General features: G+C 69.6%; 42 protein-coding genes (1 of these 42 only partly in view). 24 read left to right on the top strand and 18 right to left on the bottom strand.

Annotated features, from left to right (window positions below):
* From MA876_RS11050 to MA876_RS11065, 4 genes are all read left to right on the top strand, one after another.
* Window positions 1-534, top strand: partial view of an ABC transporter permease gene (locus MA876_RS11050; RefSeq protein WP_248148807.1) — the 3' portion only. The gene continues 249 nt to the left of window position 1, outside the view; only the last 534 of its 783 coding nucleotides appear in the window; the start codon falls outside the window, past its left edge; the stop codon is at window positions 532-534.
* A 114-nt stretch (window positions 535-648) separates the two neighbouring features.
* Window positions 649-2,850 (top strand): adenylate/guanylate cyclase domain-containing protein, encoded by a 2,202-nt coding sequence (locus tag MA876_RS11055; RefSeq protein ID WP_248148812.1) that lies wholly within the window; start codon window positions 649-651, stop codon window positions 2,848-2,850.
* A gap of 2 nt (window positions 2,851-2,852) precedes the next feature.
* Entirely contained in the window at window positions 2,853-4,271 is a 1,419-nt protein-coding gene (locus tag MA876_RS11060; protein WP_248148813.1) for a mechanosensitive ion channel domain-containing protein, read from the top strand.
* A gap of 183 nt (window positions 4,272-4,454) precedes the next feature.
* Window positions 4,455-7,466, top strand: a complete 3,012-nt coding sequence (locus tag MA876_RS11065; protein ID WP_248148814.1) for a hypothetical protein — start codon at window positions 4,455-4,457, stop codon at window positions 7,464-7,466.
* 270 nt (window positions 7,467-7,736) lie between these two features.
* Here the strand turns inward: MA876_RS11065 and MA876_RS11070 are convergent, their stop codons facing one another.
* Window positions 7,737-8,144: a YccF domain-containing protein gene (locus tag MA876_RS11070; RefSeq protein ID WP_248148815.1), complete on the bottom strand. Its 408-nt coding sequence runs from the start codon at window positions 8,142-8,144 to the stop codon at window positions 7,737-7,739.
* 48 nt (window positions 8,145-8,192) lie between these two features.
* A complete protein-coding gene (locus MA876_RS11075; protein ID WP_248148816.1) occupies window positions 8,193-9,719 on the bottom strand; it encodes an insulinase family protein in 1,527 nt (508 codons plus the stop codon).
* Window positions 9,720-9,931: 212 nt separating this feature from the next.
* Here MA876_RS11075 and MA876_RS11080 point away from each other — a divergent pair, with 212 nt between their 5' ends.
* The 3 genes from MA876_RS11080 to ligD all read left to right on the top strand — a co-directional run bounded on the left by MA876_RS11080 (window position 9,932) and on the right by ligD (window position 14,641).
* A complete protein-coding gene (locus MA876_RS11080) occupies window positions 9,932-12,367 on the top strand; it encodes an ATP-dependent helicase (RefSeq protein ID WP_248148817.1) in 2,436 nt (811 codons plus the stop codon).
* 47 nt (window positions 12,368-12,414) lie between these two features.
* Entirely contained in the window at window positions 12,415-13,416 is a 1,002-nt protein-coding gene (locus MA876_RS11085; RefSeq protein ID WP_248148818.1) for an SseB family protein, read from the top strand.
* A 196-nt stretch (window positions 13,417-13,612) separates the two neighbouring features.
* Complete coding sequence (ligD, locus tag MA876_RS11090; RefSeq protein ID WP_248148820.1) at window positions 13,613-14,641, top strand: non-homologous end-joining DNA ligase; 1,029 nt, start codon at window positions 13,613-13,615, stop codon at window positions 14,639-14,641.
* Here ligD and MA876_RS11095 read toward each other — a convergent pair.
* Window positions 14,619-15,014, bottom strand: a complete 396-nt coding sequence (locus MA876_RS11095) for a VOC family protein (RefSeq protein ID WP_248148822.1) — start codon at window positions 15,012-15,014, stop codon at window positions 14,619-14,621. The genes ligD and MA876_RS11095 overlap by 23 nt on opposite strands.
* Window positions 15,014-16,060 (bottom strand): ATP-dependent DNA ligase, encoded by a 1,047-nt coding sequence (locus tag MA876_RS11100; RefSeq protein WP_248148830.1) that lies wholly within the window; start codon window positions 16,058-16,060, stop codon window positions 15,014-15,016. The genes MA876_RS11095 and MA876_RS11100 overlap by 1 nt, the downstream gene beginning before the upstream one ends.
* A 157-nt stretch (window positions 16,061-16,217) precedes the next feature.
* Between MA876_RS11100 and MA876_RS11105 the strand changes: the two genes are divergently transcribed.
* From MA876_RS11105 to MA876_RS11150, 10 genes are all read left to right on the top strand, one after another.
* Complete coding sequence (locus MA876_RS11105) at window positions 16,218-16,754, top strand: hypothetical protein (RefSeq protein ID WP_248148831.1); 537 nt, start codon at window positions 16,218-16,220, stop codon at window positions 16,752-16,754.
* Between the two features lie 91 nt (window positions 16,755-16,845).
* Entirely contained in the window at window positions 16,846-17,601 is a 756-nt protein-coding gene (locus MA876_RS11110; RefSeq protein ID WP_248148832.1) for an SDR family oxidoreductase, read from the top strand.
* A gap of 28 nt (window positions 17,602-17,629) precedes the next feature.
* Window positions 17,630-18,220 (top strand): TetR/AcrR family transcriptional regulator, encoded by a 591-nt coding sequence (locus MA876_RS11115; protein ID WP_248148833.1) that lies wholly within the window; start codon window positions 17,630-17,632, stop codon window positions 18,218-18,220.
* The gene (locus MA876_RS11120; protein WP_248148835.1) at window positions 18,207-19,205 is read left to right on the top strand and encodes an NADPH:quinone oxidoreductase family protein; all 999 of its coding nucleotides are present in this window, start codon (window positions 18,207-18,209) and stop codon (window positions 19,203-19,205) included. Before MA876_RS11115 ends, MA876_RS11120 begins: the two co-directional genes overlap by 14 nt.
* Window positions 19,202-19,936: an SDR family NAD(P)-dependent oxidoreductase gene (locus MA876_RS11125; protein ID WP_248148836.1), complete on the top strand. Its 735-nt coding sequence runs from the start codon at window positions 19,202-19,204 to the stop codon at window positions 19,934-19,936. The genes MA876_RS11120 and MA876_RS11125 overlap by 4 nt, the downstream gene beginning before the upstream one ends.
* A gap of 216 nt (window positions 19,937-20,152) precedes the next feature.
* The gene (locus MA876_RS11130) at window positions 20,153-20,902 is read left to right on the top strand and encodes an ABC transporter ATP-binding protein (protein WP_248148838.1); all 750 of its coding nucleotides are present in this window, start codon (window positions 20,153-20,155) and stop codon (window positions 20,900-20,902) included.
* Window positions 20,899-21,633 carry an ABC transporter ATP-binding protein gene (locus MA876_RS11135; protein ID WP_248148840.1) on the top strand — a complete coding sequence of 245 codons (735 nt, stop codon included), beginning with the start codon at window positions 20,899-20,901 and terminating at the stop codon, window positions 21,631-21,633. Before MA876_RS11130 ends, MA876_RS11135 begins: the two co-directional genes overlap by 4 nt.
* Window positions 21,633-22,511 carry a branched-chain amino acid ABC transporter permease gene (locus MA876_RS11140; RefSeq protein ID WP_248148843.1) on the top strand — a complete coding sequence of 293 codons (879 nt, stop codon included), beginning with the start codon at window positions 21,633-21,635 and terminating at the stop codon, window positions 22,509-22,511. Before MA876_RS11135 ends, MA876_RS11140 begins: the two co-directional genes overlap by 1 nt.
* Window positions 22,508-23,632, top strand: a complete 1,125-nt coding sequence (locus MA876_RS11145) for a branched-chain amino acid ABC transporter permease (protein WP_248148848.1) — start codon at window positions 22,508-22,510, stop codon at window positions 23,630-23,632. Before MA876_RS11140 ends, MA876_RS11145 begins: the two co-directional genes overlap by 4 nt.
* 2 nt (window positions 23,633-23,634) lie before the next feature.
* Window positions 23,635-24,927, top strand: coding sequence for an ABC transporter substrate-binding protein (locus MA876_RS11150; protein ID WP_248148849.1), 1,293 nt, complete (start codon window positions 23,635-23,637; stop codon window positions 24,925-24,927).
* Window positions 24,928-25,032: 105 nt separating this feature from the next.
* Here MA876_RS11150 and MA876_RS11155 read toward each other — a convergent pair whose 3' ends face one another.
* The 6 genes from MA876_RS11155 to MA876_RS11180 form a co-directional block, all read right to left on the bottom strand.
* Window positions 25,033-26,010: a hypothetical protein gene (locus tag MA876_RS11155; protein WP_248148850.1), complete on the bottom strand. Its 978-nt coding sequence runs from the start codon at window positions 26,008-26,010 to the stop codon at window positions 25,033-25,035.
* A gap of 212 nt (window positions 26,011-26,222) precedes the next feature.
* Entirely contained in the window at window positions 26,223-27,797 is a 1,575-nt protein-coding gene (locus MA876_RS11160; RefSeq protein WP_248148853.1) for an AMP-binding protein, read from the bottom strand.
* Window positions 27,798-27,840: 43 nt separating this feature from the next.
* Window positions 27,841-29,046 (bottom strand): acyl-CoA dehydrogenase family protein, encoded by a 1,206-nt coding sequence (locus MA876_RS11165; RefSeq protein WP_248148855.1) that lies wholly within the window; start codon window positions 29,044-29,046, stop codon window positions 27,841-27,843.
* The gene (locus tag MA876_RS11170; RefSeq protein ID WP_248148857.1) at window positions 29,046-30,083 is read right to left on the bottom strand and encodes a phosphotransferase family protein; all 1,038 of its coding nucleotides are present in this window, start codon (window positions 30,081-30,083) and stop codon (window positions 29,046-29,048) included. Before MA876_RS11170 ends, MA876_RS11165 begins: the two co-directional genes overlap by 1 nt.
* 69 nt (window positions 30,084-30,152) lie before the next feature.
* Complete coding sequence (locus MA876_RS11175; RefSeq protein ID WP_248148859.1) at window positions 30,153-30,566, bottom strand: acyl-CoA thioesterase; 414 nt, start codon at window positions 30,564-30,566, stop codon at window positions 30,153-30,155.
* Window positions 30,566-31,213, bottom strand: a complete 648-nt coding sequence (locus tag MA876_RS11180) for a QsdR family transcriptional regulator (RefSeq protein WP_248148861.1) — start codon at window positions 31,211-31,213, stop codon at window positions 30,566-30,568. The genes MA876_RS11175 and MA876_RS11180 overlap by 1 nt, the downstream gene beginning before the upstream one ends.
* 91 nt (window positions 31,214-31,304) lie before the next feature.
* On the opposite strand from MA876_RS11180, the gene MA876_RS11185 reads away from it, so the two are divergent.
* Window positions 31,305-32,558, top strand: a complete 1,254-nt coding sequence (locus tag MA876_RS11185; protein WP_248148862.1) for an acyl-CoA dehydrogenase family protein — start codon at window positions 31,305-31,307, stop codon at window positions 32,556-32,558.
* A gap of 27 nt (window positions 32,559-32,585) precedes the next feature.
* Window positions 32,586-33,800 carry an acetyl-CoA C-acetyltransferase gene (locus tag MA876_RS11190; RefSeq protein ID WP_248148863.1) on the top strand — a complete coding sequence of 405 codons (1,215 nt, stop codon included), beginning with the start codon at window positions 32,586-32,588 and terminating at the stop codon, window positions 33,798-33,800.
* Window positions 33,801-34,072: 272 nt separating this feature from the next.
* On the opposite strand, the gene MA876_RS11195 is transcribed toward MA876_RS11190, so the two are convergent.
* Genes MA876_RS11195 through MA876_RS11205 form a run of 3 tightly spaced genes read right to left on the bottom strand, consistent with a single transcriptional unit; the run spans window position 34,073 to window position 36,389 of the window.
* A complete protein-coding gene (locus MA876_RS11195; RefSeq protein ID WP_248148864.1) occupies window positions 34,073-34,528 on the bottom strand; it encodes a MaoC family dehydratase in 456 nt (151 codons plus the stop codon).
* The gene (locus MA876_RS11200) at window positions 34,525-35,274 is read right to left on the bottom strand and encodes an SDR family oxidoreductase (RefSeq protein ID WP_248148865.1); all 750 of its coding nucleotides are present in this window, start codon (window positions 35,272-35,274) and stop codon (window positions 34,525-34,527) included. The genes MA876_RS11195 and MA876_RS11200 overlap by 4 nt, the downstream gene beginning before the upstream one ends.
* Window positions 35,271-36,389, bottom strand: a complete 1,119-nt coding sequence (locus MA876_RS11205) for an alcohol dehydrogenase catalytic domain-containing protein (RefSeq protein ID WP_248148866.1) — start codon at window positions 36,387-36,389, stop codon at window positions 35,271-35,273. Before MA876_RS11205 ends, MA876_RS11200 begins: the two co-directional genes overlap by 4 nt.
* Window positions 36,390-36,506: 117 nt before the next feature.
* Between MA876_RS11205 and MA876_RS11210 the strand changes: the two genes are divergently transcribed.
* Window positions 36,507-37,664, top strand: a complete 1,158-nt coding sequence (locus MA876_RS11210; protein WP_248148867.1) for a serine hydrolase domain-containing protein — start codon at window positions 36,507-36,509, stop codon at window positions 37,662-37,664.
* Window positions 37,665-37,668: 4 nt separating this feature from the next.
* Here MA876_RS11210 and MA876_RS11215 read toward each other — a convergent pair whose 3' ends face one another.
* The 4 genes from MA876_RS11215 to MA876_RS11230 all read right to left on the bottom strand — a co-directional run bounded on the left by MA876_RS11215 (window position 37,669) and on the right by MA876_RS11230 (window position 44,308).
* A complete protein-coding gene (locus MA876_RS11215; RefSeq protein ID WP_248148868.1) occupies window positions 37,669-40,563 on the bottom strand; it encodes a helix-turn-helix transcriptional regulator in 2,895 nt (964 codons plus the stop codon).
* A 38-nt stretch (window positions 40,564-40,601) separates the two neighbouring features.
* Window positions 40,602-40,766 carry a hypothetical protein gene (locus tag MA876_RS11220; RefSeq protein ID WP_248148869.1) on the bottom strand — a complete coding sequence of 55 codons (165 nt, stop codon included), beginning with the start codon at window positions 40,764-40,766 and terminating at the stop codon, window positions 40,602-40,604.
* 98 nt (window positions 40,767-40,864) lie between these two features.
* Window positions 40,865-43,591 carry a cation-translocating P-type ATPase gene (locus MA876_RS11225; RefSeq protein WP_248148871.1) on the bottom strand — a complete coding sequence of 909 codons (2,727 nt, stop codon included), beginning with the start codon at window positions 43,589-43,591 and terminating at the stop codon, window positions 40,865-40,867.
* 36 nt (window positions 43,592-43,627) lie between these two features.
* Window positions 43,628-44,308 (bottom strand): TetR family transcriptional regulator, encoded by a 681-nt coding sequence (locus MA876_RS11230; protein WP_248148873.1) that lies wholly within the window; start codon window positions 44,306-44,308, stop codon window positions 43,628-43,630.
* A 99-nt stretch (window positions 44,309-44,407) separates the two neighbouring features.
* On the opposite strand from MA876_RS11230, the gene MA876_RS11235 reads away from it, so the two are divergent.
* From MA876_RS11235 to MA876_RS11250, 4 genes are all read left to right on the top strand, one after another.
* On the top strand, window positions 44,408-45,922 hold the full coding sequence (locus MA876_RS11235; protein ID WP_248148875.1) for an FAD-dependent oxidoreductase: 1,515 nt from the start codon (window positions 44,408-44,410) through the stop codon (window positions 45,920-45,922).
* Window positions 45,923-46,006: 84 nt separating this feature from the next.
* The gene (gene sucC / locus MA876_RS11240; protein WP_248148876.1) at window positions 46,007-47,170 is read left to right on the top strand and encodes an ADP-forming succinate--CoA ligase subunit beta; all 1,164 of its coding nucleotides are present in this window, start codon (window positions 46,007-46,009) and stop codon (window positions 47,168-47,170) included.
* A 13-nt stretch (window positions 47,171-47,183) separates the two neighbouring features.
* A complete protein-coding gene (gene sucD / locus MA876_RS11245) occupies window positions 47,184-48,086 on the top strand; it encodes a succinate--CoA ligase subunit alpha (protein WP_248148877.1) in 903 nt (300 codons plus the stop codon).
* Window positions 48,087-48,199: 113 nt separating this feature from the next.
* Entirely contained in the window at window positions 48,200-48,394 is a 195-nt protein-coding gene (locus MA876_RS11250) for a hypothetical protein (RefSeq protein ID WP_248148879.1), read from the top strand.
* Window positions 48,395-48,711: 317 nt separating this feature from the next.
* Here MA876_RS11250 and MA876_RS19395 read toward each other — a convergent pair whose 3' ends face one another.
* A complete protein-coding gene (locus MA876_RS19395) occupies window positions 48,712-49,407 on the bottom strand; it encodes an RHS repeat-associated core domain-containing protein (RefSeq protein WP_372491520.1) in 696 nt (231 codons plus the stop codon).
* Between the last annotated feature and the right edge of the window lie 2 nt (window positions 49,408-49,409).

Below are 49,409 nucleotides of genomic sequence, written 5' to 3' on the forward strand. Positions count from 1 at the left end.
ACGGGCTCGAACCTGCAGTACGAGATGATGACGGGCTCGCACGAGCGCACGCTCGTCGCACCCCTCGCACGGTCGTCGCTGCTCATCGGTCGCGCACTGAAGGAGATCGTGCCGATCATCGTGCAGGCGATCATCATCGTGCTGATCGCGTGGCCGTTCGGCTTCACGATCAATCTGCCCGGACTCGTGATCGGTCTCGCCCTGCTCGCGGTGTTCGGCGTGGGTCTCGGCTCGCTCTCGTACACCCTCGCCCTCGGGACGAAGGATCGCGAGTGGCTGTTCTGGGGCGTGCAGCAGACGCTCATCTTCCCCCTGTTGATCCTTTCGGGGATGCTCCTGCCGCTCGACGACGGGCCGGCGTGGATGCGCGCTGTCGCCACGGTCAACCCCATCAATTGGGTTGTGCAGGCCGAGCGCGCGCTCTTCGCGGGAGACCTCGGAGCGATCGAGGTGCTGTGGGGCTGGCTCGCGGCGCTCGTGCTCGCCGCAATCGGGCTCTGGGCCGGCATCCGTGCGATGCGCCGGAGCAGCTGACCCGAGTCGGTTCGACCTCGGGAATGCCCGCACCGACATCGGTGCGGGCATTTCCTTGCCGGGGTGTTTCTCGTGTGGCTAGAGTGACGAACAAGCCGACCGGGGGGAACGCTCTTGAGCGCCGACGCATCGCACACGCCCGTCACCGAGAGCGAGCGACTGCGCGAGCACGAGGCGGAGCGGCGGGACAAGGATGCCGCGCCCCCGCGCGTGAGGAAGAAGCGCGGACGCGGCGGCCTCAGCATCCAGTCCAAGCTCCTCATCATGCTCTTGGGTGTCAGCGTCATCTCGTCGGTGATCGTCGGCGTCATCGGCTACGTGAGCGGCCGCGAGTCACTGCGCGAAGCGGCCATCGATCAGTTGACGACGATCCGCGAACTGCGCGTCGGAGAGATCGAGACGGCCATGGCGGGGGCGCAGAAGGGCGTGCAGCTCGATTCGCGCAACCTGAGTGCGCAGACCCTCTCGAGAGAGATGAACGCCGCGTGGGACGACCTCCAGTCACGTGAGCTCACTCCCGCACAGGAAGCCGAACTCGAGTATTACTACGCCGACACGTTCATCCCCGAACTCTCCGCGCGTACCGGCGACTCCTACAGCACGACAGCGTTCATTCCTCAGTCCAACGCCGGCAAGTGGGCGCAGTATCACTTCACCATTCAGAACGCCGACTTCGACGCCGCGCTGGATGACAACGACGGCGGCGACGGGACGCGCTTCTCCGAAGTGGCCGGCCAGTACGGGGACTACCTCTCGCGGCTCGTCACCCAGGTCGGCTACGAGGACCTGCTCCTGCTCAATCTCGACGGCGATGTCATGTACTCCGCCTACAAGGGCATCGACCTCGGCACGAATCTGAACGACGGTCCTTTCGCGGACTCACTGCTGGCGGACGCCTATCGCGAAGTCGTCGCGACGAACTCGGTCAGCACGTTCCGCACGACGGACTTCGAGCGCTGGATCCCTTCGCTGAACGTCCCGACGATCTGGGTCGTGTCGCCGATCGGCAACGATTCCGCGGTCACCGGAGTGCTCGCGGTACAGATCCCGCTCGAGACCATCAATGCGGTGATGACAGGCGGCGAGGACTGGAAGGAACAGGGTCTCGGAGACACCGGCGAGGTCTACCTCGCCGGACCCGACCGGACCATGCGCAGCATCTCGCGGCTGCTCGTCGAGGATCCGGAGGGGTACGAGACAGCCGTCATCGCCAACGGAACCCCGCCCGCTACCGCCGAACGCGTGGTCGCCGTGAACGGCACCATCCTGCTGCAGCCCGTCGACACGTTCTCGGTCAACCAGGCGCTGAGCGGCAAGACCGGGAACGCCATCGCGCCCTCCTATTACGGCGCCGAGAGCATCACGGCCTATTCGCCGGTCGAGATCGAAGGTCTCAACTGGGTCGCCGTCGCGCACATCCAGACAGCCGAGGCATTCGCGCCGGTCGCCGACTTCACCCGCAACCTGGTGCTCTCCCTCCTGGGCATCGTCCTCGCCGTCTCGCTCCTGTCGCTCGTGCTCGCGCAGGTGTTCACCAGGCCGATCAAGAAGCTCGTCGATGCCGTGCGCCGCGTCGCCGGCGGCGACCTCGCGGTGCAGGTGCCGACCGGTTCGCGCGACGAGTTCGGCGACCTCGGCAGCGCCTTCAACGACATGGCGTCGAGCCTGCGGCTCAAACAGGAGCTCATCGACGACCAGCGTGCCGAGAACGAGAAGCTTCTGCTCACCCTCATGCCCGAGACGATGGCCGAGCGCTACAAGAAGGGCGAGGAGGCGATCGCCGAAGAGCACGCGAACGTCTCGGTCGTCTTCGCGGAGCTCGTCGGCTTCGACCAGTACGCCGACGCCCTCTCGAGCTCCGAGGAGATCGGGCAGCTCAACGCGCTCATGCGCGGTTTCGATGAAGCGGCGACGAAGGCGGGGGTCGAGAAGGTCCGCACCCTGCGCGGCGGCTATCTCGCGAGCTCGGGCCTCATCATCCCGCGAGTTGACAACGTGCGGCGGGCGGTCGATTTCGCGCGCGAGATGCGCGCCGTCGTGCAGCGGTTCAACGCGCAGAACGGCACCCAGATCGATCTGCGCGCGGGGGTGGACACGGGCACGGTGACGAGCGGTCTGGTCGCGCGCACGAGTCTCGCGTACGACCTGTGGGGGGATGCCGTGAGCCTCGCCTACCGCGTGCGCAGCGCCAACGCGGAGCCCGGACTCTTCGTGAGCAACGCGGTCTACAACCGTCTGCGCGAGACCTACACCTTCGTGCAGGCGGGCACCGTCGAAGTCCACGGCAAGGCCGAACCGGTCTGGCGGGTGGAGTAGTCATGGATCCGTTCGCCGACGGATGGATCTGGTGGGCGATCGCCATCGCGATCGGCGTGCCGGTCATCCTGGTCCTGCTCACCGAGCTGCTCGGTGCATTGACCCGCCGCGGCAATCCGGCCGCCGGTCCCGTCCGGCTCCTGCGCAACTGGATCGTGCCTGTCGCGGCGCTGCTGGCGCTCCTCGCCTTCGCGTCGCTGTCGCCGGCCGATCAGGTCTGGGTGCGCGTCGTGGCCACGGTGTTCGGGTTCCTGCTGATCCTCCTGCTGCTGTCGTCGTTCAACGTCGCCCTCTTCTCGAACGCGAAGCCGGGTTCGTGGCGCGAGCGCATCCCGTCGATCTTCGTCGAGATCGCACGGCTCATCCTCGTCGTCGTCGGTCTGGCGCTGCTGTTCCAGTGGGTCTGGAACGCAGATGTCGGCGGCCTCATCGCGGCGCTCGGTGTGACATCCATCGTCATCGGCCTCGCCCTGCAGAACGCCGTCGGCGGCGTCATCTCGGGACTGCTGCTGCTCTTCGAGCAGCCCTTCAAGATCGGCGACTGGCTCGACCTCGGATCCGTGCAGGGCCGCGTCGTCGAGGTCAACTGGCGTGCCGTGCACATCGACACGGGGGCCGGCATCCAGATCGTGCCGAACTCGACCCTGTCGGGCGCGTCGTTCACGAACAAGAGCCAGCCCGAGGGGCCGTTCCACGCGTCCACGACCATCAAGTTCACGACCGATGACCCGCCGCACGAGGTCATCGAGCTGCTCGTCGACGTCGCCGACTCGCTGCCGATGAGGGTGACGGACGAGCGCGCCAGCGCGGAATACGTCGGCGGGGGCGCGTACGCCGTCACTCTTCCGATCCAAGGGCCCGACCAGGAGCAGCGCGCGATGAGCCTGTATCTCGCGTGGCTCTGGTACGCGTCGCGGCGCCGCGGACTCGCCCTCGACGGCGACGCGAGCGATCCGATCGCCGAGCCGGGGCGACTCGGAGAGGCGCTGGACGTCGTCGGGCCGACGCTGCATCTCGGGGACAAGGAGCGCGAGCTCGTGCTCGGCACGAGCAGGCTCGAGCGCTACGGGATCGGCGAGATCGTCGTTCCCGCTGGCATCGTGCCCGACGAGATCCGCTTCATCGTGAAGGGCCACGCCCGGCTCGCGGTCGAGGTGGCCGGCGGCCGGATCGAGTTCGCCACGGCGGATCCAGGAGACTACATCGGGCAGACCGCGCTCACCCGCGAGAAGACGCTCGTCACCGCCGTTGCGGCGGACATCCTGACGGTCGTCGTCGTGCCGCTCGCGACCGTCGACGAACTCGTACGCACACGGCCGCTCCTCGCCCAGGAGATCGGCCAGTCGATCGAATTGAAGCGCAAGCTCGCGGCCGACGCCCTGGCGACGACCGGTATCGTGCGCGGCGCCATCGGCGGCTGACGCCGCGGCGTGCATCGCTCAGGACAAGACGTCCACGCGAACGGCCGTGGCGTCCATCGAGCCGATCCATCCTGCGCGATGCACACGATCTGCGGGTAACGATTTCGCCTCGAATCCGCCGGTGCGAGCCCGAGAGGCGACTTCCCGGAGAGTCCGCGTGATCCGTGGACCTAGGATTTCGGAATGACGAAGGCGACACGGCGAGGAGTCCTCGCCGTCGTCACCGCGATCGTCCTTCTCGCTCTGGGGCTCGGAGTCGGCGTCGTCGTGGGCGACGCCCTCGGCATCCGCACCGAGCCGTCCGCGCAGATGACACCCGCCGAAGAGGTCATCCCGGCTGTCTCTGAAGCGATCGCTCCGCCGACGTTCACCACGATCGACATACCGGTCGATCCGCGCACGGATCTCGCGGTTCAGGACCTCGAGAGCGCCGTGCAGGATGCCGCGGCGACCGCCGGCGAGGCCTCCCTCACGGTCGTCGTCCTCGACGGCGCCGACGACGACACCTATACGCTCGCCGGCGCACCGGACGCCCTGCGCATCGAGGCATCGAGCGTCACCGGCGCGGTGCGCGGCATATACGACCTCTCGGCGCAGATCCGCTCCGGGCGCTCGGTCGCCGAGCACCTCGGCGAGACCGTGACGTCGCGACTGCCGTTCCGCATGGTCGACCTCGGCGCCGTCGGCGTCGAGCCCGACCCCGCACTGTGGGAGGCCGGCGACGACTACTCGCACGTGTCGCGGGCGTTCGAAGAGGTGTATCTCGAAGAGGCGCCGTACATCGACCGCGAATCGCTCGCCGACGCCTACGACGACTGGGAGCAGTTCCTCGCCCGCTCTCTCGCCAACGGCTACAACGCCGTCGCGTGGCCGGGATTCGTCGAGTACGCGACGTTCGATGACGTCGAGGGCGGCCCGATCTACCCCGAGGGCGACGCGCACGTCGCGCGATCACTCGCCCTCCGCGACGCGTTCGGCCCGTTCTGGGACCGCGCCGCCGAGCTCGGCGTCAAGGTCTTCCTGCGCACCGACATGCCGACCCTGACGCCGACGATGAACGACTGGTTCGTCGACCGACTGGGATCGCTCGCCACCGAGGATCCGCGGCTGTGGCAGACCTACGCCGAAGGGCTCGACGAGCTCTACGCCGCCGAGCCGGGGCTGTCGGGCATCCTGATCCGCATCGGCGAGGGCGGCGACATCTACAAAGAGCCCGGGTGGGACTACTACTCCGCGATCGCCGTGCGCACCCCCGAGGCCGTTCGCACGATGCTCGAGTCGTACACGGCGCAGGCCGAGGCATCCGGTCGCGAAGTCATCTTCCGCACGTGGTCGGTCGGCATCGGCGCTGTGGGCGACATGCACACCGACGCCGATTCGTACCACGCGGTGCTCGACGGGATCGACTCGCCGGCGCTCATCGTCTCGACGAAGTACACGCTCGGCGACTACTACTCGTGGCTGCCGCTCAACGACACGCTCGAGACGGGGGACCAGCGGCGCATCGTCGAGTTCCAGAGCAAGCGTGAGTTCGAGTCGCTCGGGGCGTTCCCCAACGACCTCGGCGCAGAGTTCCAGTGGGCGATCCAGACGCTGCTCGCGGCGAACCCGCGCATCGAGGGCGTCTGGACCTGGACGCAGGACGGCGGCCCGTGGCGCGCCGGACCGATGATCCTCTACCTCAAGGCCGGTTTCTGGCAGCTGTCCGAGCTCAACACGCAGGTCGCCGCCGCGATCGCCCGTGACCCGGCCGTCGACGTGGGCGGTGTGACGGTCGACTGGGCACGGGAGTTCTTCTCGGATGACCCGGCGACGGTGACCGCGATCGCCGAGGCGATGACGTACTCGCACGCCGCGGTCAAGAACGGTCTCTATCTCGGCCCGTTCGCCGAAGTGCGCGCGTTCGCGCTCGGGCTCGAGCCTCCGCCGCAGATGTGGCTGTTCGAGTGGGACATCCTGACGGGCGACTCCGCGACCCTCGACGTGCTCTACACGATCATCGGCGCGGACCGCATCGACGAGACGATCGCGCAGGGTGAGGCGGCGGTCGCCGACGCCGAGCGCATGCTCGGGCTGGTGGAGGGGACGGATGCCGCGACCTGGCGCGACCCCGAGATGCGCGAGGCGTTCGTCGGCGCGCTGGAGTACGAGGTCGACACTCTGACGCTCCTGTCCTCCTATCGCGAGATGTTCCTGCGCCAGGCCCAGTGGCACGACACGCTCTCGCCCGATGTCCACGCGCAGTGGCTCGGGGCGCGGGATGAATACGTCGCGCGCGCGCACCACCATCTCGAGTGGTACGCGAGCGATGTCGCGCACCCCGCGTGGAACCTCACCGCTGCACAGCTGGGCGTCGACCGTGCCGACCGCGACCTCGCGATGGCGTGGTTCGCCCGCATCCTGCTGCTGCTCGCGGCGGCATGGGTCGTGATCGGCATGCTCGCCGCGCGCACCCGCCTCGTCGCGAAGCCCGGCGCGGCAGCCGCACGCGCGGCGTGGATCGCGTCGACGAGGCCATGGCGGGCGAGGGAATCGACGCTCGGGATGCTGAGACTCGACCGCTGGCTGTTGCTCGGGGTTCCGGTGGCCCTGCTCGTCGCGACTCGCGCGGTGCAGACATCCTTCCTCTCGTGGTCGCACCTGCTCGTCGTGCTCGCGGCCTGGACGATCTTCGCGCTCGCCGTGCGGCTCTTCGTGGGCCGCCGCTCGCCGTGGCCCGTCATCGCCGCCGTCGGCGGAGTCGTCGTGCTGCGCTGCATCGTGACGCTGTTCGCGCTGTCGTTCTCGGGACCGGGCGGCTACTGGTTCGCGTTCTGGACCGATCCGACGCTGCGCGTCACCTACATCACGATCGCGTTCGCGCTGTTCGTCTGGGTCTTCGTCGCCGCCGGATGGGCGCTGTCGGCGCAGCTCGGCACGCGTCGCGCGTGGGGCGCCGTCCTCGCCTCGGTCGGCGCGGGGCTGCTGATCCCGGCGCTCGTGATCGGCGCGGTCGGCATCGAGGGGGCGCTCACGATCTGGAACGACGAGCTCGGCCTGCTGCCGTGGGGCCTCGCGCGCATCCTCGGCATCACGACCTACCTCGAGATCCCCGATGCCACGGCATGGTACGGCGCGGGCTTCGCCGCCGTGCTCGTCGTCGCGGGGGTGCTGCTCGCGTTGCCCAAGCGCCGGGCGCGGGCCGCGGCATCCTGACGCGACACGCCCGTCGCGAACGCGACCCGTCGCTCGTGGTCGTCGCCGCGTCCGCCGCGTCTGCTGCGACCCGTCGCTCTTGGCCGTCACCGCGCCTGCGAGCCGTCGCGTTCGGCCGCCGCGCGGTGCACGGGGCGACCGTTCGAGACGGCTCGGGCCGTCGGGCGGCGCAAGGCGAGGCCGTTCGAGACGGCTCGCGCACCGCGCCTGCGAGCCGTCGCGTTCGGCCGCCGTGCGGCGCGCGGGGAGGCCGTTCGAGACGGCTCGCGCCTAATTCGACGTGAGAGTGCGGTCGAAGTCGCCCTGACGTGTCGAGACGATGTCCTTGCCGAGCGGCATGAGCGAGATCGGGATCATCTTGAAGTCGGCGAGCGCGAGCGGGATGCCGATGATCGTGATGAACAGGGCGATGCCCGAGACGAGGTGGCCGATCGCGAGCCACCAGCCGGCGAAGATCACCCAGATGACGTTGCCGAGGAATGAGCCGACGCCCGCCGTCGGCTTCGACACGATCGTGCGGCCGAAGGGCCAGATGACGTAGCTCGCGGTGCGGAACGAAGCGATCGCCCACGGAATCGTGATGATCGGGATGCACAGCAGCACCCCCGCGAGCAGGTAGCCGAGGAAGAGCCAGAAGCCCGCGAGGATCAGCCAGATGATGTTGAGGATCGTGCGCACGAGATCAGTGTGTCAGGCGGATGCTGGGAAGTCGTCCGATCCGCGACGTCAGGTCGCATGAAGGTGGACGCGGATCTGGCGCTCCGCCGGAAGCCGTCGACTCAGAAGAGCATGGGCGGCATCGCCGCTGCGCCACTGGTCGCGCTCCATGACGAGCAGGTCGCCGCCCGTCCCGAGCACAGCCCAGGACCGTCGCGCTTCCGAGTACATCGCCAGCGCGACATCGTCGAACGGGATCTCCATGATCTCCTTCGAGGAGACCCAGGCGATCCGGTCATGGTCGATCACGAATTGCGCGCCGCGCATGCCTCGGAACATCTTCGCGTTGAACACTTCGACACCGGATGCCGTGAGTCGCTTCATGAGCGCGGCCTTGGACAGGGTGCTGTAGAGCGGCTGGGGAAGGTCGACGAACGGCAGCCCGAGGGCTTCGCTCACCTCGGCTTCGGAGGCGGACAGCACCTGGTCGCCGAAGGTGACGAACACGGTGGGGATCGCATCGGCGATCACCTGTCGCACGACATCGCGGGTGAGGTCCGCGGGCGCGTTGATCGTCAGATCCGAACGTTCGCGTCGAGAACGGAGCACGCTGATGGCCATCGCCTCGACGGTCTCGAGCTGCGACGCGGGGACGGCGATGTCGTTCCACCAGTCTTCGAGCTCCTGCGCGTGCTGCTCGTCGGAGATGCCGGATTCGGCGAGTCGTCGGAGGGTCTCGAGGGCGTAGGTGGCCGCTGCGAGTGCGTCCTCGGAACGCGCATCGAGTGCGAACGCGACGAAATGCGCGTCTCTGTCGAGCGGTGCGTCGAACGGAGCGACGGAGTAGATGAGCTGGCGATGCGTGCGCAGGTCCTCGTGGAGTGCGCCCGCGATGGTGGCTCCCGCGATCGCGATCGCGCCCTCTGCGCGGGCACCTCTCAAGACGAGGCTGACGACGACCGTCTGCGGGCCGTTCGCGACCCACGCGCCCCCGCGGATCACGTCGGCTGTCGTTCGCGGCGGCAGCGCGCGTGCGGGTGGGAGGGAGATGTCGAGCGCGTCCGGCACGTCCCCCGAGAAGACGAGAACGGCGTTGCCCGTGTGCAGCCATGCGTCGGCGAAGGCGAGCGCCTGCTCGCGCGTGATCGAGCGGTGCCCCGGCGTACCCACATCGAGCAGACCGAGGCTCTGCGCGCCGAAGCGATCCAGCAGGGCACCTCGACCGGGGAGCTCATCATCCTCGCCGAGCTCTGCTGCGATGATGCGTCGCTGCTCCGCGACGTCGTCATCCGTCACCTCATGGAGGGAGACGATCGCCCGGGAGACGCGCGAGAGGAAGTCGGCGACCTTGTCCGGTGCCCCCTGCGCGAAGAACGAGATCGTCTCGTCGTCCGTGCGGGCGTTGTGCGGAATCGAGACCTTTCCGACCCGAGACATCACGAGGTGCTCGATGAGGTGTGCGGTGCCCGCTGTGGGTGCTGTCTCGTCCCGCAGCCCGACGCCGAAGATCAGCTGGCCGGCCAATGGGTCAGGGGTGTGTACGACGAATGCGGGAACTCCGGCGACATCGACGGAGGAGACAGCGGGCAGAGTCATCCACCCATCTTCAGGCATCCGGACGAGCCGGTTCGACACCTGTGGATACGTCGGAGAAGCGTCTCGCGGTCGGAGAATGTCACGGAAGTCGGATGACTTCGCGCGGGATTCTCCGACGAGCGTGACATTCACCGACCGGGGTGCATCGCGCGGACCGACCGGGGTTCATCGGAGGCGTGCATGTCGGCGCTCGCGCCTAGAATCGAGGAGACATGACTGACTCCTCCGCGCCCCTCATCGTCGGCAGCGATCGCGGGCCGCAGGCGAGCGGCGTGCGCCCTGACGAAGATCTCCTGACGGGGCTCAACCCTCCGCAGCGCGAGGCCGTGATCTACCGGGGGCCCGCCCTGCTCATCGTCGCCGGTGCCGGGTCGGGCAAGACGAGCGTGCTGACCCGTCGCATCGCGTCGCTGCTGCGCGGCCGCGAGGCGTGGCCGAGCCAGATCCTCGCGATCACGTTCACGAACAAGGCGGCGGGCGAGATGCGCGAGCGCGTCAGCCACCTCATCGGCGACCGCGCGCAGGGCATGTGGATCTCGACGTTCCACTCCGCCTGTGTGCGCATCCTGCGCCGTGAGGCCGAGCAGTTCGGCTTCACGAAGGCGTTCACGATCTACGACTCCGGCGACTCGCGCGCGCTCATCAAGCGACTGGTGAAGGAGCACGAGGCTGACTCCTTCGGCCTCACGCCCGCCGGCGTGCAGAGCCGCATCTCGAAGCTCAAGAACGAGCTCGCCGATGCCGAGTCATACGCGCGACAGGCGAATCTGAGCGACCCCGCCGAGCGCATCTTCGTCGACCTCTTCACCGAGTACCAACGCGCTCTGCAGAAGGCGAACGCCTTCGACTTCGACGATCTGATCGGTCAGGTCGTCTACCTCTTCCGTGCGTTCCCCCACATCGCCGATGTCTACCGCCGGCGGTTCCGCCACATCCTCGTCGACGAGTACCAGGACACCAACCACGCGCAGTATGCGCTCATCCATGAGCTGACCCGTCCGCCGGGCAGCGACTCCGGTCCGGTCGCGTCTTCCGGCGGAATGATGATCTTCGACGATCGCGAGACCGAAGAGGCATCCTCCCTGACCGTCGTCGGTGACTCGGATCAGTCGATCTACGCCTTCCGCGGCGCCGACATCCGCAACATCACCGAGTTCGAGCGCGACTACCCGGGCGCGAAGGTCGTCCTGCTCGAGCAGAACTACCGCTCGACGCAGAACATCCTCAGCGCCGCGAACGCCGTCATCAGCAACAACTTCGACCGCAAGGACAAGAAGCTGTGGACGGATGTCGGCGAGGGCGAGAAGATCGTCGGCTTCACCGGCTACTCGCAGCACGACGAGGCGCAGTTCGTCGCCGACGAGGTCGAGGTGCTGCGGCGTGCAGGCACCGACTACTCCGAGATGGCGGTCTTCTACCGCACGAACTCGCAGTCCCGCGCGCTGGAAGAGATCTTCATCCGCTCGGCGGTGCCCTACAAGATCATGGGCGGCACGAAGTTCTACGAGCGTGCCGAGATCAAGGACGCCCTCGCCTACCTCGTCGCCGTCGCCAACCCCGCCGACGAGATGGCGGTGCGTCGCATCCTGAACAAGCCGCGCCGCGGCATCGGCGACGTCACCGAGACGGCGATCGCGCGGTACGCAGCCGACGAGGGCATCACGTTCCGCGACGCGCTCGCGAACTCGTCTGCACTCGGCGTGGGGCCGAAGATCCAGGCGGCGATCGCGCAGCTCGATGCCGTGCTGGCCGAGGCATCCGACATCATGCTTCCCGCGACGGGCGAGCTCGCCCCCTCGACGTCGGTCGCCGACGGACTCCAGGTGCTGCTCGGCAAGTCGGGCTACACCGACGCGCTGCGCGCGAGCCGCGACCCGCAGGACGAAGCGCGCGTCGAGAACCTCGACGAGCTCGTCGCGGTCGCGCGCGAGTTCGCCCGCAACAATCCCGAGGGCACGGTCATCGACTTCCTCGCCGAGGTCGCGCTCGTGTCCGATGCCGATGACCTCGAGGATGCCTCGGGCTCGGTGTCGCTCATGACGATGCACACCGCGAAGGGCCTCGAGTACGACGCCGTCTTCGTCACGGGCGTCGAGGAGGACCTCATCCCGCACCGCATCTCGGCGAACGAGCCGGGCGGTCCGCAGGAGGAGCGGCGGCTGTTCTACGTCGGCGTGACGCGCGCGCGCAAGCGCCTGTATCTCTCGCTCGCCATGACCCGCGCGCAGTTCGGCGAGGTCACGGTCGCGATGCCGAGTCGATTCCTGCAGGAGATCCCGTCCGACCTCGTGCACTGGCGCCAATCGCCGGGCGACGTGAACTCGCGCGGCGGCACGCGCTCGCGGGCTCTCAACGCTCGCGGGCCCGGCGCGCAGTCCGGCGGCAGCCGGTACGGCGACGACCTGGTGCCGCTCCCGCGCCGCGAATCGACCAATCTCGACAAGTTCGCCAACCGCCTGCCGGCGAAGTTGCGCGACAACGGCGATATGGAACTCGCGCCGGGCGACCGCATCCGTCACGAGAACTATGGTGAGGGTCGCGTCGACATGATCACGGGCGAGGGCGCGAAGCGCATCGCCTACGTGAAGTTCGACAGCCACGGTCAGAAGAAGCTGCTCATCAAGGTCGCGCCGATCGAGAAGCTCTGATCCACAGCCCCGCGGTCGCGTACACGGGCGCGGGTTAGGCTCGACGGATGGCCCTCTTCTCTCGCCGGTCCAAAGACGCCCAGCCCGAACAGCCGTCTCCTGAACCGGTCGACCATTCCGTGCAGGAGGCCGCGGCGGCGGCCGTCGCCGAAACGACGTCCGCCGCATCCGTCGGCATCTCGATGTCGTCGTTCCGGGGGCTCGGCGGGCAGACGCCGACCGCATCAGCGCCTGCCGCGCCGCCTCGGCGCACGCCCGACGAGACCGTTCCTGGTCTGAAGGACAACGTGCTCCTGCGCGACAGCCTCTCGCGCTACCCCGATCAGCCGCAGTCGGCCGACCTCATGGACCTCGCGCGCCAGGTGCTGCAGGGCCACCTCTTCCTTCGCGTGCGCGGCGACGCGCAGGCCCTCATGTCCGAGGGCAAGCCCCTGCCGCTCGCATCGATCACGCTCGGCGAGCATCGCTTCGCGGTCGCGTTCTCGAGCGGCAAGGCGCTCGCCGACAGCATCCGCGCCGACGGAGACACCGCGACGTCGGCGATGGGTCAGCCTGCGCTGCTCGTGCTGCGCAACGTCCTCGCGAGCGACGCTTCGGGGCTCGCGATCGACCCGTCGTCGGGCCCGGCCCGTGCGATCCTGCCGCGCGAGCTCATCGAGAAGATGCTCGCCGCCCTGGATGAGGGGCTCACGATCAAGACGCTGCTCGCCGGTGAGCGGACGGATGCCACGACCGCCGCGGTCGCCGACGCCATGACCCGCGTGCCCCTGTGGGTCGCCGTCAACCGCCCCGCCGAGGGCGACGGGCGCATCGGCGTCGCCGAGGGCCGCGCCCCCGACGGCAGTCGGTTCCTCGAGGTCTATTCGCACCCGCTCGAGGTCGTCGCGATGGGTCGCGGCGACACCGCGGCGCCGCTGTCGGGCGCCCGCATCGCAAGTGCGCTGCGCGCGGACGAGGGACTCGCCGGGGTCATCGTCGATCCGCGTGGGCCGTGGATGCGCCTGTCGCGCGAACACCTCGCGACGCTCCTCGCGCTCGACCCCGACTGAGGTCGCTGCTCGCGCTCGATTCGTCGCTGTCTGTCGGCGCGACGGTCGCCGCAGACTCGGAGAATCGCATCGGATTCGGATGCGGGATGCCGCGGCATCCCAATCCGCTGTTCCTCTCCGAATCCGCTGCAGGACGCGCGGGGGTGTGCGGGAGCGGAAGGTGCCGGATGTCGCGGCATCCCGCTAGCGTCTGAGCATGGCGTCCGAACGCATCACCCTCACCGTTCCCGGCCTCGACGGCGACCGCGAGGTGGGGCTGTCGAGCCCCAATCGCGTCTTGTGGCCGGAGCTCGGGATCACGAAGCATGAGCTCGCCGAGTACCTGATCGCCGTCTCGGGGCCGTTCCTGGCGGCCAACGGCGACCGGCCCGTTTCGCTCGAGCGGTTCCCCGAAGGCGTCGACGGTGAGCAGTTCTATTCGAAGAACCCGCCCAAGGGCGCCCCCGGCTTCGTCGAGACGGTGACCGTGACCTACAACAGCGGCCGTCGGCATCCGCAGATCGTCTTGACGGAGCCCGCCGCCGTCGTGTGGGCGGCGCAGATGAACACGGTCGTGTTCCATCCGTGGGCATCGCTCGCGTCCGACGCTGACAACCCCGTCGAGCTGCGCATCGACCTCGACCCCCAGCCGGGGACCGATTTCGCGGATGCCGCGGCCATCGCGCCGGCGCTGCGCGACGTGCTCGCCGAGGCGGGCCTCGAGGCGTGGGTCAAGACGAGCGGCAACCGCGGCATCCATGTGTTCTGTCCCATCGAGCCGACGCACGAGTTCCTCGACGTGCGCCACGCCGTCATCGCGGCTGCGAGGGAGCTCGAACGCCGCCTGCCCGACAAGGTCACGACCGCCTGGTGGAAGGAGGAGCGTGGCGAACGCGTGTTCGTCGACTTCAATCAGGCCAATCGCGATCGGACGATGGCAGGCGCCTACAGTCCCCGCGCTCTCGCCGGGGCGACGGTGTCGATGCCGCTCTCGTGGGACGAGGTGGCGGATGCCGATCCCGCCGCGTTCACCGTGCGATCGGCGCCGCAGCGCCTCGCCGACGTCGGCGATGCGTGGGCGGGTTTCCTCGAGAAGCCGGGCCGCATCGACACCCTCCTGGAGTGGTGGCAGCGCGATCTGGACGCGGGGCTCGGCGAGCTGAACTTCCCGCCCGACTTCCCGAAGATGCCGGGCGAGCCCCCGCGCGTGCAGCCGAGCCGCATCAACCCCGAGAACTGGACCTGACGACCTCGACCTTGAAGCCGGCGGAATTCTCGAGCCAGCCCGCGTAGTGATCGGCGCCCCCCGCGTGCGGATACCGGTCGTGATACAGCGGTGCCCACCCGTGCGCGGGCGCATCGGCCATGATCGCGTCGACCTCGTCGGTCGTGCCGCCGTCGAACGCCAGGTGATTGAGCCCCGGGCGTCGGCGATCGTGCGGCGCGTCCGCGAGGTTCGGTGACGTCGTGAAGGTGAGGTACGCGCCGTCGCCCGCCGACCACGTGCGGCCCTCCGGCCATTCGCCGTCGAGCTCGTACCCGAGGCGACCCAGCAGCCACTCCCAATCCGCTGCCCCAGGCCGGGGCACCCAGAGCTCGACGTGATGCAGACCCGGCATCAGTCCAGCACATCCCGCACGTCGTAGTCGGCGACGGTCTCGAGCTGGTCGTAGGTGCACGACCGTGGATCGCGGTCGGGGCGCCAGCGCTCGAACTGCACGGTGTGACGGAAGCGCCAGCCCTCGAGCTGGTCGTAGCGGACCTCGAGCACCCGCTCGGGTCGAAGCCGCACGAACGACATGTCCTTCTCGGCGCCCGTGAACCGCGACTTCTCACCCGCGCCGGTCAGGGCTTCGCCGGCGTCGTCGCGCTCGATGAGCGGCTCGAACTCGTCGATGAGCTCGAGGCGCCGCGCGTTGCTGAACGCCGAAACGGCGCCGACGGGCAGGAGAGTGCCGTCCTCACCGTACAGACCGACCAACAGCGATCCGAGCCCCTGCCCGGACTTGTGGAGGCGGTACGCCCATGCGACGACGTCGGCGGTCCGCGCGTGCTTGATCTTGAACATCGTGCGCTTGTTCGGCGCATACGGCTGCGCGAGCGGCTTCGCGACGACTCCGTCGAGGCCGGCACCCTCGAACTCCGACAGCCAGCGTTCGGCGAGAGTCGCGTCATCCGTCGTCCGCGTGACGTGGACCGGATGCGACACCCCGCCCAGCAGGTCGACGAGCTCGGCTCGGCGCACGGAGAAGGGCTCCGCCTGCAGGTCGCGGTCGCCGCGGGCGAGCAGATCGAATCCGATGAACATCGCCGGTGTCTTCTCGGACAGCATGGTCACGCGAGAGGCGGCGGGGTGGATGCGCTGCGTGAGGGAGTCCCAATCGAGCCGCTGGCGTCCGCCTGACTGCTGCGGCACGACGATCTCGCCGTCGATGAGACACGGCTCGGGAAGCAGCCGTGCGAAGGCCTCGACGAGTTCGGGGAAGTACCGGGTGAGCGGCTTCGCACCGCGTGAGCCGATCTCGACGTTCTCGCCGTCCCATGAGACGAGGGCGCGGAAGCCGTCCCACTTCGGCTCGAAGCTCAGCCCGCCCGGCGTCTTCGCGGGATCGGGCACGGACGGAACCGACTTCGCGAGCATCGGCGCGGGGATGACGTAGGTCATGGCATCCATCCTGGCCCTCCCCACCGACGCCCGTGTCCCACTTCTCCTCGGAATCGCGGTGGGAAGCGAGGGGAACGGGGACACGAAGCATGGAAGGTGGGACGCCGACCCTCGAGCCGCGGTGTATCAGCGCGGCGGGACCCGGCTCTGTCCGGATATGACCGCCATCCGACTCGAGGTCGCGTCGCCCAGCATCCCGATCCGTCTGGGGTGGTGGGCGCGTCTGTGGTTCTGGGTGAGGCGCTACGGTCCGGCGGAGCTCGGGTGCCTCGTCACGATGCTCATCGCGAGTGCGTGGGCAGCGGAGCTCACCGATTCGCCCGCTCTGCTCGCGGTCGCCGCGATCGCCGGTGCCACGGTGGGGTTCTACGGGGTGCTGATCGTCACGGTCCTGCGCGAGCAGCTCCGGCTGCTCCCGGCGGGTCGTGGTCGCGTGCGCCGTGCGATCACCCGCACGACGGCGCTGCTGTTCGCCGAGTTCGGCATCGCCGAGATCCTCGACACATTCTTCTACCGGCCGCTGCTCATGATGGCGGGCGTCGTGGTGATCGGCGACGCGGTGTGGGGACTCCTCGCCGGCAAGGTGGTCGCCGACATCCTGTTCTACGTCATCTCTGCGGTGTGCTTCCGGGTCACGGAGCGCACGGGTATCCGGATGCCGCGGCCGCGCCGTGCGCGCGTCGCGGCCGTCTGAAGCGCCGGTCTCCGCTTCGGCGGGTGAGGCGAAGCGTGCTACAGTCGCAGCAGTCAAACCGACTGGACGGTATGCACGCAAGGAGGCGCTGATGCCCGGCCCTGATCGAGTCCGCAGATTCGACGGCACAGTATCGCTCGTCACCGGTGCCAGCCGGGGGATCGGACTGGCGATCGCTCACCGCCTCGTCGCCGAGGGCGGATCGGTCGTGATCACCGGCCGTCGTCAGGAGGGGTTGGATGCCGCGCTCGGCGAGCTCGGCGAGTCCGCCTCTGCGGTCGCGGGTCGCGCCGACGACGCCGAGCACCGCGCCGCCGTGTTCGATCACATCGCCCAGCGTCACGGGCGGCTCGACCATCTCGTCAACAACGCCGGCATCAACCCGGCCTACGGGCCGATCGTCGACGTCAGTGTGGACGCCGCCCGCAAGATCCTCGACGTGAACGTCGTGGCGGCGCTCGACTGGACTCGCGCCGCGGTCGCCGCGGGGCTCTCGCGATCCGTCGTCAACATCGCGTCCGTCGCCGGGCTGGGCGCGAGTCCCGGCATCGCCTTCTACGGCATCTCGAAGGCCGCCTTGATCAACCTGACGATGCAGCTCGCATACGAGCTCGCGCCGGGGATCCGTGTCAACGCCGTCGCGCCGGCGGTCGTCAAGACCGCCTTCGCGCGAGCTCTCTACGAAGGGCACGAGGCCGAGGCATCCGCGGCCTATCCGCTTCGCCGTCTCGGAGAACCCGACGACGTCGCGGCGCCCGTCGCCTTCCTGCTGTCGAGCGACGCCGCCTGGATCACGGGTCAGACGCTCCCGATCGACGGCGGCGCCGGCATCCGTCCGTTCCTCTGATTCCGCGGATTCGCGGAAGGATGGTCTCATGAAGGACTCCCACGTCGCAGACGACGTCACCCGGGCCGCCGTCGAGCTGTTCGCCACGCAGGGCTACGCGAACACCAGCGTTCAGCAGATCGTCGCAGCCGCCGGCGTCACCAAGGGCGCGATGTACCACTACTTCGAGTCGAAGGACGATCTGCTCTTCGCGATCTACGAGACTCTGCTCTCGCTGCAGAAGGCGCGCCTCGACGAGATCATCGGACGCGGCGGCGCGACCGACGACGTCCTTCGCGCCGTGTGCGTCGATGTCATCGAGACGTCGATCGACTACATCGCCGAGGGCACCGTGTTCTTCCGCAGCATGCACATGCTCTCGGCGCCCCGGCAGCAGGAGGTCACGCGTCGCCGCCGGCAGTACCACGACGAGTTCGCCGAGCTCATCGAACGCGGACAGCGCGAGGGGCTCTATCGCACCGACATCCCGCTCGCGATGCTCGTCGCGCACTTCTTCAGCGACCTGCACTACCTCTCGCACTGGTATTCGCCCGAGGGACCCGAAGACAAGACCCTCGTCGCCCAGCAGCTCACCGACCTCTTCCTCACCAGCATCAGGAGCACGGATGTCTCTGCCTGACTCCATGCGCGCATGGCGCGTCGCCCGACTCGGCGAGCCCGCCGAGGCGCTCTCCCTCGACACCGTCCCCGTGCCGAAGCCGGCCGCAGGCGAAGTGCTCCTGCGCGTCGGCGCCGTCGCGGCGAACTTCCCGGACGTCCTGCTGGCGCGAGGACAGTACCAGGTCAAGCCCGACCTGCCGTTCGTGCCGGGCGTCGAGTGCAGCGGTGCGGTCGTCGCCCTCGGCGAAGGCGTCACGGGCCTGGAGGTCGGCGACCGTGTCGTGGCCGCGAAGATCGGCGTCCTCGCCGAGTACGCCGCGATGCCGGCCGCGGCGGTGCAGCGGATTCCGGATGCCTTGAGCGAGGTCGCGGCGGCAGGCCTCACCATCGCGTACCAGACGGCGTGGTTCGCCCTGCACCGGCGGGCGGCCATCCAGCCGGGGGAGTGGCTCCTCGTGCATGCGGCAGCGGGCGGCGTCGGCGCGGCCACCGTGCAGCTCGGCGTGGCCGCGGGCGCCCGCGTGATCGGCGTCGTGAGCTCGGCGGAGAAGGCCGAGGTGGCCCGTGCCGCCGGTGCCGCGCACACGGTCATCCGCGGCGTCGACGACGTCGCGGCATCCGTCAAGGAGATCACCGGAGGCCATGGCGCCGACGTCGTGTTCGACCCCGTCGGAGGCGCCGCGTTCCAGGCCTCGACGCGCTGCATCGCATTCGAGGGACGGATCGTCGTCATCGGCTTCGCGAGCGGTGAGATCCCGACCCTGACCGTGAGCCACACGCTCGTGAAGAACTACGGAGTGCTGGGGCTGTACTGGGGGCTCTATCAGGAGCGTCATCCCGAGCTCGTCGCCGAGGCTCATGTCGAGCTCATGCGACTCTTCGAGGAGGGCGCGATCGACCCGGTCGTCGATCACGCCGTCCCGTTCGATCGCGCTCCCGAGGCGCTCACCGCGCTCGCGTCCGGTGCGACCGTGGGGCGGGTCGTGGTCGAGGTCGCTGGGTGACGGATCTCGACGGCCGGGTCTGCCTGGTCACCGGAGCGGCTCGCGGCATCGGTGCGGCCTATGCGCGGGCTCTCCACGCCACCGGCGCCCGCGTCGTGATCGCCGACATCCTCGACGACGCAGGCGAGGATCTGGCCGCGGACCTCGGCGAGGGAGCGCTGTACGCACACCTCGACGTCACGGACGAGGACCAGTGGGCGGCGGCGGTCGAGGCATCCATCGCCACGTTCGGCACGGTGGACGTCCTCGTCAACAACGCCGGAATCGCGAATGCGGCGCCGATCGAGCATCTCTCGACGGCGAAATGGGATGCCGTCATCGCCGTGAACCTGACGGGCACGTTCTTCGGCTGCCGGGCGGTCGTGCCGGTCATGAAGCAGCAGGGTCGCGGCTCGATCATCAACATCTCGTCGGTCGAGGGCATGCGCGGCAGTCCCGGGCTGCACGGCTACACCGCGGCGAAATTCGGGGTGCGCGGTCTGTCGCAGTCGCTCGCGGTCGAGCTCGGGGCCTCCGGCATCCGCGTCAACTCCGTGCATCCGGGGTTCATCCGCACGCAGATGACGACGCGCATCGATCCCGCTCACCTCGAGATCCCCCTCGGGCGACCGGGTGAACCGGAGGATCTCGCGGGCACGATCGTCTTCCTCGCGAGCGATGCATCGTCCTTCACGAGCGGTGCCGAGTTCGTCGTCGACGGCGGCATGATCGCGGGCATCCCGCACCGGTGAGCGCACGTCCGCGCGTACGTCCGCGCGAGCGGGCATCCCATGCCCGAGCGGGCACATCCTGCAACGCCTCACCCTGCCCGTTCGGGAGAACCATGCCCGCTCAGCGCGCGTGACCTCGGCTCCGGCGGTGCCTCGGGATCACAATCCTGCAACATAAACATACCGCGCGGTCGGTTTCTGAGATATGGTGGGCACACCCGACACGAAGAGGTGCCGATGTCCCCCGAAGAACCCACCCGAGACCCCGCAGCCCGGCTGTCGGTCGAGGGGCTCACCGTCGCCTTCGGCGGCCTGACCGCCGTCGACGGCGTCTCGTTCGAGGTCCGCCCAGGAGAGGTGGTCGCTCTCATCGGACCGAACGGTGCGGGAAAGACGACGGTGTTCAACGCGATCTGCGGTCTCGTGCGCTCCCGTGGAGCGATCGCGATCGACGGTGCGCCGGCTCCGCGGCGTACAGCAAACCTGCGAGAGCGTGGCGTCGCACGCACGCTGCAGGGACTCGGGCTGTTCGTGGGACTCTCGGTGCGCGAGAACGTGTTGGTCCCGATCGCTGACCACGGGGATGCCGCAGCCCGGGTGCAGCGTCGACTCGACGAACTCTCGCTTGCGGCGCTCGCCGATACGCCCGTCGCAGCGCTCTCCTACCCCGACCGCAAGCGGGTCGCGCTGGCGCGCGCGCTCGTGTCGGAGCCGCAGCTTCTGCTGCTCGATGAGCCCGCGGGTGGCCTCGGCGCCGACGACATCGCAGACCTCGCCGACATCGTCCGATCGGTCGCTGCGGGAGGATGCAGCGTGCTCCTCGTCGAGCATCACGTGGACTTCGTGATGGCGCTCGCGGACCGCATCGTCGTGCTCGACTTCGGCCGCGTCATCTCCCGCGGCACGCCTGCCGAGATCCGCGTGGACCCCCGAGTCGAGGAGGCCTATCTGGGCACGCGCGTCCAGGACGTGAGGGCGACCGCATGACGGCCGCGGCGACCACGGCCGGGGCGCTCGCCGTCGACCGGCTCACTGTCGGCTACGGCGGCGCTCCGGTCCTGCACGACGTCTCCTTCGCGCTGCGACCGGGCGAGATCGTCGCCGTTCTCGGAGCGAACGGCGCGGGCAAGACGACGCTGCTGCGCTCGCTCGCAGGTCTCGTGCGCGTGACGTCCGGCGACGTCCTCCTCGACGGCATCGACCTCGCTCGTGTGCGCACGGAGGACCGAGCGCGACGGGGACTGGCCCTCGTGCCCGACGGCCAGAGCGTCGTCGCCGAACTCACGGTCGACGAGAACCTGCGCCTGGGCGCCCTGTGGCGTCACCGCGGCGTTGCGCGCGCACGAGCGCTGGACGGCGTGTACGACCTGTTCGAGCCGCTCGCGCGACGCCGCGACAGCGCCGGACACCAGCTCTCAGGCGGTGAGCGGCAGATGCTCGCCCTGGGGCGCGCCCTCATCGCGGATCCGATCCTGCTCGCCCTGGACGAGCCATCCCTCGGGCTTGCGCCGCTCGTGGTCGCACAGCTGCTCGGGGTCCTGCGGGATGCGGCGCAGAGCCGCGGGCTCACGGTCCTGCTCGCCGAGCAGAACGTCACGAGCGCTCTCTCGATCGCCGACCGAGGGGTCGTGCTCGATCTGGGGCGGGTGGTCGCCGACGCTCCCGCGACCGCCCTTGCGCACGATTCCGCCCTCCGACACGCCTACCTGGGATTCTGATGGACCGACTCGCTCTTCTCCTCGCCACGGGACTCGCGCGCGGCGCGATCTTCGCGCTGTTCGCGCTCTCGCTCGTTCTGATCTGGCGCGCAGCGCGGATCGTCAACTTCGCCCAGGGGGCGATGGCACTCGTCGCGACCTATGTGGCCTTCGCCGTCACGGGGTTCACTGGCTCGTACTGGATGGGGCTCGCCGCCGGCGTGATCTCGGGCGCCGCCATCGGCTTCGCCGTCGAGCGGGGAGTCATGCGCTACGCCCCTCGCGACAACCCGATGTCGGGCGTCATCGTGGCGATCGGCCTCGTGATGGTGCTCCAATCCCTGCTCGGCATCCTCTTCGGTCAGCAGTACCAGCCGATGCGCGCGCCGTTCGACGACACTCCGATCGTGATCGGCGGGATGCCGCTCCTCTCGCCCTACGACCTCTTCGTTCTCGTCGTCGCGCTCGTCGTGATGGTCGGCCTCGCGATCCTGTTCGCCCGCACCTCGCTGGGGCTGCAGCTGAGGGCGTCGGCGTTCGCGCCGGAAGTGTCGCGCGTGCTCGGGGTGCGGGTGGGCAGGATGGTGACGATCGGATGGATGCTGTCAGCCGCTGTCGCGGCGCTCGCCGCGATGCTGCTCGTCCCCACCGAACTCGGGCTGAACCCGCACTCGACCGACGTGCTCTTCGTCTACGCCTTCACGGTCGCCGTCATCGGCGGACTCGACTCGCCTGCCGGCGCGCTGCTCGGCGGTCTGCTCGTCGGTGTCGCCATGACCCTCGTCACCGGCTATCTCGGGTCCACCGTCGCGCCGATCGGCGTGCTCGTGCTGCTCGTCGCCGTGCTGCTGGTCAAACCGGGCGGAATCTTCTCGATGCGAGAGGCGCGCAGCGCATGACCCGTCTCTTTCCCGCACTGACAGGTCCGGCACGCACCGTCGTGTTCGGCGTCATCCTCACGACCCTGGCGATCGGTGGAACCTTCCTGCTCGATCCGTACCGCAACTTCCAGCTCGCGACGATCGCGGCATCCTTCTGCGCCGCCGCAGGACTCACTCTGCTGATCGGGCTCAGCGGTCAGCTCTCGCTCGGCCACGCGGCGCTCATGGCGGCGGGTGGCTACGGATACGCGCTCACGGTCAATGCCCTCACCCACCTCGGGGTCGACGGAGTCCCTCGGTTCGCGCTCGCCCTGTTCGCCGCGGTCGCCGTCGCCGGAGTGATCGGCCTGCTCCTCGGGCTCGCCGCCGCTCGCCTGCGAGGACCCTATCTCGCCGGTGTCACGCTCGCGCTCGTGATCGCGCTGCCGGCACTGACTGCCGTCTTCTCGGGCGTGCTGCGTGGCGATCAGGGCCTGCAGATCCCCTTCGACGGTGTGCCGCCGTTCCTGCGCGCGCTCATCGCGATCGAGCAGTGGCAGGCATGGGTCGCGATCCTGGTGACGGGATTCGTCGTAACGACGCTGGCCGCCACTGCGCGTGGCCGGCTGGGGCTGCGCATGCGCGCTGTCCGCGACGACGAGACCGCCGCGCGACTGAGCGGCGTTCCTGCGGGCCGGGTCAAGGTCGCGGCGTTCACGCTGAGCGCCGTCTCGGCGGGCGCGGGGGGCGCCGTGCTGTGCTTCGTGACGCAGTCTGTGAGCCCCGGCGCCTACACGTTGGCATTCTCGCTGCTCCTCGTCGTCGCGGTCGTCATCGGCGGACTGGGGAGTCTCGGCGGCGCGGCGATCGGCTCCGCGCTCATCGTGCTGCTCCCGTGGCTCCTCAACACCACGACGGCCGCACTCGATCTGCCCGTCGAGGTGTCGCAGCGGCTCGCGGGGAACGCGTCCGTGCTGATCTTCGGGCTGCTCCTCATCGTCGTCACCCTGGCGCGTCCCGGGGGACTCGCGAGCCTGCACATCCGGCGCAGTCGGCGTAGTGAAGCCCCGCTCGCAGCGCCCCCGGAACCGCCCGCCTCCGCGGGCGAGCCGCCACCCCGCATTCCGATCCTGTCCCACCCGCCCACCACAGAGAGGTGACCATGTCACAGCATCACACCGCACGCCGACGTGCGGCCGCCCTCGCGCTCGCGGCCGTCGTCGCCCTCGCGCTCACCGCCTGCAGCACTCCGGCCGCACCCGGCGACGACTCGTCCGGCCCGCCGCCCGGCGTCACCGACACGACCGTCACGATCGGGGCGCACACCCCGCTCACGGGTCCGGCGGCGGCAGGATACGCGTCCATCTCGGCGGCGGCATCCGCCTACTTCGCGTACCTCAACGCCCAGGGCGGAGTGCACGGTCGCGAGATCGAGTACATCGTCAAGGACGACGGCTACAACCCCGCGACCACGCAGACGGTGGTCCGCGAGCTGGTGCAGGAGGACGAGGTGTTCGCGATCGTCAACGGCCTCGGCACTCCGACCCACACGGCCGTGCTCGACTACCTGAATCAGAACGAGGTGCCGGACCTGTTCGTCGCGTCGGGGTCCACCAACTGGAACCAGCCCGACAAGTACCCGTTCACCTACGGCTTCAATGCCGACTACGTGGTCGAGGGCGCCGCGCTCGCGCAGTACGCCGCCGACACGGCGCCGGGCAAGAAGGTATGCCTCCTGGGTCAGGACGACGACTTCGGCGACGAGCTCATCGAGGGTGCCGAGCTCGCTCTCGGAGCCGACGGTCTCACCCACGTCGAGCGCTACTCCGTCTCGAACCAGGACGTCACCGCCCAGATCGGCGCGCTCAAGGCCGCGGGGTGCGAGATCAATCTGCTCGCGACGATCAACGGCTTCACGGCGCTCGCGATCGGCACCGCGGCACAGTTCGGCTGGTTCCCGCAGTGGTTCTCGTCGTCGTCCGGCGCGGACTACCCGACGCTCGTCGGGTACTTGGGCGAGGACGTCGGTCCGAAGCTGCTCCAGGGCTTCACGGGCACGAACTACCTGCCGGCGCTCGGAGGCGACGACGAGTGGGTGTCGCTGTTCCGTGAAATCAACGACGAGTACAACGACGGCGCCCCGTTCGACGGCAACACCATCTACGGCATGAGCGTCGCGTATCTCTTCGCCGAGGCGCTCGAAGCCGCCGGCGAGGATCCGACCAGACAGTCGCTGCTGGATGCCGTGGCATCCGGCGATCTCGCGGGCAACGGCATCCTTCCCCTGTCGTTCTCGTCCGACACCCACGCGGCCTACCTGGGCGTCGGCATCAGCCAGGTCGACCAGGGCGTGCAGGACTACGTCGGCGCGACCTATGCCATCGAGGGCGGCGACGTCGTCGAGGTGGATGCGACGCCGGTGCCGCTGTCAGGCGAGGGCGTTCCCGGCTCCTGAGTCATTCCGATTCGCGCGAGCGGGCACTTCGCGCCCCATCGGGCATGTTGAGTCGCACTCATCGTGCCCGATGGGGACGAGTGTGCCCGCTCGCGGCCGAACCTCTCAACGAGGCGTGCGGATGCTGTACACCGCCAGTCGGCGGCGCAGCGCCGATGCCGACCCCAGGTGGTCGAAGGACCAGCGAGCGATCGGTCGCACCGTCTTCGCGCGGATCCAGTCCTCCCGCTCCTTCTCGATCTGGAGTACGTCACGGGGAGTCCGGTTGCCGCTCATGGCCGGGTCGAGATACTTGCCCATGCCGTCGAACTCGCCCCAGGCATCCGCCTCCTCGAGCCCGAAGTCGACGTAGAAGTAGCCGCCGCGTCCGTTGCTGATCGGCACCTGGAGCTGGATGTCGGTGAATCCGAGCTCATGCAGGAGCACGCGACTCACGCTCTCGCCAGGCAGCTGGGCTCGCCCGTCTGCGAATTCGATGACGTGGCGTGCCTGACGCACCCCGCGACCGCCCGCCATCGCCGCGACGCGTGATCTCAAGCCGTCCTTGAAGATCTCCGCGCTCTCGACGTCGTATCTGCGCGCCCGGTCGTCCCAGGCGACCCGCCGGAGCGCGGCGTCCGCGGCACACACCGCGGTGCGGAGCGGGGTCGAGCGCGCGACATCGACGACCGTCCTCTCGAGGGACGTGCAGCGGATGCCGTCGAACTCGGCGACGTCCACCTCGGCGAGTGAATCGCGGTGGCGCACGACCGAGGCGCCCGAGTGCGCCTCCAGGCTGTGTCGCAGTGTCCTGTGGACGGCCGTGGGCGCGCCGCCGTAGAGCGGCAATCCCCAGACCGCTGCCGCCGACACGTGCGAGATGACGCTGTTGTCCGTTCGTTCGGCGCGGGTGACGGCCAGCACGCGCAGCAGGTGCTGCTGTTCGCGACGGAGCCCACGCACGGCGGGGCCGCTCGCGTAGCTTCCACGGTGCACGGGAACGAGGTCGCCCGCCTCGACGCGTCGCTTGATCTCCCTCCAGCTCGTACCCAGCCTCAAGGCGGCCGAGTCGATGAGCAGGTCTGCCAGGTCGTCGCGCTGCATCCACCGAGGTTGTCAACTCTTCGCGCGCGACATCGTTTGCCACGACCGATCAGGGGACCCGAGGCCGTGAAGGCGCCCTGGGGAGGAGCCGCCGCTCAGTCGAACGGGCACGTTCCACCCGAGCGGGCACGGTGTTTTGTTGCCGTGGCTGCCCGCTCGGGACGAACATGCCCGCTCCGACCGGGAATGCACCGGCTCGGGGCGGGACCGACTCAGGAGACGGGGGTGAACTGCTCCACCAGGCTGCGCTTGAGCACCTTGCCGCTCGAACCCAGCGGCAGCGTCGGCACGATGTGCACCACGCGGGGGTACTTGTAGGCCGCGATCCGATCGCGGACGAACGCGACGACCTCGTCGGCATCCAGCTCGACGTCCTCGTGCGGAACCACGGCGGCATGGACCTCCTGCCCGCGCATGTCGTCGGCGACGCCGAACACCGCCGCGACGGCGATGCCCGGGTGTCGCGCGAGCACCGCCTCGACCTCGGTCGGGTAGACGTTGTAGCCCGAGCGCACAATCATGTCCTTCTTGCGATCGACGATCGTGAGGATCCCGTCGACGTAGGTCCCCAGATCGCCCGTGCGGAACCAGCCGTCGACGACCGCGGCGGACGAGGCATCCGGTCGTCCGAGATAGCCCTTCAGGAGGTTGTGGCCGCGTACGACGATCTCGCCGAGACCGTCCTCGACGAGTTCGACGCGGTCTTCGGTCTCGGGATCGGCGATCGCGACGTCGACGCCCCAGAGCGCCCGTCCCACGGTGCCGGGGCGGATCGGCTCGTGCAGCGGGTTCGACGAGACCGTTGGGGCCGTCTCGGTCAGGCCGTACCCCTCGTGCACCTGCGCGCCGAAGGCCTCGCAGAAGGCCTCGAGCACGGCGACGGGAAGCGCTGCCCCGCCCGAGACGGCGTAGCGCAGGGGCGGCCGGTCCGCCGAGCGGCGCGCAGCCTCGAGCATCCCGACATACATCGTCGGGACGGCGGTGAAGACCGTCGCATCGAGCCGTGTCATGAGGGCGAGCGCCTCGTCGGCGTCGAAGCGGGGGAGCAGGATGACGGATGCCCCGACCCGGAACGCGATGTTCATGACCGCGGTCTGGCCGAAGGTGTGGAAGAGCGGCAAGCCGCCGAAGACGATGTCGTCGGCACGCAGGTCGAAGGCGTCGATGAGGGTGCAGTGGATCTGCTCCACGATCGACAGGTGCGAGCCGACGGCGCCCTTGGGGGTGCCCGTCGTGCCGGAGGTGTAGAGGATGGTGGCGGCATCGAGGGGACCCACGGGCTCGTGCCGTGCAATGGGAGCGGCGATGGATGCCTCGGCCTCGAGCCGCGGCAGATCCACGCCCGCATCGGCAGGAAGCAGGACCGTGAGGAGCGGCACCCCCGCCTGCGCCGCCGCCGGTGCCGCCTCGGTGAGGAGCGGAGCGGCGGCGACGAGCAGGTCCGCGCCCGAATCGCGCAGGACGAAGGCGATCTCGTCGGCCTTGAAGAGCAGATGCACGGGCACGACGATCGCGCCGAGCGACAGCGCCGCGAAGTACACGCGCGCGAAGTCGGGCACGTTCGGAATGAGCATCCCGACGCGGTCGCCGCGGCCGATGCCGCGCGCACGCAGGGCGCCCGCATACGCACGCGTCTGATCCCACAGCTCGCGATAGGTGGTCGTGCCGCCCATGAAGTGCAGAGCGATGCGATCGGGATGACGCGTCGCCGACTCGCTCAGGATGCTCGCGACCGACAGCGTCGCGAAGCCGGCGTCGTCGATGGCCGGATCGGGGGAATGAGTCATCAGGGGCCTTCCTCGTTGAAGATCGTTGGAGCGGGATTCGGGATCAGCCGCGCAGCTCGGCGCGACCGAGGCTCGAGAGATGCACCTCGTCGGGGCCGTCTGCCAGGCGGAGCGAGCGGATGCCGGCATACAGCTCCGCCAGCGGCGTGTCGCTGGAGACGCCGGCCCCGCCGTGCACCTGGATCGCGCGGTCGATGATCGTCTGCACGGCGCGCGGGACCGCGATCTTGATGGCCTGGATCTCGGTCATCGCCCGGCGATTTCCGACGGTGTCCATGAGCCACGCCGTCTTGAGCACGAGCAGTCGCAGCGCCTCGAGCTGGATGCGCGCCTCGGCCGCCCACTCCCGGACGACGCCCTGGTCGGCGAGCGAGCGCCCGAACGCCTGGCGCTCGTTCGCCCGGGCGATCATGAGGGCGAGCGCCCGCTCGCCCATGCCGATGGCGCGCATGCAGTGGTGGATGCGTCCCGGTCCGAGCCGCGCTTGCGCGATCGCGAAGCCGGAGCCCTCGTCGCCGATCAGGTTCTCGGCCGGCACGCGCACGTCGTCGAACGCGATCTCGGCGTGGCCGCCGTGGTCGCGGTCGTCGTAGCCGAACACGGACAGCGGGCGGACGATCCGCACTCCGGGGGTGTCGCGCGGCACGAGGATCATGGACTGCTGACGGTGGCGATCGGCCTCGGGGTCCGTCTTGCCCATGACGATGAAGATGGCGGCATCCGGATTCATCGCTCCCGTCGACCACCACTTGCGCCCCGACACCACGTACTCGTCGCCGTCACGGCGGATCCGCGTGCCGATGTTGGTCGCATCGGACGACGCGACATCGGGCTCGGTCATGCAGAACGACGACCGGATCTCGGCGCGAAGGAGCGGGTCGAGCCACTGAGCCTTCTGCGCCGCGGTGCCGAAGTCGTTCAGGACCTCCATGTTCCCGGTGTCGGGGGCGGCGCAGTTGAACGCGACGGGGGCGAGGCGCGGACTCCACCCGGTCACCTCGGCGATCGATGCGTACTGCAGATTGGTCAGCCCCGCACCGCCGTGATCGCCGGGGAGGAAGAGGTTCCACAGCCCCTGAGCGCGCGCTTCGCGCTGCAGGTCCGCGATGACGCGCCAGCCTCCCCATCGGTCGGGCTCGGCGGCCAGCTCGGCGTCGAGCACCGGCTCGGCGGGGAGCACATGCCCTTCGAGGAATGTTCGTGCGCGGTCGGTCAGCTCCCGCGAGCGTTCGTCGACGGAGAAATCCATCAGCGCACCTCCAGCCCTTTCTGTGCGAGCGGCTCGACGAGCGCGCCCATCCGATCGAATCCCTCGCCGACGGTGTCGCCGGCCTGGTAGCGGAAGTGGATTCCCTCGAGGATGACGGCGAGCTTGAATGCCGCGAAGGCGCGGTACCAGCGCAGATCGGGCACGGCGATCCCCCCGTGCTCCGCGTAGACCTCGACGAGCTCCTCGAAAGAGGGGTAGCCGGCATCCGGGTCGACCGCGCTCGGCACCGCGCCGGCGAAGCCGCCGGGGAGCCCCGCGATGTCCCAGTAGAGGGCGAGGATGCCGAGGTCGACGAACGGGTCGCCGAGCGTCGCCATCTCCCAGTCGAGGATCGCGGAGATGTGCGGCTCGTCGGCGGTGCCGATCACGAGCGCGTTGTCGAGACGATAATCGCCGTGCACGATTCCCGCGCGCGTGGACTGCGGCATGCCGTCGGCCAACGTCGACTGCAGCGTGTCGAGTGCGGGTGTGTCCCGCGATCGCGAGGCATCGAGCTGTCGCCGCCAGGTCGACACCTGGCGCTCGAGATATCCGTCCGGGCGTCCGAAGTCGGCGAGGCCGACCGCGCCCGGATCGATCGCGTGCAGATCGGCGAGGTGCTGTGCGAGCTCCATGCTGAGCGATCGGAGGCCATAGGCCGTGTAGTCGGCGTTCTGCCCGCGGTGAGCCAGGACGCTGCCGGGGGAGCGCTCCATCACGAAGAACACGGTGCCCGTCACACGGTCGCTCGTCGTGTCGTCAACGACATCGACGACGGCGGGGACGGGGACGCCGCTTCCGGCCAGCGCGGAGATCACCTTATGCTCGCGCGCCATGTCGTGGGCGCTGGAGAGCACGTGGCCGAGCGGGGGGCGGCGCAGGATGAGCGGCAGTCGCGCGCCATCCACGGCGTAGGTGAGGTTGCTGCGTCCCCCCGCGATGACGGTCGCGCGAAGCTCCGTGCCCGCGAGATGCGGATGCTCCGCAGCGAGCCACGCGGTCAGCCCCGCGACATCCAGTCCGGGAACATCGGTCATCGTCGACCCGCCTCTCTGCGTCCGCCTCGCGGACTCCACCAGCATACCGGATGGTCGGTATGTGTCGAGTCAGTCGGATGACAGGGTCTCGATCGCGCGGCGGATGGATGACGGAACCGGAGTCGGACGACGGGTCGCGGCATCCACGAACACGTGCACGAACCGACCCGTCGCGATCGGCTCATGCTCACCCGCGCGCAGTATGCCGAGGGACCACGTGACGCTCGACGTGCCCAGGCGCTCGACGCCGATGCCCACCTCGAGCTCGTCAGGGAAGCCGGCTGATGCGTGGAACTCGCACGACGATGCCGCGCACAGGGCGATCGCGTCGCCGCCGTGGGGATCGAGCCCCCCGACGCGGATCATCCACGCGTTGACCGCGGTGTCCATCGCGGCGTAGTAGACCGTGTTGTTGAGGTGGCCGTACTGGTCGTTGTCGTTCCAGCGCGTGGCGAACGGCTCGCGCGCGCCGTACCCCGGCATCAGTCGTCGACCCGCAGCAGCAGGCGGAACGCGACACGCGCACGCTCGGCGCTCGGCTGATCGCCCGAGATGAGGTCGGCGTACGTGAACGACTCCGACATGCGCACGAGCAGATAGGCGAGTCCAGGAGGGTCGATCGCGCCACCCAGCGGCTCGTCGCCGAGATCGCGTCGCACGAGCCACTCGGCCGTCGCGACGTACCGACGCTGGATCGGGCTCTCCTTCGTCGTGAGAAGTCGCAGCGCGCGCGCGGGCTCGCGCCGCAGGAACTGGCGAAAGTAGTCCGCCGTGATGAGGTCGTCGACGAAGTGGGTCAAGATGCCCGCGATCCGCGCGCCCCCGCTGCTCTCGGTCGCGGCGTGGTCGGCCTGGACGAGGGTCGGGATCGCGAGCGACCACAGCACCTCGCTCAGCAAAGCGTCGCGGTTGCCGACCCAGCGGAAGAGCGACGTCCGTTCGACGCCCAGGGAGCCGGCGAGACTCCCCATGTCGATGCGTCGGCCGTCGATGAAGATCTCGCGCGCCGCCTCGAAGGCGCGGACGGCATCGGGGTGGGCGCCGGATGAGAGGCGCTCCGAGAGCCAGGACGACGCGGCCTCGACCCCCACGGTCGCAATGGGGATTCGGGATGCCGTGGCCGTCGTCATTCCGGAACTCTACCGCTCAGAATGCACGGGTGTGCAACGTTTTGAAAAATGATGCATACTCGATCGGAGATCACCGACGATCGGAGACACGATGACGTTCACGCTTCCGCGCGCAGCCCTTGCCGACGCTCCGCCCGCAGACCTGCTCGACGCCGACTTCTACGCGTTCCAGCACCAGCTCACGCCGGCTGAGCAGGGGGCGCTGCGCGGCATACGGGAGTTCCTCGAGACCGAGGTGCGCCCCTTCGCGGACGACCACTGGGAACGCGCTGAGAGTCCGAGGCATCTGATCCCGCGGATCGCGGAGCTCGGCCTGTACGCCAACGCGTTCCCTGAGACGGCTCAGTTCGAGAACAGCAGCGTCTTCCGGGGCTGGGTCGCGCTCGAGATCTCGCGGGCGGATCCGTCGACCGCGACATTCATCGGCGTGCACTCGGGCCTTGCGATGACGTCGATCCACGTCGGCGGATCGGAGGAGCAGAAGGCGGAGTGGCTGCCTTGCCTGGCCGCGGGTGAGCTCGTCGCGGCCTTCGGGCTCACCGAGCCCGGGCACGGGTCCGACACCGCGAAGGGGCTCGAGACGACAGCCGAGCGTCGTGGCGACGAATGGGTGCTCAACGGCGCGAAGCGGTGGATCGGCAACGGCGCGTTCGCCGACCTCGTCGTGATCTGGGCACGTGACGTCGCCGATGATCAGGTGAAGGGCTTCCTCGTGCGTACGCCGTCGATCGGCTTCACAGCGACGAAGATCGAGCGCAAGCAGTCGCTGCGCGCCGTCGAGAACGCGGACATCGTGCTCGAGGACGTCGTTGTGCCCGAGAGCGATCGGCTGCAGAGGATCGACGGATTCCGGGACGTCGCCGTCGTCCTCCGCCTCACCCGCGCCGACGTCGCGTGGCAGGCGCTCGGGGTCGCGGTGGGTGCGTACGAGAGCGCGCTCGCCTATGCGAAGAATCGGATGCAGTTCGGCAAGCCGATCGCGTCGTTCCAGCTCGTGCAGGAGAAGCTGTCGACCGCGCTGTCGAACATCACCGCCTCGATCGCGCTCTGCATGCGCGTCTCGCAGATGCAGGACGAGGGCATCCAGCGCGACCACCACTCCGCCATGTCCAAGGCGTTCGTCACGGCGCGCATGCGCGAGACCGTGGCGCTGTGCCGCGAGATCTGCGGCGGCAACGGCATCCAGCTCGGAAGCGAATCCCAGATCCCCGGCGACGTCCCTCCCGGCTACAGCATCGCGCGTTACTTCGCCGACGCCGAGGCCGTGTTCACGTTCGAGGGCACGTACGACATGAACGCGCTCATCGTCGGTCGGGCGATCACCGGCATCCCCGCGTTCGTCTGAGCACGTCATCCCCCTCGAAGGAGAATCATGACCGAAGCGTTCATCGTCGCCACCGCCCGCTCGCCGATCGGACGAGCACGCAAAGGCTCGCTGGCGGGCTTGCGACCCGACGACCTCACCGCCCGCATGGTGCAGGCCGCCCTCGACGCCCTGCCGGGTCTGGACCCTGCGCGCATCGACGACCTGATGCTCGGATGCGGGCAGCCCGCCGGGGAGCAGGGCTTCAACCTGGCGCGCATCGTCGCGGTGCTGCTCGGTCTCGACACCGTGCCGGGCACGACCGTGAATCGCTACTGCTCGTCGTCGCTGCAGACCACGCGCATGGCGTTCCACGCGATCAAGGCCGGCGAGGGAGACGTCTTCGTGTCAGCGGGTGTGGAGTCGGTCTCGCACTACGCGGCCGGGGCCGCCGACCTTCCGGGTGCGGTCAATCCCGCTTTCGCCGAGGCGCTGGCGCGCACGGCTGCGCGGTCGCAGGCGGGGGCGCCGATCTGGTCCGACCCGCGTGAAGACGGGCGCCTGCCCGACCCCTACATCGCGATGGGGCAGACGGCAGAGAACGTCGCGCAGGTGCACGGGGTGACCCGCGAAGAGCAGGATGCCTTCGCCGCCCGCTCGCAGCAGCGCGCCGAAGCGGCCCTCGCGTCGGGGTTCTGGGCGCGCGACATCACGCCCGTCACGCTTGACGACGGCACCGTGGTCTCGACCGACGACGGTCCGCGGCCGGGCGTGACCCTCGAAGCGCTCGCGGGACTGGACCCCGTCTTCCGGCCGGACGGCACGATCACCGCCGGCAACTGCTGCCCGCTCAACGACGGTGCGGCGGCGGTCGTGGTGGTCTCGGGCGCGGTGGTCGACGAACTCGGGCTCCAGCCGCTCGCGCGCATCGTGTCGACGGGCGTCAGCGCCCTCTCGCCCGAGGTCATGGGACTCGGGCCGGTCGCGGCATCCTGTCAGGCCCTTTCGCGAGCCGGGCTCTCGATCGACGACATCGACCTCGTCGAGATCAACGAGGCGTTCGCCGCCCAGGTGATCCCGTCCGCGCGCGAGCTCGGCGTCGACGATGATCGGCTCAACGTGCACGGCGGGGCGATCGCCGTCGGCCATCCCTTCGGTATGACCGGCGCGCGCATCACGTCGACCCTCATCAACGGCCTCGCCACGACGGGTGGCCGCTACGGTCTCGAGACGATGTGCGTCGGCGGCGGCCAGGGCATGGCCCTCATCCTCGAACGGGTCTGATCCCGGTTTCTCGCCCTGCGCAGTCCCCTCGTCGGCCCGCTGCCGGCGCGAGCGGGCACGTTGGCCCCGACCGGGCGCGTTCGACAACCCCCCACCGTGCCCTCTCGGGGCGAACGTGCCCGCTCGGCGCATCGTGGTGGTCGAGAGGGTCGCAGTGCGCGCGCGCGAGTGGGCACTCCCGTCCCGAGAGGGTGCGTTGCGCAACGTCGGAACGCGCCCGCTCGGGAGGAGTGTGCCCGCTCGGGAAGCGGCGCGCCCCCGCGGCGCGCGGGTCAGGGCTCGGGGACCACCAGCGCGATGGTCGCCGCGACCAGTGCGGGACGCGGAGAGCCCTCCAGTTCGACCGTGGTCGTGAGGCCGGCGCGGAGACCCTGGGGGCTCGGATCGACGGACGTCAGCTCGGTCACCGCGCGCACGCGGGATCCCGAGGTGACCGGCTGCAAGAAGCGCACGCGGTCGAGACCGTAGTTGACGACCATCGAGGTTCCGCCGATCGACAGCAGCCCGGCGGTGAGCCGCGGGAGAAGCGACAGCGTGAGGTAGCCGTGCGCGATCGTCGCGCCGAAGGGGCCGGCCTGGGCGCGTGCGGCGTCGAGATGGATCCACTGCCAGTCCTCGGTCGCGTCGGCGAAGGCCTGGATGCGCGCCTGGTCGATCTCGAACCAGTCGCCGGTCGCTGTCCGGCCGACCGCGTCGGCGAGTGCGGCGGGGGAGTCGACGGCGATCATGCGCGCGGACCGCCGGCGACGTACAGCACCTGGCCCGAGACGAACCCCGCCTCTTCCGAGCAGAAGAACGACGCCGCCGCGGCGATGTCCTCGGGATAGCCGGCGCGGCCGACCGGGATCTGATCGGCGTTGAAGGCGACGAACTCGTCGAAGCCCACGCCGAGCCGCTCGGCCGTCGACCGAGTCATGTCGGTCACGATGAATCCCGGTGCGATCGCGTTCGCGGTGACGCCGTATCGGCCGAGCTCGATCGCCAGGGTCTTCGTGAAGCCCTGCATGCCCGCTTTGGCGGCGGCGTAGTTCGCCTGTCCCCGATTGCCGAGAGCCGACGTGCTCGAGAGGTTGACGACGCGGCCCCACTCCTCGGCGACCTGATGCTTCTGCACAGCTCGCGACATGAGGAATGCTCCGCGCAGATGCACGGACAGCACGGCATCCCAGTCGTCCTCGGTCATCTTGAACAGCAGGTTGTCGCGGATGATCCCGGCGTTGTTCACGAGGATCGTGGGCGCCCCGAGCTCGGCCGCCACGCGCGCGACCGCTGCGTCGACGGCCGCGGCGTCAGCGACATCCGCGCCGATCGCGATCGCCCGTCCGCCCGCGTCGGTGATCGCTCGGACCGTGTCGGCGCACTGCGCCGGGTCGAGGTCGAGCACGGCGACGGCATGCCCGTCGGCGGCGAGTCGCAGCGCAGTGGCGGCGCCGATGCCGCGGGCGGCTCCGGTGACGATGGCGGTACGTGTCATGAGGGGTTCCCTTCGAAGGTGATGAGCTGGCGGAGTTCGCCGCCGGCGGCGAGGCGGTCCATCGCCTCGTCGATGCGGTCGAGCGTCGTGTGGGACGAGACGAGGCGTTCGAGCGGCAGCACGCCTGCGCGCCAGAGCTCGACGTAGCGGGGGATGTCGCGGCTGGGCACGGCGGAGCCGAGGTAGCTGCCGACGATCGTGCGGGCTTCGGCCGTCAGGACGAGGGGCGAGACGCTCGCGCGAGCATCCGGACCGGGGAGGCCCACGGTGACCGTCGTGCCGCCCGGCGCCGTGAGGGCGAGGGCCGTCTCGAACGCTCGCGCCGTGCCGGCGGCTTCGATGACGAGGGGGGAGTGGATGCCGCGCTCGGCCGCGTCGGCGGGAGTACAGGCGTCGATCGCCCCGAGCTCGCGTGCGAGGTCGAGCTTGCCCGCGACCGGATCGACCCCCACGACGTCGTGGCCCAGCGCGACGGCGACGAGGAGCGCGGCCATCCCGACACCGCCGAGTCCGACCACGAGCACGAGCGAGCCCGGAGCGGGCCGACCGGCATTGAGGACCGCACCGCCACCCGTCAGGACGGCGCAGCCGAGGAGAGCGGCGACCTCGGGCGGCACGTCGGCGTCGACGGGCACGACCGACGACCTGCTCACGACGGCGTGGGTCGCGAAGGCCGACACTCCGAGGTGGTGGTGCACCGGCGCGCCGCCTTCGCGGTGCAGACGGACGCCTCCGCCGACGAGCGTGCCCGCGCTGTTCGCAGCGCTGCCGGGGAGGCAGGGGAGCCGGCCGTCGGTGAGGCATCCCTCGCACTCGCCGCAGCGCGGGAGGAAGGTCATGACGACGCGCGTGCCGAGGGGAATGTCGTCGACGCCCTCCCCGAGTTCTTCGACTGTGCCGGAGGCTTCATGGCCGAGGAGCATGGGCATCGGCCGCATGCGGTTGCCGTCGACGACACTCAGGTCCGAGTGGCACACGCCCGCGGCCTCGACGCGCACGAGCAGCTCGCCTGGCCCGGGCGGATCGAGTTCTAGCGCCCCCACCGTGAACGGTCGGGACTCCTCGAAGGGCGCGGTCGCGCCCGACTGCTCGAGTACCGCTCCTCTGATGCGCATCCGACCTCCTCGTCGTTCACTTCGTGACAAGCATACCGACCACGCGGTATGCTCGCGGACGAATCACTCCTCGGCAGCGGAAACGCCTCCGAGGAACCGTGCGACGAAGGGGTCGACATGTCGAGCAGTGTGTCAGAGGGCGTTCCGACGGCGGGTCACGTCGATGCCCGCTTCTCGGAGCTGGGCGCGGTGTTCCGCGCCAATCTGGCTTCGGAGGCTGAGCTCGGCGGATCGCTCTGCGTGCTGATCGACGGCGTACCCGTCGTGGATCTCTGGGGAGGATGGGCCGACCCCGACCGCACCAGACCGTGGGAGCGCGACACGATCACGAACGTGTGGTCGATCTCGAAGACGGTCTCATCGCTCGCGATGCTCGTTCTCGTGGATCGCGGCGAGGTCGATCCCGACGCTCCCGTCGCGGAATACTGGCCCGAGTTCGCCGCGGCGGGCAAAGGCGGCGTGCTGGTGCGGCACGTCATGAACCACTCGTCAGGCGTCTCGGGCTGGGATCAGCCCGTCACCGTCGACGAGATCCTCGACCTGGATGCCGCTGCCGAACGCCTGGCCGCTCAGGCGCCCTGGTGGCCGGCGGGCATTGCTCCGGGCTACCACCTGCTCGACTACGGTCACCTCGTTCACGGCATCGTGCGGGGCGTGACCGGTCGCAGCCTCGGGAGCTTCGTCGCCGACGAGCTCGCTGCACCGCTCGGTGCCGACTTCTGGCTGGGGCTTCCAGCAAGTGAAGAGTCACGAGTATCGCTCGTCGTGCCGCCTCCGCCGTCGCAGCTCGACATCGCATCCCTTCCGCCCCAATCGCCCGCGTTCAAGACGTTCACGGGGCCCGGTCTCGGCGCCGAGGCCACCTGGACGCGCGAATGGCGTGCCGCGGGCATCGGGGGCGCAGGCGGGCAGGGAAACGCCCGTTCGGCTGCACTTCTGAACGCGATCATCGCCGGTCGGGGGCAGGTCGCGGGCACGCGGATCCTGTCGGAGCAGACCGTCGAGCGCGTGTTCACCGACGCCATCGACGGCGTCGACTACGTGCTCGGACTCCCCCTTCGATGGGGTCTCGGGTGGGGGCTCCGTCAGGCGGGCTCGACGGACTACATCCCCGAAGGTCGCGTCGCGTTCTGGGGCGGGTGGGGTGGGTCGCTCGTGACCGCCGATGCCGACCGCGGAGTGACCTTCGGCTACGTGATGAACCGGATGTCGGAGGGCATCCTCGCGTCGGATCGAGGCAGGACCTACCTCCGCGCCGTGTACGACGCTCTGTAGAGGATCACGAGGCGGCCGCGTACAGCGCTGCCGCCTCAGCGCGGTTCGCCGCACCGATCTTGCCGAGGATCGCCGACACGTGCACCGAGGCGGTCTTGGGGCTGATGAACAGGCGCTCGCCGATCTGCGGATTCGTGAGGCCCTCGGCGACGAGCTCGAGGACCTGGCGCTCGCGCGGCGTGAGGCCCGCGATCACGTCGCCGGTCGCCGGAACGTCGTGCTGCGCGAGCCCGGCCGTGACCGACAGTTCGCGCGCCCAGCGCGCGACCCGTGCGACGCCGTCGATGGATGCTTCGGCGTCGATGCGTGCGAGGAGGTCCGCCGCTTCGGTTCTGTCGCCGGCATCGAGCAACGCGGTCGCGAGGCGCAGTTCTGCCAGATGGCGATGCCAGACCGCGAGCGATCGGCCGGGTTCGGTCTCGAGCGCGGCCCGCCACAGGGCGACGCGCTCGCCGGCCGACGCCCCCTCGGCGTCGGCGAGTCCGGCGATCACGACGGCGGCGTGCAGCGGCGCGAGCCCCTCGGACGGCCACGAAGCTGCGGCCGTGCGCAACGCGGCGGCGTGCTGGGCCGACGGCGAATCGCGCAGCAGCAGTGCGAGGGTCACCGCGGCCGCGCGCTGCACGCGTCCCGGATGGTCGCCGGTCGCGATCGCCGCGAGCTCGGCCGCGGTCGTCTGCGCCTCGGCGGCCGAGGGGGAGCCGGCATCCATCGTCCCCGTCGCCGTCAGGAGGGTGTCACCGCGCTCGACGACCCACGAGGAGTGCTTCTCGGGGTTCTTCCGCAGGATCTCGTCGATCGACGTGCGTTCGTCGGCGAGCAGTTCATCGCGGATGCCGGACTCGTCGTTCCAGTGGTGGTGAGAGGCGAACAGTCGCGCGGCGGAGGGACGCGAACCGCGATCGGCGTAGCGGCGGGCGCGCCGCGCGTGCGCGAGGCCCTCGGCAGGGCGCCCGGCGGCGAAGTGCGATCGCGACAGCACGAACGAGAACGCCGTGCCGCTCTTGCGCTCCATGCCCGCGCGCACGGCGTCGGCGCGGTGCTGCTCACCGACGAGGCACGCCTCGTCGAAGCGTCCGACGCGGCGCAGCAGATCGACGTACGCCTCGCCCACATATGACTTCATCGCGGGCGACACATCGAGCGTGACGGCGCGTTCCAGCGGCGCGAGCGCCTGCTCCTCGAGTCCGTTCTCGTCGGCCAGTCGCCACGCCTCGGCCGTCAGGGCCACCGCGAGTGCGGGGTCGTTGCCGGCCTGCTCGGCCAGTGCGATCGCCTGCGCCGTGTCGCGCGCGGCTGCTTCGCCGCGCTCGAGCAGCGCCAGGTTCGACAGCGTGCGGGATTGCAGCGTCGTCGCCTCGGCGGCTTGGCTCGCCTCGAGGATCGCGATCGCGGCGTCGAGGTCCTCGCGACGGTTGCGGCCCTCGGCGTTGAACGACTGCACGAACCGCATGCGCAGCAGGGCGGCGCGGGTGAGGGGATCCTCGGGATCTGCCGCCAGCCCTTCCTCCGCCGCGCGCAGCGCGCGATGCGACTCGCCCAGATCGTGCCATGCCTCAGCGGCGGCGAGGTGAAGACCCGGCAGGGTCTCGCCCGCGCGCGGCCCCGCATCCGGAACCTGATCCCACAGCTCGGTGAGTCGCTCGGCGAGCGTCGCCGCCATTGCGGGCGCGAAGCCGCGCCGCGCCTGCGCGAGCGCCACCGCCGTCGCGTCGAAGGCGGCCGGAAGGTCGCGCGCGGCGAGCCAGTGCTCGGCGAGGGCGGCGACGTCGTCGGGCGCACCGAAGCCGGCGTCGTGCAGGCGCTCGGCGTAGCGCCGATGCACGCGCACGCGCTCGCTGGGGAGGATCTCGGCGTAGACCGCCTCTTGCGTCAGCGCGTGTCGGAAGCCGTATCCCGTGCCGGCGGCGACGAGGACGCGTGCGTCGATCGCCTCGCGGAGCGCGGCATCCAACCCCGCCTCGTCGAGAGTGGACACGCCGGCGAGCATGTCGTGGTCGAGGTTCAGGCCGCCGGCCGCCATGACGCGGATCATCTCCTGCGCGGGCGCGCTCAGCCGGGTGTAGCGGGCGAGCACGAGGTCGCGCAGCGTCTCGGGGAGCTCCGGCCCCTCGAGGTCGACGAGCTCCTCGACGAGGAACGGGATGCCGCCGCTGCGCGCCGCGAGTTCGTCCGTGCGCGGAACGCGACGGCGCCCGTCGCCCGCGAGGGCCGAGACCTGCTCGGCGACTTCGCCCGGGGTCAGCGGTGCGACCTCGACGCGGACGACCGCGCGCGAGCGGTCGAGCTCCGAGAGCACGGGCCGCAGCGGATGGAATCGGTCGATGTCGTCGGAGCGATAGGTCGCGACGATCGTGAGGTGCCGTCCGCGGAGCGTCGTGGCGAACGTCTTGAGCAGGCCCAGGGTCGCGGCATCCGCCCACTGCAGGTCTTCGATGACGATGACGACGTGGCGGTCGGTCGATAGGTTCTCGAGCAGCACCTCGATCGCCTCCGCGAGCTCGCCGGCACGCACCTCGGTCTCGGCGTCGCCGAGCTCGGGGAGCAGACACGCGAGGTTCGCCGCGGCGGCGGACGACCCGGCAGCGGCACGCAGGGCGTCGAGGCCGACCTCATCGGCGAGATCGCGCAGAACGCGCCGGACGGGCCCGAACGGAGTGCCGATGGGACCGAGGTCGACGCACGGACCCACGGCCACGACGAGCGGCGGGTCGGCATCGGCCGTCGCGCGGGCCGCCGCGAGCAGCTCGCGCACGAGCCGTGTCTTGCCGATGCCGGCCTCGCCGCGGACGATCGCGGTGCGCGGACGCCCCGAACGCCCCTCGTCGATCAGGTCGAGGAGGGTCGCGAGCTCGGACTCTCGTCCGACCATGCGGGAGCTCGAGGCGGGCGCTGCCATGGTCTCATCGTGCCACTCGGCACGGACAGCGAGGTCGGTCACGCGGCGAGCGCGTGCGAGCGACGTTCGCGGCGGGTCGTCGCGCGCTCCGCGCGCCGCGCGGCGAGGTGCTCGGCGATGCGGCTGCGCAGCGTCACTTCGCGATCGAACTCGCGGAAGCGCTGTTCGGTGAGGCGGGTGGCGAAGAACGTCGAGGCATCCATGTCGGTCTCCTGTCGATCGGTGCTGACAGGTTCGACTCTCCTCGGTAAGGGGAGGGCGGCGGATCGGACGGATGCCTTATCTTCGCGTCCGGAATGTCTTAGGCGCCGGCGCGCACCGTCTTACCCCGTCCGACGCGGCGGAGGATCCACTTGTGTCCCTCGATGAATCCGGTCACGAGCACGAGCAGACCGAGGCACACGAGCCACTCGGGTCCGGTCAGCGAGGTAGCCCCGACGATGTTCTGCAGGAACGAGATCTCGGTCGAGGCCACGAGGATGATGACAGGCCACACGAGCAGCTTCGCCACGGCCGCGATCGGCGCCGCGAGCCCGGTCTCGGGGGAGCGGCGCATGAGCACGGCGCTGATGACCGTGCCGAGGCCGACGACGATGTACGCCATCGTCATGGCGTGCGACGGCTCGGTGGGGCTGGGTTCATCCGGGCCCCACACGAGCGGGATCCAGGACGCGAGGAAGATCGCGAAGCCGTACAGTCCCCACTCCGCGAGCGCGCCCGCGTTGGCGACGCCGAGCTTCGGGTTGCGCGGAGGGCGATCCATGATGCCCGGAGGCGCTTCGTCGGCCGCGATCGCGAAGACGGCGAACAGGGTCACGAAGAAGTTCAGGAACAGCACCATGCCGGGGAACAGCGCGACGCCGTCGGCGATGTTGAACGCGGATGCCGCGAGGAACAGCAGCAGCAGCGACACGAGCTGCGACATCTGGAAGCGCAGATACGACGTGATCTTGTCGTACACGACGCGGCCGAGCTCGACTGCGCGCACGAGCGTCGCGAAGTTGTCGTCGGTGAGCACGAGCTTCGCCGCCTGTTTGGTGACCTCGGAGCCCGAGCCCATCGCGACCCCGACGTCGGCCTGCTTGATCGCGGCGGCGTCGTTGACGGCATCCCCCGTCATGGCGACGATCTCGCCCTGCGATTGCAGCAGCTGCACGAGGCGGAGCTTGTCCTGCGGCGTCACGCGGCCGAACACGTGCAGATCGGGGAGGTCTGCAAGCAGAGCGGTGTCGTCGAGCTTCTGCAGCTCGGCGCCGCTGATCGCGCCCGCGCCGAGGCCCAGTTCCTTGCCGATCGCGCCCGCGGTCACGGCGTGGTCGCCCGTGATCATGCGCACCTCGATGCCGGCGCGCTGCGCGACTTCGACCGCGACCTTCGACGACGGGCGCAGGGGGTCGACGATGCCGACGACACCGATGAGGTCGAGGTCGGTCACGTACGACATGGGGTCGGCGACGATGGATGCCTCGTCCGCCGCATCCAGGAATCGCGCGCCGATGGCGAGCGTGCGCAGCCCGCTCGCGCTCATCGTCTCGAGCACGTCGGTCACTTCGGCGGTGTCGATCGGCTCAGTGGTGCCGTCGGCGCCGTAGCGGGTGGCGCAGCGTCCGACGATGATGTCGGGGGCGCCCTTGACGAACTGGACGATGCGATCCTCGCCGTCGAACGTCGCGTGATGGAACGTCGCCATGAACTTGTAATCGGAGTCGAACGGCACCTCGGCGATCCGCGGGTGCTCGCGCCGCGTCGCATCGGCGTCGACGCCGAGCTTCGCGGCCAGCACGATGAGAGCCGCCTCGGTGGGGTCGCCCACGACGGCACCCTCGGGCGAGACCGTCGCGTCGTTCGGAAGCGAGATCGCGAGTCCGACGCGGTACGCCTCGACGGGCTCGCCCGCCGCGCGCAGCACCTTGCCGTCGAAGGAGTAGCCGCCGCCCGTGACCTGATAGTGGTTGCCGCCGAGCCACATCTCGCGCACCGTCATCGCGTTGAGGGTGAGGGTGCCGGTCTTGTCGGAGCAGATCGCGCTCGTCGCTCCCAGGGTTTCGACGTCCGCGAGGCTCGCGACGATCGCCTTCTCCTTCGCGAGGTGCGTCGCGCCCCACGACAGGAGGCTCTGCACGAAGGTCGGCAGACCCGTGGGGATGGCGGAGATCGCGACGGCCGTGCCGAGGAACAGCAGCTCGCTGAGCTCCTGCCCGCGCACCCAGCCGATGACGATGATCACGAGCACCGCGACCCAGGCGACGATCCCGATGACCCGCGTCAGGCCGTCGAGTTCGCGCTGCAGGGGGGAGCGCTTGTTCGACACCGACGACAGCAGAGTCGCGATGCGGCCGACCTCGCTGCGCATCCCGGTCTCGACGACGATCATGCGAGCCGTTCCGCGGGTGACCGAGGTGTTCTGGAAGAGCATCGCCGTGCGGTCGGCGAGGGCGGCGTCGGGAGCGTTCGCCGCGAATCCCTTCTCGATCGGCAGGGACTCGCCCGTGAGGGCGGACTCCTGCGTCTCGAGCGTCGCCGAGCGGATGATGCGTCCGTCGGCCGGCACGAGATCGCCCGCTTCGAGGTCGACGATGTCACCGGGCACCAGGGTCGTGGCATCCACGAGCTCGATCCGTCCGTCGCGCAGCACGCGCGCCTGCGGTGTCTGCAGCTTCGAGAGCGCGTCGACGCTGCGCCGCGCCTTGAGTTCCTGCCGGGTCCCCTGCACGACGTTGAACGCGACGAGGATGCCGACGATGATCGCCGTCGAGACCTGTCCGATCAGCAGCGAGACGACCGCGACGGCGATGAGCATCAGCGTCATGAGCTCGGCCAGCTGGCCGAGTGCGATCTTGAACGCGCTCGGCGGCGGCGCGCTCACGAGGGCGTTGGGACCGACGGTGGCGAGTCGCTCTGCGGCGGTGGCCGCGGTCAGGCCCCGGTCGGTGTCGGTGTGCAGGTCCGCCGCGATCGCATCGGGGTCGAGCGACCACCACGGCGTGGCGGTCGCGCTCTCGGCAGGAGTCGTCGTGGGAGTGCTCACGCGCTCAGGTTATTGCTTCGCCGCGCTGCGCGCTTCCTACGTGTCGAGCTGATCCCGCAGGCGGCGCGCGACCTCTGCGAGCGGCATGCGCCGCGGGAAGGTCGCCACGACGACGTCGTCGGGCGCGGCATCCCGCTCCTCGCTGTCGGGAAGCACGCCGAAGCGCCGCATCGCGTCGTCGAGCGCGCGTCTCAGCACAGCGACCGGCACCTTCTTCGGGCCCCTCAGCAGCTGCCGCAGCACGTGGTTGTGGACCGCCGTGACGAGCGCGGCGAAGCCGACGGCATCGAGGGGATCGAGGCCCGGGAGCGCGGAGCGGAGGTACTCGTCGAACAGTCGCTCGTAGCGGAAGACCGTGACGATCTCGCGATCGCGCAGGGTCGGCACGCCCCGCACGACGGCGTAGCGCCGACGCGCGAGCTCGGGGTCGGCGGCGAAGTGCGAATACACGCGGATGGATGCCTCGCACACGGCCGCCCAGGGGTCGTCGTGCGATTGGGCCAGGTAGTCCCGCAGCTCGGCGAGGAGGAGCTCGTGATCGGCGAAGATGACGTCGTCCTTGCCGCCGAACTGCCGGAAGAACGTCGAGCGCGAGACGCCCGCCGCGCGCGCGATCTGCTCGACCGAGGTCTGATCGAACCCCTGCTCCGAGAAGAGATCGATCGCCGCCGCGACGACGGCGGTGTTCGCGGCGGACGGTGATGCGGTGTCGCTCATGTCGGCGACTCTACTCGGACGGCGTCCCAGGCGAGGTGGAACCGGATGCCGCGCGTCAAGCCCCTGGCCGGTCGACGCGTCCGCGACTTCACTGGGCGAATGACCTCCCTGTGGAAGAACGCGATGTCGTCCGTGCCCAGCACGCCCTTCGAGCCGGGCACTCGATGCGACGTCGCGATCGTGGGTGCCGGCATCACCGGTCTCGCGACGGGTCTCGAGCTCGCCCGTGCTGGACTCCGTGTGGTCATCCTCGAAGCGGGCGAGGTCGCGCAGCTCGCGACGGGTTCGAACACCGGCAAGCTCTCGCTTCTGCAGGGCAGGGTGCTGTCGACTCTGCGCGCGCATCACCCGGCATCCCTCGTTCAGGCGTACGTCGATGCGAACCGTTCGGGGATGGAGTGGCTGGTGCGGTTCGCGGAGGAAGCCGGGATCCCGTACACACGGAGCACCGCCTACTCGTATGCGCAGACGCCCGAGGGCCGAGCGACGGTGGAGGGGGAGTTCGAGGCGGCTCGCGAGGCCGGGCTGCCGGTCACCCGCATCGACGCGGTCGACGCGCCGTTCCCGATCGACTCCGCCGTCTCGTTGGAGGGACAGATCGCGATCGACCCCGCCAGGGTCGCCACCGCGCTCGCGCGCGCGTTCGACGACGCAGGGGGAGTGCTCCACACAGGTGTGCGCGTGACACGGGCGCGAACGCTGCCGACGTCCCGCGTGGACACCGAGGCCGGTCCGGTCTTCGCCGATCACGTCGTGCTCGCCACGGGTGCGCCGATCGCCGATCGCGGTTTCTACTGGGTCAAGACGAGAGGTCTGCGCTCGTACTGCGTCTCGTTCGCGGTGGACGGCCCGCTGCCGGACGGACTCTTCCTCTCGGTCGATGGACCGACGCGCTCCGTGCGACCCGTGACGCCCGACGACGGCCCCGCGTCGGCTCTCATCGTGGGCGGCAACGGGCATCCGGTCGGACGCGCGAAGTCTGAGCGTGCGCTCGTGGACGACCTCGTCGCCTGGACGGCTCGGTACTTCCCTGGAGCGACCGAGATCTTCCGCTGGTCGGCGCAGGACTACGAGTCGCACGACCTCATCCCGTTCGTCGGCGCACTGCCTCGCGGACTCGGCCGCATCCGCTTCGCGACGGGCTACGGCAAGTGGGGTCTCTCGAATGCCCCGGCCGCCGCGATCCGCATCGCGGGCGAGATCCTCGACCGGCCGCGACCGCCGTGGGTGCGCACGATCGGCACGCGCATGACCGTGCCGGCCGACATCGGACGAGGTGCGGTGGAGCTGGGCAAGGTCGCAAGTGCGGCCGCGACGGGGTGGACCGAGGCCGAGTCGAGCGCGGTGCCCGTGCGTCAGCCCGCCGAGGGGGACGGCGTCGTAGCCCACCGTGGCGGTCGCCCGGTGGGCATCTCGACGGTGGGCGGAGTGACTCGTGCCGTGAGCGCCGTGTGTCCGCATCTCGGGGGCGTGCTGTCGTGGAACGATGCCGAGTGCACCTGGGACTGCCCGCTGCACGCGAGCCGGTTCGCAGCGGATGGGAAGCGCATCGAAGGACCGGCGGTGCGGGATCTCACCCACCTTCGCGCGTCAGGACCTCCCACGCTCGAGTAGTAGGCTGGGTGACTGGTCGATATCTCGACGTCGAGACGCTTTTCGCGTCATCCCACCCCATTCGCCACTGCGAAGGAATCCACTGTGGATCTGTACGAGTACCAGGCACGAGACCTTTTCGAGAAGTACGAGGTGCCGGTTCTCGCCGGCATCGTCGCGGACACGCCGGAGGAGGTGCGGGCCGCAGCCGAGAAGATCGGCGGAGTCGTCGTCGTCAAGGCGCAGGTCAAGGCCGGCGGCCGCGGCAAGGCCGGCGGCGTGAAGGTCGCCAAGACCCCCGATGAGGCGTACGAGCTCTCGAAGGCCATCTTCGGCCTCGACATCAAGGGCCACGTCGTCAAGCGCGTCATGGTCGCGCAGGGCGCGCGTATCGACAAGGAGTACTACTTCTCGGTGCTGCTCGACCGCGCCAACCGCTCCTACCTGTCGCTGGCAAGCGTCGAGGGCGGCATGGAGATCGAGGAGCTCGCCGTCGAGCGTCCCGAGGCGCTCGCGCGCATCGAGGTGAATCCCGGCACGGGCATCGACAAGGCCAAGGCTGTCGAGATCGCCGAAGCCGCGGGTTTCGCGCCCGAGCTGGTCGACAAGGTGAGCGACGTCTTCGTCAAGCTCTACGACGTCTACAAGGGCGAGGACGCGACGCTCGTCGAGGTCAACCCACTGATCCTCTCGGAGGAGGGCGACATCATCGCCCTCGACGGCAAGGTCTCGCTCGACGAGAACGCCGACTTCCGCCACGCCGGTCACGCCCTGCTCGAAGACAAGGACGCCGCCGACCCGCTCGAGGCCAAGGCCAAGGCGAACGACCTCAACTACGTCAAGCTCGACGGCGAGGTCGGCGTCATCGGCAACGGCGCAGGCCTCGTGATGTCGACGCTCGACGTCGTCGCCTACGCCGGTGAGAACCACGGCGGCGTCAAGCCCGCCAACTTCCTCGACATCGGCGGCGGCGCCTCGGCAGAGGTCATGGCCGCAGGGCTCGACGTCATCCTGGGCGACCCGCAGGTCAAGTCGGTCTTCGTCAATGTGTTCGGCGGCATCACGGCGTGCGACGCCGTCGCCAAGGGCATCGTGGGCGCGCTCGCCGAGCTCGGCTCGAGCGCGTCGAAGCCCCTCGTGGTGCGCCTCGACGGCAACAAGGTCGAAGAGGGCCGCGCGATCCTGCGTGACGCGAACCACCCCCTCGTGACCCTCGCCGAAACCATGGACGAAGGCGCCGACAAGGCCGCCGAGCTCGCGAACGCGTAAGGAACTCAGGAACATGTCGATCTTCCTCAACAAGGACTCCAAGGTCATCGTCCAGGGCATCACGGGCGGCGAGGGCACGAAGCACACCGCTCTCATGCTCAAGGCCGGCACGCAGGTCGTCGGCGGCGTCAACGCCCGCAAGGCCGGCACGACGGTGCTCCACACAGACAAGGACGGCAACCCCGTCGAGCTCCCCGTCTTCGCGTCGGTCGAAGAGGCCATCGCCGCGACCGGCGCCGACGTGTCGATCGCCTTCGTGCCGCCCGCGTTCACGAAGGACGCGATGGTCGAGGCCATCGACGCCGAGATCCCGCTCCTCGTCGTGATCACCGAGGGCGTGCCCGTCGGCGACACCGCCGAGGCTTGGGCCTACGCGCAGGCCAAGGGCAACACGACCCGCATCATCGGGCCGAACTGCCCCGGCATCATCACCCCCGACGAGTCGCTCGTCGGCATCACGCCCGCCAGCATCACGGGCAAGGGCCCGATCGGCCTCGTGTCGAAGTCGGGCACCCTGACGTACCAGATGATGTACGAGCTGCGCGAGATCGGCTTCTCGACCGCGATCGGCATCGGCGGCGACCCCGTCATCGGCACGACGCACATCGATGCGCTGGCGGCGTTCGAGGCCGACCCCGAGACGAAGGCCATCGTCATGATCGGCGAGATCGGCGGCGACGCCGAGGAGCGCGCGGCCGACTTCATCAAGGCGAACGTCACGAAGCCCGTCGTGGGCTACGTCGCGGGCTTCACCGCTCCCGAGGGCAAGACGATGGGCCACGCCGGCGCGATCGTCTCAGGCTCCGCCGGCACGGCGCAGGCCAAGAAGGAGGCCCTCGAGGCCGCCGGCGTCAAGGTCGGCAAGACGCCGTCCGAGACGGCCGCCCTCATGCGCGAGATCATCGCGGGGCTGTAAGTCTGAACGACGAGGGGGTGGATGCCGCGGCATCCACCCCCTCCGTCGTTCCCGGTTGTCAGTCTTGACGGACATCGCGGTCGATGTCAGACGTGACGGACAGGAGGCATGGAATGCTCGTCGTCACTCCCGCGGACTGGGGCAACTTCGTCCAGTTCGCGCTCGCACGTACTCGCGGCGGCGGCTGGGCCGTGCCCGTCGGCCGTGCCCCGTCCACGCACATTCTGAAGCCCGTCATCGCGGGCCTGAAGCGGAGCGACCTGAGGGAGCACCTGACGCTTGCGGCCGCAGCCAAGCTCGGACATTGACGCGACCCCGCTGGGAACGAGCATGTAAGCCAAGTATCACGTCGGATCTCGATCTGAGTGGTCGGCATCATGGCTGCTCTGGTCGCCGGACTCCGTAGCTTCGTGTCTGCCGTCGGAACGTTCGAGTGCGCGCGAGCGTTCACGGCGCGCCTCTACCAGCCACTGTATGGCCGTCGCGACAACAACAGCCAGCGTTGCGCAGAGCAGGCCAAAGATCTTCGCTGCGACATCGGCAGGAGTCAACAACACGATGACAGCGGCACCCGGCAGTACGAAAGCCGCCTTCCACGCGCAGTCCGCGGCGAACTGTCGAAGAGCTAGAACGCCAACATTCTTCTTCCTCCTCCTCCGCCTCCTCCGCCTGCGGTTCGTTGACTCCGCGTCGTGTTGCTCCAAATCGATACACCACCTCTACCCGACTCGATGACACCGAGACCTAGGCCGTAGAAGTCAGCTCGACGCCCGCCACGCTGCATCCTCGACCAGTCTCGCGGTCTAAACGCGGCTCGCTCCGGGGCGACAGCGGTCACTGCCCGTGCGACTTGACTTCCTCGCGCGAGTACTCGCCCCACGGCACCGATCCCCGCCCCTAGCCCGCCCCCGGCAATATCGAGCCAACCCTCTGGCCGACCAGTTGACACTCGATAGGCCCCAATCGCGACGCTGGCCACGGCCGCCACAGCGCCGATCACTGCACAGACCGCGCAGACGATAGCCGCCAAACCAATCAATCCACCCACAAGAATCGCACTATCGGCCGCTGTCTCCCACCATCGGCCGGTGAGGTCGTGTTTGTTGATGGGGTCGGTGGGCCAGACGTAGTCGTTGTCGACGCCGCCTTCGACGGGATCCACTTGCAGGAACCTGCCCAGTGCGGGCAGGTACACGCGGGCACCCATCTGCACGATCAGCACCCCACCCGCCGACGTGTCAGCCTGCTTCGCGGCACCCTGATGCCACGCGAGCGTCCCATCGCCGGCGACGCCCGACTCGTTCGCTGCGGGCGTGCCGATCG

This window comes from Microbacterium aoyamense (assembly GCF_023155855.1).
GTDB classification, from domain to species: Bacteria; Actinomycetota; Actinomycetes; order Actinomycetales; family Microbacteriaceae; genus Microbacterium; species Microbacterium aoyamense.

Excerpts from the sequence above, each read along its gene's own strand:
- MA876_RS11060 (WP_248148813.1), top strand. The coding sequence starts at position 2,853 with ATGGATCCGTTCGCCGACGGATGGATCTGGTGGGCGATCGCCATCGCG.
- MA876_RS11065 (WP_248148814.1), top strand. The coding sequence starts at position 4,455 with ATGACGAAGGCGACACGGCGAGGAGTCCTCGCCGTCGTCACCGCGATC.
- MA876_RS11075 (WP_248148816.1), bottom strand. The coding sequence starts at position 9,719 with ATGACTCTGCCCGCTGTCTCCTCCGTCGATGTCGCCGGAGTTCCCGCA.
- MA876_RS11080 (WP_248148817.1), top strand. The coding sequence starts at position 9,932 with ATGACTGACTCCTCCGCGCCCCTCATCGTCGGCAGCGATCGCGGGCCG.
- MA876_RS11085 (WP_248148818.1), top strand. The coding sequence starts at position 12,415 with ATGGCCCTCTTCTCTCGCCGGTCCAAAGACGCCCAGCCCGAACAGCCG.
- ligD (WP_248148820.1), top strand. The coding sequence starts at position 13,613 with ATGGCGTCCGAACGCATCACCCTCACCGTTCCCGGCCTCGACGGCGAC.
- MA876_RS11095 (WP_248148822.1), bottom strand. The coding sequence starts at position 15,014 with ATGCCGGGTCTGCATCACGTCGAGCTCTGGGTGCCCCGGCCTGGGGCA.
- MA876_RS11100 (WP_248148830.1), bottom strand. The coding sequence starts at position 16,060 with ATGACCTACGTCATCCCCGCGCCGATGCTCGCGAAGTCGGTTCCGTCC.
- MA876_RS11105 (WP_248148831.1), top strand. The coding sequence starts at position 16,218 with ATGACCGCCATCCGACTCGAGGTCGCGTCGCCCAGCATCCCGATCCGT.
- MA876_RS11110 (WP_248148832.1), top strand. The coding sequence starts at position 16,846 with ATGCCCGGCCCTGATCGAGTCCGCAGATTCGACGGCACAGTATCGCTC.
- MA876_RS11115 (WP_248148833.1), top strand. The coding sequence starts at position 17,630 with ATGAAGGACTCCCACGTCGCAGACGACGTCACCCGGGCCGCCGTCGAG.
- MA876_RS11120 (WP_248148835.1), top strand. The coding sequence starts at position 18,207 with ATGTCTCTGCCTGACTCCATGCGCGCATGGCGCGTCGCCCGACTCGGC.
- MA876_RS11130 (WP_248148838.1), top strand. The coding sequence starts at position 20,153 with ATGTCCCCCGAAGAACCCACCCGAGACCCCGCAGCCCGGCTGTCGGTC.
- MA876_RS11135 (WP_248148840.1), top strand. The coding sequence starts at position 20,899 with ATGACGGCCGCGGCGACCACGGCCGGGGCGCTCGCCGTCGACCGGCTC.
- MA876_RS11140 (WP_248148843.1), top strand. The coding sequence starts at position 21,633 with ATGGACCGACTCGCTCTTCTCCTCGCCACGGGACTCGCGCGCGGCGCG.
- MA876_RS11145 (WP_248148848.1), top strand. The coding sequence starts at position 22,508 with ATGACCCGTCTCTTTCCCGCACTGACAGGTCCGGCACGCACCGTCGTG.
- MA876_RS11150 (WP_248148849.1), top strand. The coding sequence starts at position 23,635 with ATGTCACAGCATCACACCGCACGCCGACGTGCGGCCGCCCTCGCGCTC.
- MA876_RS11155 (WP_248148850.1), bottom strand. The coding sequence starts at position 26,010 with ATGCAGCGCGACGACCTGGCAGACCTGCTCATCGACTCGGCCGCCTTG.
- MA876_RS11160 (WP_248148853.1), bottom strand. The coding sequence starts at position 27,797 with ATGACTCATTCCCCCGATCCGGCCATCGACGACGCCGGCTTCGCGACG.
- MA876_RS11165 (WP_248148855.1), bottom strand. The coding sequence starts at position 29,046 with ATGGATTTCTCCGTCGACGAACGCTCGCGGGAGCTGACCGACCGCGCA.
- MA876_RS11170 (WP_248148857.1), bottom strand. The coding sequence starts at position 30,083 with ATGACCGATGTTCCCGGACTGGATGTCGCGGGGCTGACCGCGTGGCTC.
- MA876_RS11175 (WP_248148859.1), bottom strand. The coding sequence starts at position 30,566 with ATGCCGGGGTACGGCGCGCGCGAGCCGTTCGCCACGCGCTGGAACGAC.
- MA876_RS11180 (WP_248148861.1), bottom strand. The coding sequence starts at position 31,213 with ATGACGACGGCCACGGCATCCCGAATCCCCATTGCGACCGTGGGGGTC.
- MA876_RS11185 (WP_248148862.1), top strand. The coding sequence starts at position 31,305 with ATGACGTTCACGCTTCCGCGCGCAGCCCTTGCCGACGCTCCGCCCGCA.
- MA876_RS11190 (WP_248148863.1), top strand. The coding sequence starts at position 32,586 with ATGACCGAAGCGTTCATCGTCGCCACCGCCCGCTCGCCGATCGGACGA.
- MA876_RS11195 (WP_248148864.1), bottom strand. The coding sequence starts at position 34,528 with ATGATCGCCGTCGACTCCCCCGCCGCACTCGCCGACGCGGTCGGCCGG.
- MA876_RS11200 (WP_248148865.1), bottom strand. The coding sequence starts at position 35,274 with ATGACACGTACCGCCATCGTCACCGGAGCCGCCCGCGGCATCGGCGCC.
- MA876_RS11205 (WP_248148866.1), bottom strand. The coding sequence starts at position 36,389 with ATGCGCATCAGAGGAGCGGTACTCGAGCAGTCGGGCGCGACCGCGCCC.
- MA876_RS11210 (WP_248148867.1), top strand. The coding sequence starts at position 36,507 with ATGTCGAGCAGTGTGTCAGAGGGCGTTCCGACGGCGGGTCACGTCGAT.
- MA876_RS11215 (WP_248148868.1), bottom strand. The coding sequence starts at position 40,563 with ATGGCAGCGCCCGCCTCGAGCTCCCGCATGGTCGGACGAGAGTCCGAG.
- MA876_RS11220 (WP_248148869.1), bottom strand. The coding sequence starts at position 40,766 with ATGGATGCCTCGACGTTCTTCGCCACCCGCCTCACCGAACAGCGCTTC.
- MA876_RS11230 (WP_248148873.1), bottom strand. The coding sequence starts at position 44,308 with ATGAGCGACACCGCATCACCGTCCGCCGCGAACACCGCCGTCGTCGCG.
- MA876_RS11235 (WP_248148875.1), top strand. The coding sequence starts at position 44,408 with ATGACCTCCCTGTGGAAGAACGCGATGTCGTCCGTGCCCAGCACGCCC.
- sucD (WP_248148877.1), top strand. The coding sequence starts at position 47,184 with ATGTCGATCTTCCTCAACAAGGACTCCAAGGTCATCGTCCAGGGCATC.
- MA876_RS11250 (WP_248148879.1), top strand. The coding sequence starts at position 48,200 with ATGCTCGTCGTCACTCCCGCGGACTGGGGCAACTTCGTCCAGTTCGCG.